We start from the raw sequence: 57,671 nt of genomic DNA on the forward strand, positions 1-57,671 counted from the left end.
CGAGGCGCCGCCCGCCGGGACCTGCTACAAGAGCGGCCGATGTCATCGCCCCCGCGAACGCCGCTCGTGGTGCTGGGAGCCGGCCTGACCGGGCTCTCGGCGGCCTGGCACGCGCGCGGGCCGGTGCTGCTGGTCGAGCGCGAGGCTCGCGTCGGCGGCCACGCCCGCAGCCATCGCCGCGACGGCTTCACCTTCGACGTCACCGGGCACTGGCTGCACCTGCGCGACCCCTCGATAAAGACGCTGGTCGAGGGCCTGTTTCAGCCCGGCGAGCTCGCCACCGTGGCGCGCCGCACCTGCATCCACAGCCACGGCGTGCAGCTGCCCTACCCGTTCCAGGCCAACCTGCACGGATTGCCGCTCGAGGTGGTGCAGGAGTGCCTGGTCGGCTACGTGGCGGCGCGCGAGCAGGCGGCGAAGGGCGCGCCGGAGCCGCAGACCTTCGTCGGCTTCGCCGAGGCCCGCTTCGGCGCCGGCATCGCCAAGCACTTCTTCGTCCCGTACAACCGCAAGTTGTGGGGCGAGCACCTCGAGCGGCTGACCGCCGATTGGGTCTCGCGCTACATCCCGATCCCCGACACCGCGCAGGTGATCGGCGGCGCCATCGGCCTGGCGCAGGAGGGCCTCGGCTACAACGCCAGCTTCCTCGTCCCGACCGCCGGGGGCATCGACGCAGTGCCGGAGCGAATGCGCGCGGAGCTCGCCCGCCGCTCCGAGGTCGAGCTGCGGCTCGGCAGCGACATCGACGAGGTCGACGTCGTCGGTCGGCGGATCAAGCTCGGCGCCGAGGCCGACTGGCGCAGCTACGACGCGCTCGTCTCGAGCATCCCCCTGCCGGAGCTGGTGCGCCGGATCCCCGCGGCCCCCGCTGAAATCCGCGACGCTGCCGGCGCCCTGCGCCACGTCCGCTGGCGCTACCTCGACATCGCCGTCGGCGCGCCCGCGCCGTGCGACTATCACTGGGTCTACGTGCCCGAGCCGCGCCTGCCCTTCTTCCGCGTCGGCGTCTACTCGAACGCCGCCCCGCGCATGGCCCCGGCCGGCTGCAGCGGGCTCTACGTCGAGCTGAACGAGCGGACAGGTCCCATCGACCTCGCCGGCGTCTACGCCGGCCTGGTCGAGGTCGGGGCCCTGCGCGCGGCCGAGGACGTCCGCTTCGTCGAGGTCCGCGTGGTCGAGCACGCCTATGTCGTGTTCGACGCCGCCTACGCCGCCACCCGCGCCGCCGTCCTCGCCTGGCTCGAAGGACAGGGCATCTTCAGCTGCGGTCGCTACGGCGGGTGGATCTACAACAGCATGGAAGACTGTCTGCTGGCCGGACGAGCGGCCAGCGAGTGGGCGGCCGCGCGGCTCGCCGGACAGGAGCCGCGATGAGCGAGTCGTCGGCGACGTCGCCGGGGCCCGAGGTCAGCGTCGTCATCCCCGTCTACAACGAGGAGGCGATCCTCCGCGACAGCGTCGTCGAGCTGGTGCGCGGGCTCGAGGCCGAGGTGCCGGCCTTCGAGGTGTGGCTGGCGGAGAACGGCAGCCGCGACCGCACGCGCGAGATCGCGGCCGAGCTCGCCGCGCTCGACCCGCGGGTGAAGTGGTTCTCGTGTCCGGCGCCCAACTACGGGGCCGCGCTGCGCATGGCGATCGAGCAAGCGGCGGGGAAGTTCGTGGTGTGCGAGGAGATCGACCTGTGCGACCTCGCCTTCCACCGGCGCGCCCTGGCGCTGCTGCGCGCCGGCGCGGCCGATCTGGTGGTCGGCTCGAAGGCGATGCCGGGGGCGCACGATCGGCGGCCGCTCGGTCGCCGCGCGGCCACGCGGGCCTACAACGGCCTCTTGCGGGTCACTCTCGGCTATCGCGGCACCGACACGCACGGGCTCAAGGCGTTTCGTCGCGCGGCGCTGCTGCCGGTGGTCGAGCGCTGCATCGTCGGCCACGACGTGTTCGCCTCGGAGCTGGTGATCCGGGCCCAGCGCGACGGCGTGGCGATCACCGAGATCCCCGTCGAGCTGGAAGAGAAGCGCGCGCCGTCGATTCACCTGGCGCGGCGAGTGCCGCGCGTGCTGAAGAACCTGGCGCGCCTGATGGCCGCGATCCATCTCGGGCGCGGCGCGAAGGAGCGGTGATGACGACCGAGCTGCGCGGCACGATCCTCAGCGTCGACCTCGACGACCTCGCCTGCTACCACGCCATCCACGGCCTGCCGCCGCCGACGCCGGAGCAGGCCGACGTGGTGCTCGGCCGCTGCCTGCCGCGGCTCCTCCGTCTGTTCGCCGAGACCGGCGCGCGCGCCACCTTCTTCGTGGTCGGCCGCGACCTCGAGCGCGACATGCAGGGCCCCGGTCACGGCGCGGCGATGCTCAGCCTGGCGGCGCAGTCGGGGCACGAGCTCGGCAACCACAGCTACAGCCACGCCTACGATCTTGTCGACTGGCCTTCGGGACAGGTTTATCGCGACCTGCGGCGCTGCGACGAGCTGCTGCGCAAGCTCGGCGCCGAGCCGCGGGGCTTCCGCGCGCCGGGCTACTGCCACGACGAGCTGCTGCTGCAACAGGCCGGCGCGCTCGGCTACCGCTACGACAGCTCGCTGTTGCCGTCGCTGCCGTACTACGCGGCCAAGCTGGCGGCGATGGCGTGGATCCGCGTGCGCGGGCGGCGGTCGCAGTCGCGGGCGCGCGGGCTCCGGAGCTTCGTCGGCCCGGCGCACCCGTACTACCGGGCCGACGTCGGCATGTGGGAGGTGCCGATCAGCGTCAGCCCGCTGCTGCGCCTGCCGATGGTCGGCACCTTCGTCCTGCGCGGCGGGCCGCTCTACCGCGAGGCGCTGCGGATCCCCGCGCTGCACCTCGAGCTGCACGCGCTCGACCTCGCCGACCCCGACAGCGACCCGATCGATCCGGCGCTGCGCAAGCGGCAGCCCGAGCTGCGGACCCCGCTCGACAAGCGGCTCGCTCGCCTGCGCGAGCTGATCAAACGGCGGGGAGGGGCGACTTCGATCGCCGCCGCGTTCGGGTCCTAGAGTCCTCGCGGCGGACGGCCATGGTCGCCAGGGCGTCGGCCTCTTCGTTGCCCGACTGGCCGGCGTGGCCGCGGACCTTGAGCAGCTCGACGCCGGTGAACTCGCCGAGCTTCTCCTTGATCTTCTCGATCAGCTCGAGGTTGGCCTTGGCCTTCCAGCCGCCGACCAGGACGCCGAGGCTCCAGCCGCTGTCGGTGTAGAGGAGGACGTGCGCGTCCTTGTCCTCGGGGCGCAGCATCTCGAGCGCGCGCAGGATGGCCGTCAGCTCGGCGACGTTGTTGGTGCCCTCGCCGATGAACTCGCTGTGCTCGACGGCCTCTTCGCCGCGCTCGATGAGCACGCCGATGCCGGCCGGGCCGGGGTTGCCGCTGCAGGCGCCGTCGGTATGAATGATGATGGTCGCGTCGGTCGCCGGCCGGGTCGGTTCCTCGCGAACGACCTGAACAGTCGCCACGGGGGTTGGAGTCCCCGAGAAGGCGTCGTCGGAGAGGATCTCGGTATCGTCCGGGATCTCGATCAGATTATCGGGCGTGGCACGGTAAGACTTGCTGGCGCCCAGCCGGTACCGCATCTCGATCCGGCCGCGGTGGACGATGGGCTTGCCGGACGCGAGGACGCGGACGAACACTGTTTGATCCTTGAAAACGAAGCGTTTCCACGCCATGTGCGAGCTCCGACCAGGCCCCCGAGCGGCCGCTGGTTCCGGTGCAGCGTACGGCCGCGCTGCAGAATTGGGCAGATTGGATCACTATGTACCGACAGGCGGAAAGACACATCCTCACCCGGCCTGTACCCGGGTTTTTTGGTTGATCGATTAAAATTCGTAGCGTATTAGTGCCCCGCTATGAAGCGGACGATCCTCACGACCCTCGCTGCCACTGCGCTCCTCGCGATTCCCGCCTGCAAGGGCGGAGCCAGCGCCGCCGGCGGCAAGCTCATCCCCGAGCAAGCCACCATCATGGCCGGCATCGACGTCGGCGGCTTGCTGAAGAGCAAGCTGTACGCCGACAACAAGGCCATCGCCGAGTCGCAGGCCGGCTACAAGGAAGTTGTGGAAGCAGCGAAGGCCTGCAACCTCGACCCCGAGAAGGCGATTACCTCCGTCCTGATCGGGACTGACGCGAAGGACGGCGTCGCGGTCGTGGTCACCGGTACCGGTATCGGCGACGAGAAGAACCTGACCTGCATCGCCGACAAGGCCAAGGAGAAGAACGGCGGCAAGGTCCCCTTCACGATCGCCGACGAGGGCGGCAAGAAGGCGCTGAAGATGGATGACGGCACCGGCTACATCGTCGACGCCGGCACGGTCGTGATCGCCAGCAAGCCGTGGGCCGCCGCGGTCAAGGATCTGGTCGACGGCAAGGGCAAGGCCGCCGTCGATGGTCCGCACAAGGATCTGTTCACCCGCGCCGACCAGAGCCGCCACATCTGGTTCGCGGGCGTCGCCCCCGAGCAGCTCGCCGGCATGGCGAAGGCGCAGGGCCAGGTCGACGTGAAGGACTTCTCGGGCTCGGTCGACCTCAGCGACGGCCTCGGCGTCAAGCTCGCCGCCGGCCTCGGCTCGGCCGAGCAGGCCTCGGGCCTCAAGAAGAAGGCCGACGAGGCGCTGCCGATGGCGAAGATGGGCCTGGCGATGGTCGGCCTGCCCGCCACGGTCGCCGACACCGTCAAGATCGACGCGAAGGACGCCCTCCTCAGCTTCGAGATCTCGCTCAGCGCCAGCGACCTCAAGACCCTGCAGGAGAAGGCCGGCGGTCTCGGCGGCCTGATGGGCGGCGGCGCCGGTGGCCCGCCCCCCTCGGCCGAGCCGGCCATCCCCCCGCCCGCGGCTGACCCGGCCGCCGTTCCTCCGCCGGCCGCGCCGGCCGAGGGTGCCCCGGCGGCGCACTGAGCCGCGCGGCCGCGCGCTTGCGCCGCGGCCGTGGATCCTCTAAAGAGTCGCGGCCCTTTCGACTTCACGTCGAGAGGGCCGCTCCTTTTCGGGCCCGCACCTCTCTGGTCGGGCCCGGGACAACCCCCTTCGTAGCTGCTCATGGCGGCCAACATCGAGGCGGATCGCAATGCCCAAGACCACACCCCTGCAACACGTCAAGAAGCTCTTCGGTTCCAAGGACCAGCTCGTCGCCCGCGTGGCCGAGCTCCTGCCCAGCTCCTTCTCCGGCGAGTCGGCCGAGGACTTCAAGAAGCGCCTGAAGTACGTCGCCAACAGCAAGCTCATCCGCCTGGTCGAGGTCGGTGAGAAGGCCAAGAAGCTCGGCGGCGTCCAGGCCATCGTCGACAAGATCGCCGAGCTCAAGGGCCAGGCCAAGGACAAGGACTTCAAGGCCGCGCTCGCCAAGTTCAGCGTGCCCAGCCTCGTCGACCTCCACCAGAGCCTCACCCGCAAGGCCAAGACGACCGAGGCCAAGCCCGCCGAGGCCAAGAAGACCGAGAAGAAGGCCGACAAGAAGAAGGCCTGAGGAACCTGTCCGCAGGGACAGCTCCAGGAGGGGCCGCGGCACATCGCCGCGGCCCTTCGCGCTTTCGGGCGGCGCACTTCGTCGCCACCCAGGTTCGCGTCCAAGGCCGGAACCTGCCTGTAGAGAGACGGCCCTGAAACGACGGGCAGCGGCCTGGTTCGCCGCGACCTCTCGCTGTTCAGGCCGCGCCCGGCGTCACGCCTCTCGCCGCATTGTCTGAAAGAAAGGCGAGAGAACCGCGGCGGTCCGCCGCATCTCTTCGCTCTTCAGACCTCTCGGGCGCAATGCCTGAAAAGACAGGCGGAGGACGGCTCGCCTCTCCGCCTTTCAGACCGCGAGCTCGGTGTCACGCCCCGGCGCGGTGTGCAGCGAAGTCCGTCACTTCTCGGCGATCACCGCGTGCGAGCCGATGTTGCCGAAGCTGTCGCGCGCGCGCAGGACCACGCGGTGGCGGCCGGGTGCGAGCGGCTCGGGCAGGGTCAGCTGGAAGCCCTCGCGGCCGGTGTCGAACAGGCCGTCGCTGGGGCTGGCGGCGCGGAAGGGGCCGCCGTCGACGCTGAAGGCGACGTCGTGGATCTGGCCGCCCTCGTCGCTGGCGGTGCCGGTGATCGACAGGCCGCTGACCTTGACCCCGTCGATGGCGGGGCGCTTGTGGTCGATGACGAACGGGGCGGACACGACCTCGTCGCGAGCGGCGCGGGAGACCCCGTTGCTCGGCTCGTCGCTGGCGATGACCTGGGCCTCGTAGACGCCGTCGGGCACGCTGCCGAGGTCCCACTTGTACTCTTTCTTGGTCACCGGCTCGGTGCCGCTCAGCGAGATCCACTCCTTCTCGCCGGTGCCCTCGGGGCGCACGCGGACCTCGTAGACCAGGTCGTCGTCGTCGCGCGCCTCGGCCTTCCACTTGATCGTCAGCTTGCCCTCGGGCTCGTCGTCGTCGGTCAGCTCGAACTCGGGGTGGGCCACGTCGACCCCGGCCACCAGCGGGGCCAGGTTCTCGGGGGCGTAGAACAGCTGCACGTCGCGCAGCTCGCCGCCTTCGGCGAGAGTCACCTCGAGCTCGACGAAGCGGCGCGTCGGCAGCGACAGCCCGCCGGCCAGCGCGTCGCCTTCCTTCTTGAGGGTGACGGGCTTCCACTCGCTCCAGCGCTTGTCGGGCTCCTCGCTCGGGCCGCTGCGGGCGCGCAGGGTCAGGCCCTTGCCGCGCAGGTACACCGCGCCGAACGTCGACGGCTGCTTGGCGTCGAGGACCTTGGTCCGGTACCTGGCCTTTTGGGCAGGTGCGACCGCGAGCCGGTACGCGCCCGCGCCGTCGCCGGTGGTGGCCAGCACCGCGCCGTCGCCGAGGCGGCACAGCGCGGTGGCTTGGCGCTCGTCGAGGTCGGCGACGGTGGCGACGTCGCGGCGGCCGCGGACGCGGTAGACCTTGCCCTGCTGCGAGGCGGCGACCAGCACCTCCGAGCCCTTGGCGCCGGCCAGCAGCGACGTGAAGTACTGCTTGTCCTTGTGCAGCCACGACTCCCAGGTCGCCTCGGACGCGCGGGCCAGGTCGCGCTTCGGGCCGAGGGCGACGAAGAACACGTCGGCCGACGACTGCGCCCCGCCCCCGCCCGAGGTCGCGTCGAGGGTGCCCTCGGCGGGCTGACCGACCAGGCTGGTGCGGTTGAGGTTCTTGGTCAGCGCCTGGACCGACGACAGGCCGCGGTCGGTGAAGTCGTTGACCGCCGCGACCAGGCCGCCGTCGACCAGCGCGAGCGCGCGGACCTCGTCGCCGGCGAAGTCGTGGACGAGCACGCCGTCGCTGGCGGGGCCGACCTGCAGGACCTTGGCCCCGGGCGAGGTGCCGACGACCACGTCCTTGCCGACCGGCAGCACCGCGAGGATGTCCTTCTCGTCGGAGTCGAGCACGACCTTGGGGTCCTTGCCGTTGAGGTCGAGCGAGAACAGCTCGCCCTTGGGACCTGTCCCGACGAGCAGGCGGCCCTCGTGCGGCACGAGGGCCCAGATCTGCTCGACCTGCAGCTTGGCGAACTCGCTGACCTTGCCCTTGCCGTCGATGCGGTGGATCGTCCCGCCGGGCAGCGTCGCCGCCAGCAGGTCGCCGCCGGGCAGCGTCGTCATCGCCGACACCACCGCGCCCGGCAGCTCGGCCAGCTTGCTCGCCGCCGGCTCGGCCGCGCCGGCCTTGCTCGGGGTGGCCAGCTTGATCCGCTGCACCCCCGAGGCGTCGGCGGTGCCGAGGTACACCGCGCCCTTGTCCTTCGGGTCGGCGACGCACGAGAACACGCTCGCCGCGCCCTTCACCTCGCCGCGCGCCGGCACCAGGCCGACGGTGACCTTGCCCGAGCCCTCGATCGCAGCGCCCTCGGCCTCGCCGGCGTCGAAGTCGTCGAAGTCGCCGAGGTGGAAGCTGCGCGTGCCGCCGGCCCCGGCGCTCGCGGGCGCGAGGGCGAGCAGCGCCGCGAGGGGCGCGAGCATCGCCGCGAACGGCGAATATGTACGAAAAGACATGCGCGAACGGACAGTCATGGTCGAGGCTGGACGGTTCAATCGGAGGCCGGTACGGCGAACTTCCGCTTCGGCTTGACGCTGACCTTGAGGGTGTGCTCGCCCTCGATCAGCGACGGGCGCGGGATCACCCGCCGCGCCATCTGCTTGAAGCGGACCGCCGAGGTGGTGCTGCCGGTGTGCGCGAGGCTCTCGAGCACGCTCGCGGGCAGCTCGGGCAGGAGCCCGTGGCGGGTCGAGAGGCCCTCGGCCTCGCGGTAGATCGTGGCGACCATGCTGCGCGCCGGGTAGGTGTCCTGCAGCGTGTCGATCAGGTCGTCGAGCGAGTTCGGCATCGGCCGCGGCGGGCGGGCGTTGTCGCCGCCGGTGACCTCGATCTGGATGTCCTGGTCGGCGGCGTCGTCGGGCACGCGCAGCGACAGCGTCTCGCTGCGGGTCGCGCCGCGGTAGTCGCGGACGCGCAGCTCGAGGGTCACGAGGTCGCCGGCGTGGACGTCGGCGTCGGCGAGGCGGATCGACTCGAGGATGTCGACCGGGCTGTCGTAGCGCAGCGTCGCGGTCTGGCGGACGCCCCGCAGCTTGGCGACCTCGAAGTCGTTGTTGAGCAGCGCCGCCATGATCAGCGCCCCGCGGCCGCGGCCGAGCGCGCGCGCGTCGACGCCGGCGGGGAAGAACTCCTCGTGCTTGACGGTGACGGTGCGCGGGCCCTTGCTCGTGGTGACGTCGATCTCGTGCAGGACCTCGGCGACGACCTCGGTGCCGTCGGCCGCGCCCTCGCCGAGCGCGTCGACCAGCAGGCTGGCCGCCAGCGCCGGCGTGAGGTCGACGCCGAGCGCGACCTCGCTGTGATACACGCGCGGCGGCATGTCGGGCTCCGGTGCGCGCAGCTCGGTGGTCACGGGGATCATCGGCGCGCTGACGTCGGTGCGCAGGGAGATCGCCGCCTGGCGGTCCTGGATCATCGACCCGCGCACGTGCAGCGCGCTCGACAGCTTCACCGAGCGCTCGACGCTGGGGATGATCACGTGCACCCGCGCGTCGGCGATCGGCAGGTTGCTCGGGCCGGCGCCGAGCATCTCGTGACCGAACGCCAGCAGCTTCTCGCCCTGCTTGCCGCCGGCCCACGTCACGGTGCCGTTGGGCGCGACCGCGTTGTCGCCGCGGATCAGCACCACCGACACCGAGTCGCCGCCCTGCCACGTCTTGGCCGGGGCCGCCTTGGCGTCGCCGACGGCCGTGCCGCCGCCGCCGCCGCGCGCGGGCACGAGGCCGAGAGTGTCGGCGAGGAAGCGGGTCGCCTCGACCCCGAGGCCGCTCACCGACATCGGCGCGCCGAGCGGCGCCAGACCGCCCTGCGGCGTGAGGTCGTCGGGGCGGCGCCGCGGCGGGAGCGGCGTGGTGTCGAGGCCGAGCATCGCGTCGGCCCAGCCGGCCGCGCCGGGCCGCGCCGTGCCGCGGACCTTGTTGTGCGGCAGCACGTCTGGCCGAAAGGGCAGGTCGCCGACGGCGAACATGTTGGAGATCGGGGTGATGCCGCCGATCGGATCCTTGTTGAAGCGGTAGCCGTAGGCCAGCGCGCCGACCAGCTTGCCGTCGATGTAGATCGGGCTGCCGCTCATGCCGCCGACGATGCCGGAGTGGACCATCCGCGGGTCGGAAGAGCGGAACAGGATCGCGTCCTGGCGCGGCAGGTAGTCGCGGATGACGTCGATGACCTCGATCTCGAAGCGATCGGTGCCGGTGCCGGAGAAGACGGTGACCGCGTGACCCTTCATGCCGGGGCGCACGTCGTCGACCGGCATGATGTCGGGCTGCGCCGCGGCGGCGGGGCGCAGGGCCAGCGCGCCGACCAGCGCGAACCCGGCGGCGCAGCGGCGAAGGGTCCGGCGCACGGGACGGGGCTCAGGACTTGGCATGGCGTTCGAGGGCTTGACGCATCGCGCCGACCAGGTCGTCGTGCGGCGAATAGTAGTACTTGTAGCGGCGGCGCGAGGCGTTGAGCAGCTCGCGGTCGAGCGCGCCGGCGGAGTCGAAGAACAGCACGCGCGGGACGTAGCGGCCGTCGGGGCCGTACTGCTGGCTCGCCGGCTCGAGGTCCTGGTCGACGTTGATCATGACGAAGCGATCGGACAGGGCCACCAGCGCCGGGTCGGAGAAGGCGGGCCGCAGCGCCTTGCACTGCGAGCACCACGACGCGTGCACGACCAGCATGATCGGCCGACCCTGGCTCGCGGCCTCGCTGAAGCCCTCTTCCAGGCCGCGCCAGGCGATCGCGTCGCCGAAGCCGTTCGACGGGGCGGTGGCGGTGCGCGTCGGCGCGGCGGGGGCCGGGGCGGCCGTCGGCGCGGCGGCGGACGGGGCACCTTGTTGAACGGCGGTCGATGGGTCGCCGCCACAGCCGGCGAGAAGGAGCGCGCCACTTGCCGCGACGGCAGGTGCGAGGGCGAGCGCGAGGACCAGGCGGGTCGAGGTCACGGCTGACAACCATACCACGCGCGATCTGCGAGATCCCGCGACGAAGCGGCAGAGTCCCGGCGTGCGTCGACGCGGCGGCGAAGGAGCCCGCGTGCGCCCTCTCATGGGTGGTTGCCGGCGCCGCGGAGCCGTGCTGTCATGCCACCACTCCAGGATGCCGCCCTCGCTCAGCGACCTCCTCGAGGACAGCGACGAAAAGTTCGCGGCGGTGGACGCCGACGGTCGCATCCTCGTCTGCAGCCGCGCGCTCCGCGAAGCGCTCGGCTGGTCCGAAGAACAGGTCGCAGCGGCCAGCTTGACGGCGGCCGCGGCGCCCGAGTACCGCGACAAGCTGCAAGCCCTGCTGGGCCGCGTATTCGCCGGAGAGGCCGACGTCCGCGGCCACACGCAGATGGTCACGCAGGACGGCCGGCGGCTCGAGCTGCACGTGAGCATGCACCGGGCCCGCGACGGCGAGAGCGCGTGGGTCTCGCTGCAGTGCGAGCTCGCCCGCGTGCACGGGCAGATCGGTGGGATCCTGGCCAGCGCCACCTCGGTGGGCCTGATCGCGGTCGACATCACCGGCCGGATCGTCCGCTTCAACCGCGGCGCCGAGCGGATCTACGGCATGGCCGCCGAGGACGTGCTGGGCCGTCACTTCGACATCCTGCCGGGCGACCCCGACGAGGTGGCCGAGCGGATCCGCGAGCTCACGCAGGAGTTCGGGCGGCCGGCGACCAAGCTCGACACGTACACCCTGCGCGCCCGCGAGTACGGCTCCGACGATCACTCGTCGACGATCCCTCGCGCCGACGGCACCCGCGCCTACGTCGAGGTCGTGACCTCGCCGCTGCGCGAGATCACCGGCGAGGTCATCGGCTACGTCGGCATTCTGCGCGACGTCACCGCGACGCGCGTGGCCCAGGCCGAGCACGAGCGGCTGGCCAACCGCCTGCGCGGCGCGCTGCTGGCCAGCACCGACTCGATCGTCGTCACCGAGCGCGTCGTCGACGACGACGGCCGGTTCGACCTCGTGATCGTCGAGGTCAACCCCGGCACCACCCGCCTGATGAACCGCCCGCGCGAGAAGCTGATCGGCGTGCGCCTGTCGGAGTTCGCCGGCCCGCGACGGATATCGACCTTCCTCGCCAAGTACGAGCGGGTGATCGCCACCGGCGAGGCGCTCGACGAAGACATCCGCATCGACTCCGATCTGCTCCCCGGGGTCGAGTGGCTGCGCCACCAGGCCGTCCGCATCGGCGACGGCGTCGCCATCACCACCCGCGACATCACCAAGCGCAAGCGCAGCGAGGTCCAGCTGCGCAACAGCGAGCAGCGCCTCAACATGGCCCTCGAGGCCGCCGGCGACGAGCTGTGGGACTGGGACCTGGCCGCCGGCACCGTCTTCTTCACCCGCGGGCGCGACAACGCCAGCCACACCTACTCCGAGGCCGAGCTGGCCCACGCGGTCCACCCCGACGACCGCGCGGCGTTCCACGAGGCTGTCCGAAAGCACATGTCCGGAGAGGCACCCACGTTCCACTGCGAGTACCGGGCGCTGACGTCCAAGGGCGGCCACCGGTGGGTGCTGGGGCGGGGGCGGCTGGTCGCGCGCGACGGCGCCGGGCGGCCGCTGCGGCTGATGGGCACGCAGACCGACATCAGCGCGCGGCGGCGGCAGGAGGACGCGCTGCGCCAGGCGGTGCGGGCGGCCGAGGCGGCGAGCCGGGCCAAGAGCGAGTTCCTCGCCCACGTCAGCCACGAGATCCGCACGCCGATGAACGGCATCCTCGGCATGGTCGAGCTGGCGCTGCTCGACGACCCGCCGCCGCCCGCGCGCGAGCGCCTGCGAGTGATCCAGGACTCGGCGCGCTCGCTGCTGGCGGTCATCAACGACCTGCTCGACGTGACCAAGATCGAGGCCGGCAAGCTGGCGCTCGCGCCGGTCGCGTTCGACCTCCACGCGACCATGCAGCGCACCCTCGACGCCCTGCGCCCGCGCGCCGAGGAGCAGGGCCTGCGGTTCGCCGCCGCGCTCGCGCCCGAGGTCCCGCGCTGGCTGGTCGGCGACCCCGACCGCCTGCGCCAGGTGCTGGTCAACCTGATCGGCAACGCGATCAAGTTCACCTCGCACGGCGAGGTCCAGGTCGAGGTCGGCGCGCAGCTGGCCGGCGAGCGGGCCCGCCTGCGCTTCGCAGTGCGCGACACCGGCATCGGCATCGCCCCCGAGCGGCTGTCGGCGATCTTCGTCCCGTTCGAGCAGGGCGACGCCTCGACCACGCGCCGCTTCGGCGGCACCGGCCTCGGCCTCACCATCGCCGATCGCCTGGTGAGATTGATGGGCGGCGCGATCGCGGTCGACAGCAAGGTCGGCGTCGGCAGCATCTTCTCGTTCGAGGTCGAGCTGCCGTGCGCGCCCGAGACCCCGCGGCCCGAGTCGCGCACGCTGCCGGTCAAGCTGTCGCGCGCGAGCCGGCGGCTGCGCGTGCTGCTGGCCGAGGACCACCCGATCAATCAATTGGTCGCGGCCGAGATGCTGCGCGGCGCCGGCCACGAGGTGGTGGTGGTGCACGACGGCCACGCGGCGCTGGCCGCCGTCGCGTCGACGCGCTTCGACCTGGTGCTGATGGACGTGCAGATGCCCGGGATGGACGGCTGGGAGGCCGCGGCGGCGATCCGCAAGAGCGAGGAGCCGCGCGTGCGCGCCGTCCCGATCGTCGCCATGACCGCCCGCGCGACCGAGTCCGACCGCCTCCACAGCCTCGAGCGCGGCATGGACGGCTTCCTCACCAAGCCGGTCCAGATCGCCGACCTCCAGGCAGTGCTCGCCACCATCGGCGAGCGCCCCAACGGCGCCGTCGACGACTGGGACGCCGTCAGCAAGCGCGTCGCCGGCTCGCGCAAGACCCTCCTGCGCATGATCGAGATGGCCCGCGAGGAGGCGCCCAAGCTGGCCGAATTGCTGCGCTCTTCGGCCCTGAACGACCCTGAGGTCATGCGCCAGGTCGCCCACCGCACCGCCGGCACCGCCGCGATGTTCAGCGCCGGCGAGCTGCTCGGCCTCGCCCGCGAGCTCGAAGGCGTCGCCGCCCAGGCCAGCGAGCGCGAGCGCGTCGCCCGCGTGGAGCGCCTGATCGACGCCATGTTCCGCCTCAGCGACGACCTCGCGGCACGCGGCCGCGAGCTGGCGCTCGAGACGAACTCGTGAGCCCGAGACGGACATGCTCCTCGAGGCATGTCTCGAATAGAATGTTCTTGAGGGCATGTCCCGCTGGACATGCACACGCGGTGCCAGCACCCCGACGATGTCGCGGCGTCGGGGATCGCCGACAACACCATGCTCTTTGAGGCATCCGCGAGGCCCGTCTCCTGCCCGCCCCTTCTCTCTCATGGCCGGCGCAGCCCGCTCGGCCACGGAGGCGCTCGTCGACATGTCCCTCGGGACATCCCTCGCTCCCCCTGCTCTCCCGCCGCGGCGCGCGGTGTCCAGCCGGCGGGACACCGGCCAGCCGGCGGGACGCTCGCGGGCCGCCGATCCGCGTCGTCGCGCGGCTTCTCGCTGGCACGCGGCTTGAAATCCCAAGGGACATGTCTCAAGGGAGCAGCGAGGATCGCGGCGACGACGAAACGGAGGCCCTGGCGCGGGCGCGGGCGATCGAGCGGCCGCGCGAGCGGATGTACGCGTTCGGGCCGGCGGTGTTGAGCAACGTCGAGCTGGTGGCGCTGCTGCTCGGCGGCGGGCGGGCCGAGCAGCGGGCGCTGGCGCTGCTGCAGCGGCTGGGCGGGCTGTCCGGGCTGATGCGCGGCCTGCCGCACCAGCTGGCCGAAGCGCCGGGGATCGGCGAGGCCTCGGCCACCGCGGTGTGCGCGGCGGTCGAGCTGGCGCGGCGGATCGGTCAGCTCCAATTGCCGGTCGAGGCGGCGGTGCGCGGCTCCGACGACGTGCGGCGGTTCGTCCACGCCCACCTGCGCGGCCGTTCGCAGGAGGTGTTCATGATCCTGGGCCTCGACAGCCGGCGGCGGATCCGCCTGATCAAGGAGGTCGGCCTCGGCAGCGTCGCTCACGTCCATGTCCACCCGCGCGAGGTCTTCCGCCCGCTCACCCAGGCGGGCGCTCACTCGGTCATCCTCGTCCACAATCATCCCAGCGGCGAGCCGAACCCCAGCGAGAGCGACGTCGGCCTCACCCACCGCCTGGTCGAGTGCGGCTGGCTGATGGGCATCCCCGTCGTCGACCACCTCATCGTCACCGACGGCGGCTGCACCTCCATGCTGGCCCTGGGGCTCCTCCCCGAGGCCCCGCTGCCCCCGGAGGCCCCGCTGTGACCGCTGTGACGCGCGCGCGCGAATCGTGCTACGTCCTCGCGCCATGGACCTCGGTCTCCAGCACAAAGTCGCGATCGTCACCGGCGGCAGCGAGGGCATCGGGCGAGCCACCGCCCGCGCGTTCGCCCAGGCCGGGGCCCGCGTCGTCATCTGCGCCCGCCGGGCCGACGTGCTCGCCAAGGCGATGCACGACCTGTCCGCGGAGACAGGCGCCGAGGTGCTCGCCATGCCGGTCGACGTGCGCGAGCCGGCCGACGTCATGCGTCTCGTCGACGGGGTGGTCGCCCGCCTCGGCCGCATCGACGTCCTCGTCAACAACGCCGGCACCTCGGCCGCCGCGCCGTTCGAGTCGCTCACCGACGACGCCTGGCAGGACGACCTCGACCTCAAGCTGTTCGCCGCGCTGCGGCTCATCCGCCTGGCCGTCCCGCACATGCGCAAGGCCGGCGGCGGCAGCATCGTCAACCTGCTCAACATCGGCGCCCGTCAACCCGCCGCCGGCTCGATGCCCTCGACCGTCAGCCGCGCCGCCGGCCTGGCCCTCACCAAGGCGCTGTCGAAAGAGCTCGCGCCGGAGCAGATCCGCGTCAACGCCGTCCTCATCGGCCTGGTCAAGAGCGCCCAGCACGATCGCAAGCGCAACCCCACCCTCGACCGCGACCGCTACTACGACGACATGGCCCGTCAGCGCCAGGTGCCGCTCGGACGCGTCGGCGAGGCCGAAGAGGCCGCCGACCTCATCGCCTTCCTGTCGTCCGCCCGCGCCGCCTTCATCACCGGCACCGCGATCAACTTCGACGGCGGCGCCAGCGCGGTGCCGTGAGCCGCGCTCCGGTCGCAAGCCCTTTGAGCCATGTCCTGAAGGACATGCTTTAAAAGATCTCCTCGAGCCGGCGGCCCCGCCGGGCCGGCGGCGGCGTGAGGGCGGCGAGGCGCGGGATGCCGGCCTCCGCGGCGGCGAAGAACTCGGGGTCGACCTCCACCCCGACGCTCTCGTAGCCGACCGCGACCGCGGCCGCGATCGTCGAGCCGCCGCCCATGAACGGGTCGAGCACCACGCCGCGCCCGAGCGGCAACGCGGCGCGGACCAACTGCCGCATCAACGCCTGCGGCTTGAGCGAGGGGTGAGGCGACAGCGCGCGCTCCTCGGGCCGGGTCGGGGCGGAGGCGATGACGTCGGCGAACGGCTGCTCGGCGGAGATCCGCCTCAACCCGCCGGTGCCCCACCGGCGCAGGTTGTCCTGGACGCGGCCCTCGCACGGCTTGCGGAACAGGCCCCACGGCTCCCACGCCGAGCGCGGCATCACAGTGACGTCGGCGAACTCCTCGTGGGCGTTCTTCGGCCGGTCGCCGCCGCGCAAGGTCTGGACCAGGCGGATGATCTCGGCCCGCTTCTCGAACCCGGCGGCGAGGAACGGCCCGTACACGAGGTGCGACAGCAGCGGGTTGCCGGCGATGAAGACGTGGGCGCCCGGGACCAGCACGCGCATCGCCTGGGCCGCGAAGTCGGCGAAGAACTGCTCGAGGGCGTCGCGCTCGTCGCTCGACAGCACGGTGAAGCGCGGCAAGGGGCTGCGAGTGCTGCCGCCCATGGTCGGGGGGATCCGCCACACCCCGCCGTGGCCGCTGCGCAGCTTGGCGGTCTCGAGCGCGGTGTACTCCTTGAGCCCGTACGGCGGGTCGGTGACGATCGCGTGGATCGATCTCTCGGGTCGCGCCGCCATCCACCGCAGGCCATCGCCGCGTACCAGGGTGTACGTGGCCTCGCCGAGCCGGTGCGAGCTGGAGACGAAGTTGTCCTGGTCGGCTGCGACCACGCGCGCGCGATCGTACCACGCACCCGCGCCGGCTCCGACCACCCGCGCGAGCCGGCGCCCCTCACACGCGGCGGCTCGACCAGCGAAGGGCCTGGTCACCCGCGACGACGCCGCAGCTCCTTCGCGGCCGGGGATCGGCCGTACACGAGCGGGGCGCTGGCAGGTCGGCTGAGCCCGACCACCTCCGGCATCCCGTCGATTCTCGCCGCCTCCGGGTCGCCCTCGATCCTCGCCCCCGCTCGGCCCGGCGCTCGCGCTTCAGGCGAGCTCGGTCCGCAGGAACTCGCCGATCCGCCGGATCGCCCGCCGCGCCTCGGGCAGCAGGCTGGGGAACACCTGGAACACATGGATCATGTCGTCCCAGACCTCGAGCTCGACCCGACCCTGCCCCGCCCGTACGCGCTCGGCCAGGCGGGTCGCGTCGTCGTGCAGGACCTCGCGGGTGCCGACCTGGATCAGGATCGGCGGCAGGCCGCGCATGTCGGCGTGGATCGGCGAGATCAGCGGGTGCTGCGGGTCGCCGTCGGGGCCGACGTAGTAGCGGCCGAACGCCGCCAGGTCGCCGCCGATCATCGGGTCGAGCGCTGCGCGCGTGCGCACCGACTCGCCCGTGCCCGCGAGGTCGGCCCACGGCGACAACATGAACGCGGCCCCCGGCAGCTGCACGCCTCCGGTGTCGCGCAGGCGCACCAGAGCGGCCGCGGTCAGCCCGCCGCCGGCCGAGTCGCCGCCGATGGCGATCGATCTGGCCGAAAAGCCCTGGTCCAGGAGCCATGTGTAAGCAGCCATGGCGTCGTCGAGCGCGGCCGGGTACGGGTGCTCGGGGGCGAGGCGGTAGTCGAGCGCGAGCACGCGGACGCGGGCCTCGCGGCTCAGCGCCGCCGTCAGGGCGCGGTGCGAGGCGGGCGAGCCGGCGACGTAGCCGCCGCCGTGGAGGTAGAGCAGGACCTTGTCGGCGCGAGCCCCGACGCTGTGGATCCACTCGCCCGGGACGCCGCCCGCGTGGGTCGGCTCGAGGTACACGCCGGCCGGCAGGCGGGCCTGACGGATCCCGCGCTCGATGGTCTTGCGCACGCCCTTGTAGCCGTCCGGCCCGAACTCGCCGATCGGGTGGCGGCGGCGCCAGTAGCGGATCATCTGGTAGAGGAGGTGGCTCTGCAGGCTTGCCATGTGTCCCTCACGACATGTTCTTCAGGCCAGAGAACGAGTGAGCGCGCCGGTGTCGATCGGCGCGACGGTGTAGCGGGGCGCGAGGCCCCAGGCCAGGGGCGAGCGGACGAAGGGCGACGAGCAGTAGATGTTGGGGAGGTCGCCGCCGGCGTCGCCACGGTCGACGATCGACTTCTCCAGGACCATCGAGGTGTACTGCGACATGCTGCTCTCGAGCGCGTTGCCGTTGAGGACGACCTCGGCCCCGTACTTGGCGGCGTGCTCGCGCAGGCTATTGAGGCCGGAGGCGCGCGGGTGGTAGCTCTCGGGGCAGACGCCGTTCTCGGAGATGGCGAACACCCCGCGGCCGGCGGCGTGGAACACGATCGAGTGGTTGCCGAGGGTGTGCCCCGGGGTCCACACCAGCGCGAGGCCCTTGCCGAGCCACACCGAGCCCTCGACGGCGATGATCTTCTCCGCCGGCACGCCGTCGAGCGCCTCCTCGATCCACCACGGCCGCTGCAAGGGGTGCAACGCCTGCAAGGTCTCGATCTCGCGGCGATTGACGATGAGCCTGGCGTTGAGATAGAGCGGCGGCCGCCCGTGCTCGCCGACCAGGCCGCGCCGCAGGTCCTGGACGTGGAGGTGGTCGAAGGTGACGTAGTCGATCCGGGCCGGGTCGACGCCGAGGCGCTTGCGCGCGAGCGCTGCCGGTCCGTCGGCCCGCCGCAGCAGCTCGGGCGGCGCCCACGGTACGAGGTCGCGTCGCAGCTGGTCGAAGAAACCTGCCCTCGCGGACAGGTCAGCCTCGCTCGGGTTGACGAAGATCGTGCGCACCTGCCCGCTCCAGTCCTCGAATTCGATCAGGTCGCAGCGGTTGCGCATCAGGAGGTACTTCGCGCGGGTCGGCGGCGCCTGCCAGAAGGCGAACGCGACCGGGTACGGGAACGGCAGCAGATCGAGGGTGCGGAAGCCGCGGACGGGGCCGTCGCTGCGGAAGCGGCGGCCGAACGCCTCGCCGCGGGCGCGCAGGTCCTCGAGGCGGAAGCCCGGTCGCGGCTCGCGCCAGCCGTCGTCGAGCTCGGCGATCGCGCGGAAGTTGGCGGGCATCTCTGCCGCGCACGGCTCCGGGGTCGTGGGGCGGTCGAACGGCATCGCCGCCACCTTATCGCGCCGGTGGGCGGCCGTCAGCGGAGGTTGTCCCCCTGCGCCGGAGACGGCGGCGCGGTGGAGCGCGAGGTGAGGCCGCGAGCGCGACGGCCTTGCTCTGCCTTCGCGAAATCTACTCGCCGCCGCTTCTGCGTGGGCAGCGGGCCGCGCTCGCTTCCTCCGCGGCCGCGAGGAATTTACCTGCGACGACCCCTCGCGGAACGGTCAGCGTCCGTAGGTCCGCTGCAGGTGAGCGACGGCCGCCCCCGCGCCGCGGAGATCGGCGTCGCCGTCGAGCAGGGCCGGCAGTTCGGCACGACCGGTGCGTTCGGCCAGCTCGGCGAACTTGGCGCTGCCACGGCCGCAGGTGCGCCAGCGATAGGCGATCTCGCGAGCGCACAGCCACTGACGGATCTCCCGCGCCTCCGCCGAGGTCTCGTCGGCGAACAGCTCGAGCGGCCGGGCCGGCGCCTCCGACGCCAGGGCCCGCACCCGCGGCAGCGCGAGCGAGGCGAGGCCGCTCGACACCGTCGTCAGCGGTCCGAGCCGCAACGGCCACGGGACCTGGCCGTCGCCGTAGCGCGAGACGAGGTGCCGCACGATCACCGACGACTCGCGGATGACCTGCTCGCCGTCGACGAGCATCGGGTACGGCGGGCCGTGGGCAGGACGAAAGCGCGTCCCGCCCGGGGGGCACGGCCGCATCGACACGTCGAGGTCGAGCCACACCAGCGCCTCGCGGACCTTGCGACAGAACGGGCACGCCTCGAACTCGTAGAGCACCAGCTCGCCCGTCGGACGCGGCCCCGTGGCGCCCACGCGCGAACCGAGCCCGAGTCGCACCGCCGTGGCCACCGCCGAACCCAGCCTCGTCATGTCCTGCTCCTCGTCGATTCGCTCGCGCGCCGCGTCATGCCAGAGCCTCGGCTGCTTGCATGCGCGACAATTCCCGCGGCGCAACCGGCTGCGCTGACAGCAGCGCCCGCCTCGTCGCGGAGGCGAGCACGTCCGACGAATCGGCCGCCCTCGCGCGCGACGCGTCGCCGCGCGTGCTCATGTTCGGGCCTTCGGCAGCTGCTTGCGCAGGAACTCGACCGCGACCTGGCAGAACGGGCGGAACTCGTGGCCGTCGCGGCTCGACCAGCGGGCGATCTCCCGCTCGAGCGCGGCGCGGGACCACGTCTTGTCGCTGTACTTCTTGCGCAGGCGGGCGATGAGGCCCTCGATCACGCGGCGGCGCAGCTGGCGGAGGTGCGGCGCGTTGAGGCCGAGCACCTGGTCGAGGTCGCGGTCGGCCTCGGGGTCGGCGCCGAAGATCCGGCCCTCGACGAAGCCGTAGCGCACGCGGTGCTCGACGCCCGCGACCGGGTCGAGCGCCAGCGGGCTCGCGCCCTTGCGCACGTCGCAGTGGCGGATGTCGCGCTGCTCGTGCGTGGGATTGTCCTGTCCTCCGGGACAGGCGGCGAGGAGGTTGCGGTGCGTCAGCTGCTGCGCGCGGTGCTCGTGCTGCGGCCGCAGGTGCTCGATGCGCAGCGACTCGAGCTCGATGCGGTTCATGCAATAGCAGCAGAGCGCGCCCTGCTCGCGCAGCAGGGCGCGCCGCAGCTCGTGCTTCCACGGGCCCGGGTCGTCGAAGCTGCCGCCGGCCTGGCGGTGCTGGGTGAGCGCCGGCGGCTCGCGGCCCTTCTGGATGTTCTTCATCCCTCGCCCTCGGCCTCGTCCTCGGCGAGGAACGCCATCATGCTGCCGAGGCGGACCACCTCGGCGTCGTGCGGGCCGAAGTCGGCGACCAGCTCGGCGAGGGCCGCCCGCGCCTCGGGCCAGCGCTCCTCGTCGATCAGGCGGGCGACCGCGCGGACCTTTGCGGCCGAGAACGGCGGGTACTGGTCGACGCCCATCACCTCGTACAGGATCGCGTTGCTGTCGCGCCCGAGCGTGTGCGGCGGCTCGTCGACCAGCCGGAAGTCGCGCAGCAGCTTGACCTGCTCGCGCGGCACCAGCGACAGCACCTGCGGCGAGTGGGTGGTGACGATGAACTGCAGGTTGGGGAAGGTGCGCTCGAGGTTGGGGATCAGGGTGCGCTGCCACTGCGGGTGGAGGTGCAGCTCGACCTCGTCGATGAGGACGATGCCGCGGCCCTGCAGCGGGTCGGCGAGGTTCGGGTGGGTGATCGCCAGGCGGCGGGCGATGTCGCCGACCAGCACGAGCAGGCCCTGCTCGCCGCCGGACAGCTGCGAGAAGGCCAGCTGGGTGCCGCCCTTGCGCAGGATGAGCGCGGGGCGGCGGCCGACCACGAAGTCGATGTGGGCCGCGCCGGGCTCGCGCGTGGGCCGGCGACGGAACCGCAGGTCGGTCCAGTCGGGCAAGAACGAGAGGATCGCCCGCCGCACCGCGGCCAGCTGCGGATCGACGTGGTCGCGACGCTCGCGGATCAGCTCGTTCTCGAGGTCCTCGCGCAGCAGGAACCACCGCAGGAAGTCCTCGCGCCGGGCCCCGCGCGACCAGGCGTGGTCGGCGTAGAGGCTGGCCGGGCCCGACGGCAGCTCGCCGCGCGTCACGTCCTCCTCGGCCTCGACGTAGCGCTCGTGCGAGTAGGTCGCCAGCATCGGCGCGTCGAGCACGACCCCGCGGGCCAGCGCCTCGTGCCAACGCGCCGCCCAGCTCGCCGTCTGCGGGGTGTCGGGCTGCGCGTGGTGCCAGCGGTCCCAGCGGTGCGCGAGCTCGTGGCGCAGCGTGAACCCCTCCTCACCCGGCTCGAGGTCGGCGAACAGCTCGTCCTGCGCGCCCGTCGTCGGCGGCGTCCACACGAACTCGCCGTGGACCACGCAACGCTCGGCGCCGGCGCGCACGTCGGACAGAGTCAGGCGCGAGGCGTCCTCGCCGAGGCCGGTGCGGGCCACCGCCAGCGCAAGCAGGTAGGCCACCGCGTCGAGCACCGACGTCTTGCCGGACCCGTTGACTCCCACCAGCGCAGTCGTGCGGCCGCGCGAAAGGTCGAGCCCGAGCGACGCGAAGCCGCGGAAGTTCTCGAGCTGCAGCCGATGAATCCGCATCGATCGACGACCCGGCCCGAAGTGTAGGCCCCGGCGCGCGGCGCTCGCAAGTGCGCGCGAATCAGTGCTGTCGGCTCGCGCCCGAGTCAGTGCTGCGCCTCGGCGGTCGACCTCGCCGCCCGTCCGAATCAATGCCGCGCGGCGGCGGAGCTCCCGATGACGCCGGCTCGGCCTCGCCGCCCGCGCCCGAGTCAGTGCTGCGCGCGGCGGCGGAACGCGGCCACCAGCGCGTCGGCGTCGACCTTGCCGGGGCCGACGCCCGGCTTCGGCCGGACCATCCCGAGCGACGCCATGTCGTGCACATAGGCCGGGCGGCGCATGCCGACCAGCACGCATGTCACCGGCAGCGCCAGCAGCGTGAGCACTGCCCGGCGCGACAGCGGCAGCCCGCGCCACGCGGCCGGCGTGACGGCGGCGAGGCGGTCGCCGATCGCGTCGGTGAGGGCCTGGGCGCGGGCGCGGAAGTCGTCCTCGATGGCGTCGAGCGCGGCCAGCATCTGCTGCCCGTACTCGTCCCAGAACGCGCGGAACTCGGGCAGCAGCGCCGGGTCGAGGTCGCTCGTCAGGCTGGCCTCGATCTGCGCGCAGTGGGCCGAGATCACGTTGTTGCGCAGGTGCAGCCAGTGCCCGAGGTCGCGGATCTGGCCGAGCCCGGCCTGCAGCTCGCTGCCCCAGCGGAGCAGCTCGCGGATGCCGTCGCCGTACTCCGCGGCCAGCCGCGCGCCGAGCCCCGTCGACCACTCGCCCTCGAGCCGCTGCAGCGCCCGCAGGATCGGCAGCGGATCTCTCGGCTGGTCTTTGGGACCTGGCGCATCGGCCAGGCGGACCATGTGCGGCCCCTCGCCCTCGTCGACGAACGCGTTGAGCGGGCGGTTGACGAGCAGCGCCAGGCCCTCGCGGCGGGCCAGCGCCAGCACCGACGGCGCCTCGTCGGGCTGCACCTCGGTCAGCGCGCCGAGCTCGTAGAGGTTGAGCGGCAGCTCGGCGACGGCGAAGTGGTGCAGCGGCCCGCCGACCTCGCGCGCGAGCGCCAGCGCGCGGCCGAGCGAGACGTACTGGCTGCTGTCCGGCGGGTCGACGAAGCTGTTGGCGGACACGCCATACCAGGCGATCTCGCCGCGCAGCACCGCCTGCTCGAGGAACGCGAACGCCTCGCGCAGGCGGCGGTCGAACTCCACGCGGTCCTCGGCGGTGACCTCGCCGGCGCGGTTCTCGCGGTCGATGAAGAAGTACTCGGGGTTGTGCAGCAGGAACACGTCGATCGTCTGCAGCCCGAGGCGCTGGCGGCTGAGCGCCAGCTGGTCGGCGAGGAACTCGGGGTGCAGGCAGTGCCAGCAGCTGTCCTGATAGCGGACGACGTCGAGGTACGCCGGGTTGCGCTCGTGGGCGAGCTCGAGCGCGGTGCCCTGGAGGTACCCGGCCTTGGTGACGACCACCACGTCTTCGCGATTGGCGACGCGCCCTTCGAACAGGTCGCGGAGGACCTGGCCGATGAGGATCTCGCTGCCGCCGTCGCCGTAGTTCGCGCTGGTGTCGACGAGGTTGACGCCGGCGCGGACGGCCTCCTCGAAGGCCTGGCGGTGCAGCCCCGACTCGACGTGCACGCGGTAGGCGCCGAAGCCGACCGGCGCGACGTGGAGGCCGGTGCGCCCGAGCGGGCGCGCGTCCATGCCGAAGCGACGCGCACGCTCGGCGCTCGCCGCCGGCGCCGCGCGTCCGGGCCACAGAGGTCGCTCTTGCTCGCTCATGGGCCGCGAGCAGTACGACACGTCGCGGGGGCCGTCAACGTCGACCTCGGGCCGCGCCGCAGCTTGCACGTGCAAGCGCCGGTGGGCGACCATGCGGAGCCGGCCCCGGCCGTCCGCCCGAAATCGCGCCATGTTCAGCGCCCTGCGCCACCTGCTCGCATACCTCCGGCCCTACCGCCTCGAGGTGTCGCTGCTCCTGGTGGGTCTGCTGGTCGACCTCGCGTTCAACGTCCTGTTCAGCCTCAGCTTCCAGTACGTCATCGACGAGGCGATCGCCAAGCACGACGAGGCGCTGCTCTACACCATCCTCGTCGCCCTGCTGGTCGCGGTGGTCGTCGCCGCCGGCGTCGCCGTCATGCGCGACTACCTCTACGCCCGCCTCGGCACCGCGGTGATGAACGACCTGCGCCTGCGGATGTTCGAGCACCTGCAGCGGCTGTCGCACAACTTCTACACCCGCATGCAGGTCGGCGACATCCTCGCCCGCTTCTCGACCGACCTCGGCGCGGTGCAGAACGCGGTCATCCTCGCCATCCCCGAGACGATCCTCGGCATCCTCGGCGTCACCACGATCGCCACCCTGCTGTTCATCTTCTCGTGGCAGCTCGCCCTGCTCACGCTGATCGGCCTGCCGCTGGCGACCCTCGGCCCGCAGGTGCTGGGCCCGCGAGCCGAGCGCGACAGCTACCTCGTGCGCCACGAGGAGGCCCAGATCGCCAGCACAGTGCAGGAGAACCTCGGCGCCCACGCGGTCGTGCGCGCCTTCCAGCTGGCGCCCGAGCAGACCAGCCGGTTCCGCTACAAGCTGCGCTCGCTCTACCGCATCGGCGTGCGCTTCAACCTCAGCACCTACCTGGTCGAGCGCACGCCCAACCTGACCTTCTTGCTGCTGCAGATCGCGGTGTTCGGGTTCGGCGCGGTCAAGACCTTCCACGGCGAGCTGTCGCTCGGCGAGCTGGTCGCCTTCAACATCCTGCTCGGCTACCTCAGCACCTACGTCACCGCGCTGACGCGGGTGATGCCGCCGCTGCTGATGGCCGCCGGCGGCATCAAGCGCATCCAGGAATTGCTCGGCGCGCGCCCGCAGGTGCAGGAGAAGCAAGGCGCGAACGCCCTGCCGCCGCTGCGCGAGGCGATCAGCTTCGAGGACGTGTCGTTCTCGTACACCGGCGAGCACAAGAACCTCGACCGCGTGAACCTGCGGATCTCCCGCGGCACCACGGTGGCGATCGTCGGCGCCAGCGGCTCGGGCAAGAGCACCGTGCTCGGCCTGCTCGCCCGCTTCTACGACCCCGACCGCGGCGTGGTCGCGTTCGACGGCGCCGACATCCGCGCCGCCTCGTTCGACTCGCTGCGCGGCCAGCTCGGGATCGTGTTCCAGGACAGCTTCCTGTTCAACACGACGGTCCGCGAGAACATCCGCATGGGCCGGCTGGCGGCCACCGACGAGGAGGTCGAGCAGGCCGCGCGCGCGGCCGAGATCCACGACCTCATCGCCGGCCTGCCGGAAGGCTACAACACGGTGGTCGGCGAGCGCGGCAGCCGGCTGTCGGGCGGCCAGCGCCAGCGCGTGGCGATCGCCCGGGCGATCCTCCGCAACCCGCAGATCTTGCTGCTCGACGAGGCGACGTCGGCGCTCGACCCGACCACCGAGGCGGCGATCAACGCCACGCTCGAGCGACTCGGCCGCGACCGCACCGTGATCGGCGTGACCCATCGCCTGGCCTCGACGCGCCTCGCCGACCTGATCCTCGTGTTCGACAAGGGCCGCCTGGTCGAGCAGGGCAACCAGCGCGAGCTGCTGGCGGTCGACGGCCTGTACCGCCGGCTGTGGAACAAGCAGCAGGGCCTGGTGGTGTCCGAGGACGGCACGCGGGCCGAGGTCGAGCCCGAACGCCTGCGCGCGATCCCCATCCTCAGCACCCTTTCCGACACCATGCTCGCCGCGGTCGCGCGCACCTTCCTCAGCGAGCGCTTCAGCGAGGGCCGCCCCGTCATCCTCGAGGGCGACACCACCGTGGAGAAGTTCTACATCGTCGCCCGCGGCAAGGTCGCGGTGCTGAAGCGCCAGGAGGACGGCACCGACAAGCAGATCGCCACCCTGCAGGAGGGCGACTACTTCGGCGAGGTCGCGCTCCTGCGCGACGCCCCGCGCAACGCGACGATCCGCACGCTGACCCCGTGCATCCTCCTGACCCTGCAGCGCCGCCAGTTCCTCGAGCTGATCCAGAGCGACCCACGGCTCAGCCACGAGTTCGACTCGGTGGTCCGCAGCCGCGTGCACCCTGTGACCATGGCGTGAGCACGTCCTCGCGACCTGCGAGGTCGGTGGGAAGCCCCGCGTCGCCGAAGCTCGAGCTGCGGGCGGCGAGTGTTCGCGCTCGAGGCGATCACGGCCCCGACGACTTCCTCAATCCTTGCTGCGAGCCGAACGTCCGCGGCTGTGCTTCAGGGCCGTGCGGCCGCTCGCATGGGTGACGGGGTCACCTCCAATGATCGGACCTCCGAACGGGACACGCCGGGCACCGCTGCGGCGTCGACGGTTGCTTCGCAACATCCGCAGCCGCTCGAGCCGCGAGCAGCAGACCTCGCAGGTCGCCTTCATCACGCCGTTTCTGCCGCGCCGGCGGGCGTCTGACTTGCCAAGCGCGGCTTGGCGCCTCTATCATCGGGGCCCCCACATGTCGATGCAGCTCCTGGTGTCCGCCCTCGTCAGCGTCGCAATGGTCGCGCCCGCCTCGCCGGCGACGAAATCGGCCGCCGAGGGCAGCAGCAGCGCGACTGCGCCGGCCGCCGCCGACGACGCCAAGCTCAAGCGGGCCGAGGAGCTGTTCTTGAACGGCCGCCAGCTGTTCAAGGAGGGCTCGTACGAGGCCGCGATCCTCGCCTTCCAGGAGAGCTACGAGCTGTCGAGGCTGCCGGAGATTCTCTACAACATCGGCAACTCCTACGAAAAGCTCGGCGACTTCGCCAACGCCCGCAAGTACCTCGACCAGTACCGGGCCTTCGCGCCGGAGAAGGAGCGCGAGCTGCTGGGTCGGCGGATCCAGAACCTCGACCAGCGGCTGCGCGAGCAGGAGGACAAGGCCCGGGCCGAGCGCGAGAAGCAGGAGCAGGAGGCCAAGCAGCCCGAGCCCGGCCCCGTCGTCCCGCCGCCCGTCACCGAGCCCGAGCCCGCGCCCAAGCCCAAGAAGGACCGCGTGTTCGGCCCCGTCGCCGGCGCCCTCACCGGCGTCGCCGCGGTCGGCCTCGGCCTCGGCATCGGCTTCGGCGTCAGCGCCCAGGGCCAGCGCAACAAGGCCCTCGAGCACTGCAACGAGTCCGGCGGCCGGACCTTCTGCGACGTCGACGCCCAGCCCTTCCTCGACGCCCAGAAGTCGCGCGCGCTCGGGGCCGACATCAGCTTCGCCCTCGCCGGCGCCGCCGCGATCGCCGTGATCGCCATCGTCGCGGTCAAGGCGTCGCGCAAGAAGAAGGAGCAGACCGCCCGCCTCACCCCGTGGGGCGGCCCGCGCGGCGCAGGCCTGGCGCTCGGCTTCCGCTTCTAGCGTTGCGATGAAGCTTCACTGCCGCGTCGCGCGAAACGCCACCGTCTCCGCCTCGACGAACCCGCGCAGGACGACGGCGTAGCGCCCCGGCTCGAGCCGGTGCGTCTCCGTCATCGACCCTTCGAGCACCGCCTCGTAGCCGCGCAGCCAGGCGCAGCCGTCGCACTCCGCGATGAGAACCTGTCCGCGCGTCCCCTCGCCTTCCGGCGTCACCACTGCGATCTCGTACTCACCGGCTTCGACGATCTCGATCGTCCGCCGCAGCTCCAGATGGGTCTCTCCGAAGACGATCGGCTCACCCGGCGGCTGCATCCCTCCCACGACCTCCGGGCCGTCGCAATACAGCGAGCTCGTCCACGCGAAGCTTCCGGCGGGGTCGGCCATCAGCGCCGGCGCGTCGCACTCCAGCCGCGGCAACGACGGGAGGTCGGAGGGGCACTCCGTCGCCGCCAGGTACTCCTCGACCAGCGCATCGAGCGACACCCCGTAGCTCGCACGCACGGCCTCGTCCCAATCATCGAGTTCGGACACCTCCGGCACGCTTCGGTACAGCGCCGCGAAGCGCTCCGCGCCGTGGACCTGCAGGAGGTACCGGATGAAGCGCGACGCCACCCAGTAGCCGACACCGTCCGTGATCCCGCCTTGATCGAGCGTCATGTACGGACGAGGGTCGCGTTCCTCCATGGGGGCGTCGATCACTGCGTCCGCGAAGCCTTCGGTGAGAAACGGCGCCGCCGATCCGTTCAGCTGGTTCGCAATGGTATGGACGATCTCGTGCGGCAACACCGGCGCATGGCCGGCCGAGCGCAGGCCGACCGCGCACCCGGACGCAGCGGCGCAGCGGGAACCCTCGACCCAGAGCGACGCATAGTCGGCCTCTGTCAGCCAGTAGTACGCGACCCGCTTGAGCCCCGTGGCCGGCAGATCGAGCAACTCGCCCGCGCGCCGCGCCGCGAGGTCGTACAACGCGACGGTCCCTCCGCAGAGCTCGAGCCCCAGGCTGTGGTGATAGTCGACGAGTTCGCCGCGGACGACCTCCGTCTCGGGCATCTGCGCACGGCAGGCCGCCACCAGCGCGACAGCGAGGAGACGTGTCGGGCTCCGCATCGCCGCCACGTTCTACCACGAGGCATCGCCTCGGCTTCGGCGTCAGCTTCGCCTCTTCCCTGTCCTCGCCGCTGCAACGGCGAGGGAGCGGAGACGGAATTCGGCTCACCAACCGCCATCGGCGGCCGACGTCAGGCGAAGCGAACAGGGGGAATGGTCATGAAAAGGTCGGGGTCCCATGTTGGTGGAAACCGACAGCGCACCGGGAATCCTGATTGGGAATTCCTCCGAGTCGCCGGAGGATTCGCTGTTGCACTGGCGCCGCCTCGTCACCGATGGCGCCTTCGAGGGGCGCCTGCCGTGTGCGCTTCCTGCCCGCGGCGACGGCGACGCCGGAGCGACTCGTGGTGGTGCTCGCGCCCGGCCCCAGCGATCCATTCGCGCCATCGCTCCAGCGCCTGCTCCCAGCTCTGCCCGACCGTGCTCGCCGCTCTTCCGCGGCGCGCCGAGACAATTCGAGTTGTGACCCGTCGACGCTCCGTGCAGCGCCCGCCTCGCTCGCTCCTCAGGATCTCGGATCGGCGCTGACCCCCGATCCCTGAGGAGAGGCGGTGGGGACCGACGCAGTCGAAGAGAGCATGCAGGCGGAGCATCGGAGGGACACGCGCCCCATGGCGCACGTCGCAGGTCGAATCATCGCGCTCGCGCTGCTGGCGATCGCGTATTCGCTGCCGATCTCGCTGCAATGACGACGGGTCGATTGCGCCTCCATCGCATCGCCCCATTGACCGCCATTACCGCTGCGGCCGCCGCGAACGTCGTTTGGGCAGGACCGAGCGGACGCGTGTGACCCGGGCAACCACGACTGCAGAGAGCGGTGGCCTTACATAGGGGGCGATGTATTGTGAAGCCGCACCTCAACCGCACGTCGCGGTTCATGTCGTGCCTTGAAAGGAAATGTGTCATGCGTGAATTCAATTCTAAGTGGACTCTTTGTCTTGTTGCCGCCTTCGTGGCTCCCTTCATTCCCCAGAGCGAGTCGGCCGCCGCCCCGGGTGTGAGCTCCGATGTGTCCGAGGAGGTCAGCGCCGATGACCTGCTCACCGACGAGGACTCCGAGGCCCGGTGGGGCCAGGGGATCGGGCAGCACCAGGGGATCGGGAAGGGCAAGGGGAAGGGGGGCAAGCCCACGTTCGGCAAGTCCATCGAGGTCTGCAACAACTTCCTCGGGGAAGAGGTGTGGGTTGCGACCATGCTGAGGATTGATGGTAGTGAGACGGTCGATGGGTGGACGGTGATCCCGCCGGACGACTGCCAGATGGTGGTCACGAACTACACCGGACCGGGCGAGCTGTACGCGCGCGTCGAAGACCTCGGTGGCCTCGACGTGACGAGTCTGCCGCTGCCGGTGCTTGGTTGTATCGACCGGAGCACGCCTTCGTTCTTGACGACGGAGCTGGATCTGTGCCTCGACTCCGGTCAGTCCTTCCAGGGTTTCGCTCGTCACCCCAACACGTCGCTGTGGACCATCGACGTCCCGTAGTGGCACCAAAGCATCGAAGGGACTGAGGAACGGCCTGCCGACGCGTCGGCAGGCCGCCCCTGATGCGAGTTGCGGTCGCTTGCGACGCCGCAGCCCGCTGCAGCACCGAGCAGGCGATCGCAGCACTCAGCCGGCCCCGAAGTCGAGCTTACGATACTACGATTAATACCGATTTCGCCGGCCAACTGGCCCCACGTCGTCGCGCCCTACGACAGTTCATCCGCAGAGCTCGAGCCCCCAGGCTATATTAGTAGTCGATTATTCGCCTTGGACGATCTCTGCTCCGAACATCAGCTCATGGCAGGCCGCCGACAGAGCGATGGCGTGAAGACTCGCCTGACTCCGCATCCCAGAGCCTTGTACCACTCGGCTCGGGCACGTGTGCTGCCGCCTGCAATGGCGGCGGGACCGAGACGGTCCACACGAGCGACGGCTGCCACCACACCAGAAAGAGGCGTATCCGAAGGCGGTCCCTGCGGCCTTGCCACATCCTGTCAGACTCTTGATGAGCCTATCCTGCCAATGGCAAAGGGAGACAACAAGCAGACGACACAGGTGTCATCGACGACTCGCGGCGGGAGGCCTCCTGCCGCGTCAGGACGTGGGCGCGACGCCGAGCAGCTCGCTACGAGCGACCCGCCCGTGCGTCCACTCGGCCGCCGATCCGCGTGACCAACACGGCGGACTCGTCGGTCTGCCCACGGGCGCTCCGGTGCGCTGACGGCGGTCGTCCACCCCTTGCGCCTGTGTGCCAAGAACGGCTGAGCGACACGCACCGCCGAGGCGAGCCCACCCTACGGCCGGGCATCACGCGCTCGAGGCGGTTGCGTTGCCGATGGAACAGCCCAACCGGGTTGTGGCAGCTCTACCTGGTTGCACGGCACGGTGCGGTCCCAGGACGGGAGTGAGCCTGGCCCGCCTCGCGTCGCGGTTGTATCCTCGACCTCGTGCGCGTCCCCGCCGCCCTCATTGCCGTCGCGTTCGTCGCCTGCAACGGCGGTGAGCAGGGGCCGGGGGGCTTCAGCTCGAGCATCACCACTGCGCCGCAGGGGACCACTTCTACTTCGAGCGGCGGCGAAACATCGACGTCGTCGTCGACCAGCTCGGCCGAGGACTCGGCTGCCGCCAGCTCGGCGAGCTCGACCGGTTCGACCACCGCGAGCGGCGTCCCTGACGTCGGCGCGATCCCCGACGGCGGCGACGGCCCACCGCCCGGCTGCAAGGGCAAGGTCGACTTTCTGTTCACGATCAGCGGCTCGTTTACGATGGCGCCCAAGCAGGAGCGGCTCAAGGCGAGCTTCCCGGGCTTCATCGCCACGCTCGAGAGCGAGTTCGCGGACTTCGACTATCACATCCTGTCCGCCAACACGGCCGGGTTCTGGGGCTATCCGAGCTGTAAGGGCTGCCAGGACGTGTGCGCCGAGCTCCCCGAGTTCCCGTGCGGCGTGCAGCCCGAGCCGTGCGACGTCGTCCGCGGGGCCGGCATGACCTACCCGATCGGCAAGGACGCCAGCAACGAGCGCTGCGAGCTCGCCAGCGGCCTCCGCTACATCACCGCCGGCCAGCCCGACCTCGAGGATGCCTTCACCTGCATCGCCTCGATGGGGAGCAACGGCTCCGACCAGGTCGCAGGGGTCACCGTGATGGCCCTCGCCGACGAGCTCAACCACGCGCCCGGCGCCTGCAACGAGGGCTTCCTCCGCGACGACGCGCTCCTCGTCGTCGTCGCGATTCAGGACACATACGACCAGGACAGCACGGGCACCCCGAAGGACTGGCGGGACGCCCTGGTGGAGGCGAAGGGCGGCGACGCCGACGCCGTGGTCCTCCTCGTGATCTCGACCGACAAGGACGACCCCGTGGGGCTGTGCGGCTACCATCCTGGCAGCGAGCACGAGCTGCGCACCTGGGCCGAGCTCATGCAGCCGAACTCCCTGTTCGGCTCGATCTGCGCCGAGGGTTACAGCGACTACTTCGCCACCGTGGCCAAGATGATCAAGTCGCAGTGCGACGTGTTCGTGCCGCAGTAAAACCTACGGGTAGAGGCGCAGCGCGAACGCCCGCGGCTGCAGCGCGTCGAACTCGCTGCCCACGACGTACGTGTAACCCCACGCATCGACCGCCAGACCCGCGGCCTCGTCGGGACCCTGGCCCGGCCCATTGCGGATCACCTCCCACGTCGGCGCCCCGGCCGGCCCGGGGGTCTGCGCACGGGCGGTCCGGTGCGGCGAGGGCGGTCGGCCGCCACTTGCGCCCGCGTGCCAAGAACGGCGCGCAGGTCCGCTGCGACCTGAGCCACGCGCACCGCGGCGAGGCCACCCTACGGCCGGGCATCACGTTGCTCAAGGCGGTTGCGTTGCCGATGGGCAGCATGACCGGGTGGGCCAGCTCTACATGGCTGCACGGCACGGTGCAGTCGCAGGGCGGGTGTGAGCCTGGCCCGCCTCGCGTTGCGGTTGTATCCTCGACCTCGTGCGCGTCCCCGCCGCCCTCATTGCCGTCGCGTTCGTCGCCTGCAACGGCGGTGAGCAGGGGCCGGGGGGCTTCAGCTCGAGCATCACCACTGCGCCGCAGGGGACCACTTCTACTTCGAGCGGCGGCGAAACATCGACGTCGTCGTCGACCAGCTCGGCCGAGGACTCGGCTGCCGCCAGCTCGGCGAGCTCGACCGGTTCGACCACCGCGGGCGGCGTCCCTGACGTCGGCGCGATCCCCGACGGCGGCGACGGCCCACCGCCCGGCTGCAAGGGCAAGGTCGACTTTCTGTTCACGATCAGCGGCGCCTTGACGATGGCGCCCGAGCAGGAGCGGCTCAAGGCGAGCTTCCCGGGCTTCATCGCCACGCTCGAGAGCGAGTTCGCAGACTTCGACTATCACATCCTGTCCGCCAACACGGCCGGGTTCTGGGGCTATCCGAGCTGTAAGGGCTGCCAGGACGTGTGCGCCGAGCTCCCCGAGTTCCCGTGCGGCGTGCAGCCCGAGCCGTGCGACCTCGTTCGCGGGGCCGGCATGACCTACCCGATCGGCAAGGACGCCAGCAACAAGCGCTGCGAGCTCGCCAGCGGCCTCCGCTACATCACCGCCGGCCAGCCCGACCTCGTTGACGCCTTTACCTGCATCGCCTCGATGGGGAGCAACGGATCCGAGCACGTCGCGGAGGTCACGGTGATGGCCCTCGCCGACGAGATGAACAATGCGCCCGGCGCCTGCAACGAGGGGTTTCTCCGCGACGACGCGCTCCTCGTCGTCGTAGCCATCATGGACGGCTACGACAGTTACAGCGCAGGTACTCCGGAGGACTGGAGGGACGCCCTGGTGGAGGCGAAGGGCGGCGACGCCGACGCCGTGGTCCTCCTCGTGATCTCGACCGACATCGACGACCCCGTGGGGCTGTGCGGCTACGATCCGGGCGACGAGCACGAGCTGCGCACCTGGACCGAGCTCATGCAGCCGAACGCCCTGTTCGGCTCGATCTGCGCCGAGGGTTACAGCGACTACTTCGCCACCGTGGCCAAGATGATCAAGTCGCAATGCGACGTGTTCGTGCCGCAGTGAAAAACTACGGGTAGAGGCGCAGCGCGAACGCCCGCGGCTGCAACGCGTCGAACTCGCTGCCCACGACGTAGGTGTAGCCCCACGCGTCGATCGCCAGGCCCGCGGCCTCGTCGGGGCCCTGGCCCGGCCCGTTGCGAATCACCTCCCACGCCGGCGCCCCGACTGGCCCGGGGACGGCGAAGACCCAGGCGTTGGCGTCGGTCTTCGGCTGTTGCAACGCCCCGGCGATCACGATCTTGCCCTCTCGATCCTCGCCGACTGCGAACCCGAGCGCGTCGTCCGAGGGTGTCGGCTCGATCCGCGTCGCCACCATCTCGCCCTTGGCCGAGAACCAGCGCGTCATCACCTGCCGGATGGATCCCTTATCGCGGCCCCAGCCGACCGCGACGTAGCCCCCCGCGCGCAGCGGCGCGACGGCCATCGCTACGTCCTCGTCCAGCTGTTCGCCCGACGAGGTCCACTCGGCGAGCGGTTGCCCGTCCAGGGTGTAGCGCAGGACCACGGTCCGCCGGACCGGTTGATTCTTGAGATCCCTGGTCTCATGCTCGCCCACCACCACGACCTCGTCGCCGACGATCGCCACACCGCGCGCGACCTCGTCGCGCTTGTTCTGGGGATCTTCGCCGACCGTCGCAGCGAACGAGCGCGACGCGACGAGCTCACCGGTCTCGCTCGAGACCCACCAGACCCGGAGGTCGTGGGTCCCGGGGCCCGTCGTCAGCGCCCCGGCGAGGACGAGCGTGTCCCCGGCGACGGCGAGCGCGTGGACCGAGGTCTCGAGCGGCCCGGTCCACGTCGGCCCCTTCGCCTCGCCGAACACGACCCGCGACACGGCCCACCGCGTCTTCGACCCGCTGGGTTGCGTCCACGCCACGAACGTCGCATCGCCGTTGACGGCCACTGCCGGTCCGTGGCCGCCGCCCATTGTCGCCACCGGGCCGAGCAACATCGGCCCGCCCTCCGGCAGCCCCGTGGTGCCGTCGATCCGCATCGCCGCCGCCTGGATCCCCTGGTTCGTCTCGAAGAAGCCCGCGGTGTCGATCCCGTTCTTGCGCAGCGCCGCGCTGGTGAAGCCGTTGATGGGCCCCGCCTGCACGAAGGGCGTCCAGACGTCGCCGCCGCCGGGCTGTACGTCGATCAAGAGCTGCTTCTCGCCCTCGCCGACGCCGCCATCGGCCGCGTGCGCGACGGCGCGGATCGTATGCGTACCGTCGCCCGGAGCCTGTTCGGACGTCACCTCGAGGACATGGGCCGGAGACACCGGCGCAGCGCCGAGCACCAGCGGAGCGTCGCCGTCGTAGAGGTCGATCGACGCGACCGGGCGCGACGTCGTCACCGATACCTGCACCTCGCCGACGGCGAGCGCCGGCGACGGGCTGACGAACACCTCGACCTCGACCGGGAGCGCCTCCGCCCCACTCGAGCTCGAGCCCTCGCTCGCGCCGTCCCAGGTCGTGCTCGTGTCTCCGCCGATCGTCGCGCTCGTGCCGTCGCCGCTCGCGGTCTGGCTCTCTCCGGAGCCGCTCGCGCCGCTCGTCGGGCCGCTCGCGGCGCCCGTCGAGCCGCTCGCGCAGGCGTCGACCTCGGCGCAGCTGCTGCTCGATCCGGCCGAGGACGTGGAGTCCGTGTCCGAAAACAAAGCCTGGCCGCGATCCCACACTTCGGCGAAGCAGCCGCTCGACGACAGGACCAGCACAGCAGCGAACATCATGGCGCAGAGCACGCGGAGCTTCGGGGACATGGGGGGCCTCATGGGCATTGGCGCAAAAACGCGCACGAAATGCAAGGGCGTCAGGAACCGGCGCGAGCGCCGGATCGACGCCCCCAGGCACCGGTCTTCGGACCTCCGCGGGCGTCCCCTCAGCGAGAGGGCTCGCGGATCTCGCCGGATCGGCGTGCCGATTCGAGCCTGGCTGGCAGGCTCGATGGGACATGTCTATACGGACATGTTCGGACAGTCATACCACTTCGTCATGTCCCTTCACACATATCCTCCGGGACAGCTCTCTCCGCCACTTCTTGAACGGGTTCTTGAGCGCGGGAGGAGGGGAGCGATCCGCAGGTCGGTTGCTCGCTGAGCCGCTGCCGGCCGCGGTCCCCGCCTGCTTGCCCGAAGTTCGCTGTCCACCTGTCACAGAGGCAGTAGTGGCTTCTTTTGGCTCACGGCGCGTCAGGCGGCCGAGGAGACAAGGCATGGAGTGGGCATGCACTCCATCGCCATCGTCGCGCCCCTCTTCGTCGCACTCGCCGCAGAGAGCGCCACGTCAGCCCTCCAGCAAGTTGCGTGTGGACCCGCGGATCGGTAAGGACGGCCCAGAAGAGGAGCATGAGCTCCGGTGGACGAAGAACATCAAGTCTGGCAGTCGCCGACCATCGAGGCAGAGCTCGCACGCGCTGGCACCACGCACACCCGAGCAGGAATTGGCCTACCTTGATCGCCCGCAGCGGCTAGGTTTCTTGCCCACGGCTGCCTTCTGGAAGCGACCCGATGTCTGGAAGATCGCAGGACGCCCGACAGGTGTGTTCGTCTTTCTGTGGCTGATGATGCTCAGCCTGTTCGTCGTTGAATGGACACCCATGTGGGCTAGCGGCTTGATCGCTGGCGTGGGCCCATTTCTGTTCGTCGGGTTGCTCGAGCGCTACCTGAGAGCTCGCCTCCAACGGCGACGGACTCTCGCTCAGGGCGACCTTGGAGCTTGATACGCCGCGCCTCGCGGAGGTGTAGCCCTGACCCACGCCGCACGCCGCTCGGGCGCACACAGGTCCCCAGCGCCATGCCCTTTGAGCATGTCTCGAAGGACATTCCCCAATGGACATGCCCTTTCGAGCAGGTCCTCGAGCCGGCTCATTTTTTAAACGGGTTCTTGATCTCTTCGTCGCCGTCGTCGGGCGCGGGCTCGGCGGCCTTGGCCTCGACCGGGGGCTTGTTCGGCTTCTTGTCGGGCTTCGGCTTCGGCTGCGGGTGCGCGGGCTGCGGCGTCGGCGTCGGCGCGGCCTTGGGCGTCAGCTGGCGCTCGAAGCTCTTGTCCTGGTCGGGGACGACCTCGAACACCAGGTCTTCGTGGCCGGCGGCGCGGAGGATGAGGCTGCGGGGCACCTCGGACTTCTCGATCTCGATGCCGCTCGGGTCGGAGGTCAAGCCGAGCTGGCCCTGGTCCTTGGCGTCGAGGATCTGCGCCTCGACGCCGGGGGTGGTGATCTTGAAGCGGACGCGCTCCGTCTCGGGCGCGACGACGATCTTGGGCTGTTCGACCACCGGCGCCGGCGTCGGCGGCACGATCACCGGGGCGGCCACGGGCGCGGGCGGCGGGCCGCCGTCGACGGGCACCATGGCGTAGACGACCGCGCCGACGGCGACCACCGCCGACAGCACGCTGAGCCACACCCAGCTGCGCTGCTGCGCGGGCACGGCGTTGAAGCGGGCGGTGACGGGGCCCCAGGGGGTCTTGATCTCCTCGTCGACGACGGTGACCGGGCTCGCGCCGGTGCCGACGGCCTCGATCGCGGCGGCCACCTCGTTCATCGACTGGAACCGCAGGCTGCGGTCCTTCTGCATCGCCTTGAGGATGATCGCGCCGACCTCCTCGGGGATGTTCGGATGGCGGATGTCGGGCACCTCGAACATGTGGCGGTTGAGCACCTCCATCATGGTGGAGCCGGAGAACGGGATCTTGCTGGTCAGCAGCTCGTAGAGCAGGACGCCGAGGGCGTAGATGTCGCCGCGGTGGTCGACGGACTGGCCCCAACCTTGTTCGGGGGACATGTACTCGGGGGTGCCGACGATCACGCCGCTCTGGGTCAGGCCCTTGACGTCGGGGTCGTGGGTCTGGACCTTGGCGATGCCGAAGTCGAGGACCTTGACGTGCTCGGCGGTGCTGCCTCGCTTGACCAGGAGGATGTTGCCGGGCTTGATGTCGCGGTGCACGATGCCCTGCTCGTGCGCCGCCTGCAGCGCGCTGCACACCTGCAGGAGGATCGGCCGGGCCCGCTTCCACGCCAGCGAGCCCTCGCCGAGCACCTGGGCCAGGTCCTTGCCCTGCAGGTACTCCATGACGAAGAACGGCTGGCCGTCGGGCGTCTTGCCGAAGTCGGTGATCTCGACCACGTTCGGGTGGTTGATCATCGAGGCCGCCCGGGCCTCGCGCATGAAGCGGTCGACGTGGTCCTCGCGCAGCGACAGCTGGGCGCTCAGGACCTTGATGGCGAACTTCTTGAGGATCGTGGTGTGCTCGGCGAGGTACACCGCACCCATGCCGCCGTCGCCGATGCGCTCGAGCACCTGGTAGCGGCCGAGCAGCAGACTGCCGACCAGGTCGGCGCCGATCCCCGGCCCGCGCCCGACCTCGCCGGAGTCGCTGATCGACGTTGCGATCCCGGCGGCCGACGTTCGGACCATCGTCTTCGGAGTCTCGATACCTGCCACCTTCAGCTCCCGGCGCTCTTCAGCCTACACGAGGAAACCAAGTCGGCGAGCCCGCGGCAAAAAAACCGCCCGCAGCCGCCGACCTCCGCCGTGCGCCCGAACCCCCGAAACAGTGAAACCGAGGCGATGGAGCCAGCGATTGCGGACGTTCGCGCCGCCTGGCTCACATCTCCTCCATCACGGTGTCGAACTGGAAGCCGCCCCCGTCCGGGACGATGGTCCAGCGGATCACCGGGGCCGTGGTCTCCTCGGTCATCGGGTCGTAGTCCAGCTCGCCGGAGGCGCCGCTGACGTTGATGCTCCGCTTCGACTTGAAGGCCGTCTTGATGCCGTTCCAGGTCGTCGACACGACGTCGTAGGTCTCGCCGGCGCTGATCTTCGTCAGCCCCTCGGCCATCGCCGGGCCCTCGATCTTCTGGTCGTTCTGGAAGTACGACCAGGCCGCCCCGTAGATGGCCAGCCACGTGGCGTCATAGGTGTGCGAGGCGTACGACGAGTCCGTCGCCTTCTCCGGGAAGGTCGCGTCGTAGGTGGTGTTGAAGAACTGGAACACCTTGCGCGCCGTCGGCTCGCCGGGGAACACGCCGCGGACGTTGGGGTACAGCGCCGCCGCCTTGCTCTGCGTCAGCTTGATGACGTCCTGGTTGTAGGCGGTGTCGCCGAAGAAGATCTTGACCTCGGGGTCGGCGTAGAACGCGTTGGCGCCGGCCGCATTGAGGAAGCTGGTCACCTGCGCGACGTCGGAGGCGATGAAGACGATGGCGAAGTTGTCGGGCGTCGCGTTCTGGTTGGCGATCTCGACCACCTTGCTCGGGATCTCGCTCGGGTCCTGGTACTCGTCGAGCTCGATCTTGTCCTCGAAGTTCTTCTGCAGCTCGATCGCCAGGCCCTTGCCGTAGGTGTTGCCCTCGTAGACGACGACCGCGTCGGTGATGACCTCGTCCTCCATGTACTGGGCCAGCTTGGCGCCCAGCAGCGAGTCCGGCGGCGCGGTGCGCCAGAACAGCCCCGGCCGGTCGGTGTCGATCTCGGTGAGGCTCGGGCTGGTCGCCGACGGCGAGACGATCAGCGTCCGCTCGGCGTGCGCCGACTTGGCCAGCTCCTTGTACACGGCCTCGGCCAGGCCCGAGGTGCCCGGGCCGACGATCGCCGGCGCGCCCAGCTGGTCGACCAGGTACTTGGCCGCCTCGACCGCGGCCTGCTCGGCGGTGAGGTCGTCGATCTTCGCGTTCTCTTGATAGTCGCAGTGGACGATGGCGAAGCTGCGATCGCCGAGGCCGCTCATGTTGGCCTCCATCACCGCCAGCGTCGCCGAGTTGACGAGCACCCGGTCGCCCGTGCCCTCGGTGTGGTCGAACAGCGAGCCGAACACGATCACGTCGCGGTACTTGTCCGGCGCCTCGAACAGGTCGACCGGGAACACCTCCTCGCACCGCTCGAACCCCTCCGACTTCTCGCACAGCTGCTGCTCCCCGCACGCGTACCCGAGCCCGAAGGCGCTGCGACAGTCGGCGCTGCTCGAGCAGGGCGCGTAGTCGACGTTCGAGACCGCCGAACAGCCGAGAGCCGCCGCGAACGCGGCCGACAACGCCGGCGCGCCGACGCGTCGTGAGAGGAGGTGCTGCATCGGCGGCATCTTATGCCAAAAAACCAGCGACTTCCTACCGCCGCCACGACCCGCCACCGTGACCCGGCACGCGCCGGCAGCAGGATGTTTTACGGACAACGTCCGTATTTACACCGTCGCGGACGGCTCCTCCCGCGGCCTTTGCAGGCCGGCGGCGCGAGCGCGCGCGCGACGGGACGGGCGCCTCGGCGAGCGCGGCGGTGCGCTCGCCTGGCCTTCGTAACATATCCCGAAGGACATGTCCTCAAGGCCCTATGTCGATTGGCGCGGTCGCCTCGGTGACCAGCGCCGCGGCCTTGAGCGCCCCCTCGAGCGCGCGCGAGCCCTGCAGCCGATCGCCCGCCGCGAGGTGACCGGCTGCTGCCGACCTGAACCAAGGGCCAGCCGCGGCCGCCGCCCGCCACGCCCGCGCGCGAGCCCGGGCCGCCGACAGCAGCGCCTGCTCGGCCCCGAGGGGCCGCGACCCCTCGGCCGCGTCGGCGAGCTGCGAGGCTCCAGCACCATCCCTCGTCGCCGCGCCGACGGCGACCGCGGCCGCTTCGCCGGCGAGCCGCGCCTGGACGCCTCCACTCGCCGCGCCGGCGACAGCGACCGCGGCCTCGCCAGCCGAGGCTCCAGCCCGGACGCCTGTCCCCTCGCTCGCCTTCGCCTCGGCGGCCGCGGCCGATCGCCGTGCGCCGGCCTCGCCCGCCGGCGCTCGTCCGGCCGCCGCGTCACTGCCGGCCCCCGCGGTTCGCGTCGCACCGGCGCTCATCTCCTCGCCAGCGAATCGCGACGAGGCCGCCTTCGCCTCGGCGGCGCGGCGCCAGTGTCCGGCGGCCTCGAGGGCGCAACGAGCCTGGGCCAGCAGAGAGGCGCCGACCTCCTCCTCGGTGAGGCTGGTGGGCCGTCCCGGGTGACGCGCCCGCACGGCCTCGATCTCGCGCTCGCGGTCGCCGGCGATCTGCTCGTACAGCGACGCGGCGGTCTCGGCGGCGGTCGCGGCCTCGACGTGCGCGTCGGCGTGGACCGCCTGCGCGACCGCCTGCGCTCGCTGCAGCAGCGCGGGCGTGACCTCGCCGGTGGCCGCGAGCCCGAAGTGCCGCTGCAGCGCCTGCACCGCGGCGGTCGTCGTCGCGACGTCCTCGACCTCGGCGAGTACGGCCAGCGCGTCGAGGACGCGACGAACCGCGCGTCCGGCGGCATCTGGAGCGAGCTGCGTGGCGGTCGGCGGTTGCGGCTCGCTCAAGCGTCCTCGGCGGGCGGGATGGTACACTGCCGGGCCGTTGGAATCCAAGGAGCCCAGCCGCCCGACCCAGGCCGCGAGCGTCAGCTTCGACCGCACTCTGGCGGGGCCGGCCCAACCGACGAGGCCGCCGAACCTCGTCGACACCCGCGCCGAGACCTTCTCGGGCGAGCGTCGGACCCGGAGCGACCGGCAGATCCAGCACGGCCAGCTGATCGGCCGCTACATGGTCCTCAGCCCGCTCGGCTCCGGCGGCATGGGCGTCGTCTACGCCGCGTACGATCCGCAGCTCGACCGCAAGGTCGCGCTCAAGCTCCTGCACCCCGAGGCGGTCTCGGCCAGCGGCGCGACCCAGAGCAAGATCGACGGCCAGGAACGACTGCTGCGCGAGGCCCAGGCGATGGCCCGCCTGCACCACCCCAACGTCGTCGCGGTGCACGACGTCGGCAAGTACGACGAGCGCATCTTCATCGCCATGGAGTTCGTCGAGGGCGGCACGCTCAAGCAGTGGCTGCGCGCCCGCCCGCGGACCCGCCAGGAGGTCCTCGCGGTGTTCATCCAGGCCGGCCGCGGGCTGCAGGCCGCCCACGAGGCGGGCCTGGTCCACCGCGACTTCAAGCCCGACAACGTGCTCGTGTCCGACAAGGGCCGCGCGCAGGTCCTCGACTTCGGCCTCGCCAAGCAGACCGAGGACGGCGAGAGGCCGATCTCCGAGCGGCCGAGCACCAGCGGCGCCGTGTCCCTCAACACCGCGCTGACGCAGGTCGGCGCGATCCTCGGCACGCCGGCGTACATGTCGCCCGAGCAGCACCTCGGCGAGGCCACCGACGCTCGCACCGACCAGTTCAGCTTCTGCGTCGCCCTCTACGAGGCGCTCTACGGCAACCCGCCGTTCCACGGCGACAGCATGACCGCCCTCGCCACCGCGGTGCTGACCGGCGAGGTCGCCGAGGCGCCGCGCGAGTCGTACGCGCGCGTGCCCCCGTGGCTGCGCAAGATCTTGCTGCGCGGCCTCGCGGTCGACCCGGCCGATCGCTACCCCTCGATCGGCGCCCTGCTCGACGACCTCGCGCGCGACCCCAGCTCGCAGCGCAGGCGCTGGCTCTTGGCCGTCGGCGCCGCCGCGGCGGTGGCCCTCGGCGCGGCCGGCTGGGCCCAGCTGCGGGCCGCGAGCGACGCCCAGTGCGACGCGGCCCGCGATCAGCTGCAGGGCGTGTGGGATCCGGCGCGCAAGCAGCAGGTCGAGGCGGCCTTCGCCGCCGCCGGCGACCCGGCCTTCACCGCCGAGACCTACCGCCGCGTCGAGGCGGCGCTCGACCTCTACGCCGCGACCTGGACGTCGACGCAGATCGTCGCCTGCCGGGCCGCGCAGAGCAGCGCCGCCGTCGGCGACGAGCTCGGCGGCCTGCGCAGCGCCTGCCTGGCCCGCCGCCTCAACGAGCTGCGCTCCGTCGTCGACGTCCTGGCCCGCGCCGACCGCCAGGTCGTCGAGCGCGCCGTCAACGTCGTCGCCGGCCTCGGCGAGGTCACCGCCTGCAACGACGAGGAGCAGCTGACCTCGAGCGTCGTCCAGCCGGCCACCGAGGCCGTGCGCGCCGAGACCTCGGCCCTGCGCTCGCGCCTCGACGCCGTGCGCGCCGAGGCCCGCTCGGGCCAGTACGGCCCCGGCCTGTCGCAGGTGCAGGCGGTGGTGGTCGAGGCGCGCGCCCTGGCCTACCCGCCGCTGCTGGCCGAGGCGCAGCTGACCCTGGGTGACCTCGAGGCCATGTCCGGAAGGGCACGCGAGGCCGAGGCCGCCTACGCCGAGGCGATCCAGGCTGCCGCCGAGGGCCGGCACTCGCGGGCCGCCGCCGAGGCGTGGGTCCAGCTGATCGACAGCATCGGCGGGCGCCAGGCCCAGCCCGAGCGCGCGATGCCGCTGCGGCTCGCCGCCGAGGCGGCGCTCGCCTGGGACGGCTCCGACGCTGTCCTTCAGGCCAGGTTACTCACCGCCCTGGCGCGGATCCGCCTCAACCAGGGCGACTCGATCGACGCCGCCGAGCTGGCCGGCCGCGCGCTCGAGCTGCTCGGGGACGGCAGCGACGTCGGCCGCCAGCTCGAGCGCGCCAACGTCCTCACCATGCTCGGCAAGGCCGCCTACTCGCGCGGCGAGTTCGAGCAGGCGGACCGTCACTATCAGTCGGTGCTGGCGATCCGGCGCGAGGCGCTGGGCCCCGACCACCCCGACGTCGCCTCGGCGCTCAACGACCTCGGCGACAACGACTACGCCCGCGGCCGCTACGCCGAGGCGCGCGCCAACCTCGAGCAGGCGCTGGCGCTGCGGACCCGCGTCCTCGGGCCCGACCACCCTGACCTCAGCAACGCCGAGACCAGCCTCGGCGCGCTGTTCTACGCGACCGCCGACTACCGGACCTCGCGCGACCACTACGCCCGCGCGGTCGCCATCCGCAGCGCCGCGCTGGGCCTCGACCACCCGCGCACCGCCGGCGCCCTGATGAATCTGGGCAACGCCGAGATCGCGCTCGGCGACCTCGACCGCGCCTACGAGCACTACGAGGCGGCGCGGGCGATCCAGGAGCGCGTGCTCGGCCCGGAGCACCCGGAGCTGGCCTACTCGCTGACCAACCTCGGCTTCGTCCTGCGCAACTTCACCAAGCAGGACCGCCTGGCCGAGAGCATCCGCTACTACGAGCGGGCCCTGCAGATCCGCGAGAAGACGCTGGCCCCCGACGACCCGACGATCGGCCACACCCTCGACAACCTCGGCGAGGCCCAGGCGGCCGCCGGCAAGCTGCCGCAGGCGCTGGTCACCCTCGGCCGGGCCCTGCAGATCCGCGAGAAGACCTTCGGCCCCGACCACCCCGACGTCGCCGCCACCCTGCTCAACCTCGGCGACGCGACCGCCCGCAGCGGCGAGCCGCAGGAGGCCCTGGCGCTGCTGCGGCGGGCCCTGGAGATCCTCGACCGCGCCCTCGGCCCCGACCACCCCGACGTCGGCCTGGCGCTGATCGCCCTCGCCCGCGTCGAGCTCGACGTCCACGACGCCGCCGCCGCCGCGCACGCCGAGCGGGCCGTGAAGCTGCTCGAGGCCGCCGCCGACGTGTCTCCGGGCGACCGCGCCGAGGCCCAGTTCCTGCTGGCCCGCGCCGTCGCCGACCGCGGCCGCGCGCTCGAGCTGGCGACCCTCGCCCGCGAGAACTACGCCCGCGACCCGAACGCCGACCCGCAGGCGGTCGCGCGCGTCGACGCCTGGCTCAAGAAGCAGGGCGCGCCCTGAGCGGGCGCGGACCCTGACCTGACCCGAAAGACATCTGCTCCGCGGGCAGTCGGAAAGAACATGTCTCGTGGGACATGTTCTTTTTCACTCCTGTCCTTCAGGACATGACCGAACGAACCTCTGCTCGAGAAGAATAACCTGTCCCGATGGACATAGATAGGCATTAGCGTCCATCGGGACCGCGATACGAGATAAGGGACATGGCTCGAAGGCCACGCTCGCATAGACGCCAGCGCGACCCGGGCCGGGCCCGATCCGGGCGATCGGGCCCGGCCCCCGGCGCCCCCCGAGCGAGGCGCGAGCTCAGGGGGCCTTGGTCCAGAACAGGCCGTCGGAGAAGTCGCCGAGCTTGGAGTCCTTGCAGTCCGACGGACTGTAGCCGCCGCAGTCGACGCCGGTCAGCTGGAACTCGGGCCGGCGCGGGCGGGTGACGCACAGGGCGCCCTTGGGCCCGAAGATCGCCTCGGTCTTGAGCTGCGGGTCGGCGAACACGCGGTAGCCCCACTTGTCCTCGAGCTCGATCGCCGTGCCGGGCTTCGTCCACGAGTCGCCGTCGCCGCAGTAGTCGGCGCGGATCGTGCGGATGGTGGCCATGAACTCGTAGTAGCCGATGTCCCACGGGCGGTAGCCCCACAGCGCAGCCTTGCCGATGCCGCCGTCGAGACAGGCGATGTTGATGAGGCCCTCCTCCTCGGAGACGTAGCCGTCCTTCATGCCGACGTGCAGGTTCTCGTAGACCACCGCCTCGAGGCCCTCGCCGTTGATGTCGCCGCAGGCGCCGAGCAGCGAGGTCTCTTTGATCCCCTGGGTCTTCTTGGTGTAGAAGTGCAGCCCGTAGGCCGGGTCCTTGGGGTACGCGAACACGTACTTGTGATTCTGGTCGGTCTCGTCGAAGCGGTACGAGTGGATGTACATCTTGCGCTTGGTGAGGCCGCCGCCGTAGGTGGCGACCTCCCACAGCGAGCCGACGAAGTCGGCGCCCTTGAAGTACTGGTCCTTGATGCGGCCGACCAGCTGACCCTTCTCCGACCACTGCTCGTCGAGCCTCAGCCAGCTGACCTCGCCCTTGTAGACGCGCTTGAGGTAGACCGCGTTCAGCTGCACGTCCTCGTGCAGCTTGCCGAAGCGGTCGAGCTCGTGCAGCGGATGATCGCCGATCGCGTTGGTGTTGAGCAGGACGCCGCCGGTGCCGAAGCCGCCCGGGCGGAACGCGACCTCGTCGACGGCGCCGAACTCGCTGTCAATGGCCTCGTCACAGGCAGAAGCGGCCGAGAGGGACAGGGCGAGGGCGAGGAAGACTGGAGTGCGGGACATCATGGGCTCCGGTTCGGGCGTCGCGTTCGCGATTTCCTTACAAGTGATCGGAGCCCCGCGAACAATTGCGGCCGCCGGCAATTTTTTTCGCCCGGGGGCAATAGGCCGATTTCGTGCGCCAGCGCTTGCGAATGCGCCGAATTTGGCGATCCGCCCGGGCCTGACTGGCCACTCACGGTGGGGTATGATGTTGACGCCGATGCCTGACGATCAGCAGCTCCTCGAGTCCTGGCGCCGAGGTGATGAGGACGCCGGCGAGCAGCTCTTCGAGCACTACTACGAGGGGCTCGCTCGCTTCTTCCGCTCGAAGGCCGGAGACGGCGCTGCGGACCTCATCCAGCGCACGTTCCTGATCTTGCTGGAAACAAAGTCGCGGATGCGCGAGGGCACCAGCTTCCACTGCTACTTGTACGGGATCGCGCGCAACGTGCTCTACGAGCACTACCGCGGCAAGCGGCGCGACGGCGAACGCTTCCAGCCCGACGAGAACTCGGTCGAGGACCTCGGCCCGACGCCCACGACCCTCTTGGCGCAAGCGCAGGAGACCCGGCTGCTGTTGCAGGCGCTCCGCCACATCCCGCTCGAATCGCAGCTCATCCTGGAGCTGTATTACTGGGAGCAGATGACGGCCAAGGAGATCGCCGACGTCCTCGAGGTCCCCGAGGGCACCGCCCGCACGCGGATCCGTCGCGCCAAGCAGCTCCTCGAGGCTCAGCTCGCCGCGCTCGCCGACACCCCTCAGCTCCTGCAGAGCACGGTGACCGACCTCGACAGCTGGGCTCAGCATCTGCGCACGGCCCTGAAGCCGCGCTAGCGCGGTACCATCGCGGCGGCCGTTCGCTCCGTGATCGAGCGCAGCGCGTGCTCGCACGAACGGCGCAATTGCCGGGCGCTCCTCAGACACTGAGACTGGGAGATGGTCCCGCTCCGACGCGTCCCCCTCTTGACCGCCGACAAGGACATCAGCCTCGAGCAGACGGCCATCTCCGAGGACGGGGATCTGTCCGGGCCGCCGGTGCGCTCGCGGGCGAGGATCGCGTTCGAGGAGACCCGCATCGGCGAGTCGAGCGCGGGCGACGAGGCCTCGAACTCGCGCCCGCCCGACCGTGACCTCGGCCTGCTGGAGACGCACGCCTCCGAGGCGCCGCACGGCGACAAGCCGATGCCGCGGCTTGCCGACAGCGGCGACGAGCTGGTGATGAAGGCCCTCATCAAGGGCAAGCTGTTCCGCGCCCGCAGCACGCCGATCAAGATCGGCCGCTTCACCGTGCTCGATCGCCTCGGCGAGGGCGGCATGGGCGTCGTCTACACCGCCTACGACGACAAGCTCGACCGCAAGGTCGCCGTCAAGGTGCTGCGCGGCGAGGCCACCCGCGGCGACGACACCGGCCGCCGACGACTCATGCGCGAGGCGCAGGCGATGGCCCGCCTGTCGCACCCCAACATCGTCACCGTGCACGAGGTCGGCGACTACGAGGACCAGGTGTTCGTGGCGATGGAGTTCGTCCGCGGCATGAGCCTCGACGCCTGGATGCGGCGGCGCGACCGCTCGTGGCGCGAGGTCCTCGCGGTGTTCGTGCAGGCGGGCCGCGGCCTGCAGGCGGCCCACGCCGCCAGCATCATCCACCGCGACTTCAAGCCGCACAACGTGCTCGTCGGCGACGACGGCTCGGTCAAGGTCCTCGACTTCGGCCTCGCCCGCGCCGCCGAGCACGCCGGCAGCGACGAGCTGGCGATCACCACGCAGAGCGGCGAGTCGGCCGGGCACGCGCTGATGGTGCCGCTGACGCAGACCGGCGCGATCATGGGGACGCCGGCGTACATGGCCCCCGAGCAGCACGAGGGCCGCCCGGCCAGCGCGGCCAGCGATCAGTTCGCGTTCTGCATCTCGCTGTACGAGGGCGTGTACCGGCGCCACCCGTTCTCGACCGACTCGCTGGCGAGCCTGATCGGCGACGCGATCCTCGGCCGCGTCGCGCCGCCGCCGGCGGGCTCGGGCGTGCCGTCGCGGATCTACAAGACCCTGCAGCGCGGCCTGTCGGTCGCGACCGAGCGGCGGTTCGCGTCGATGGCCGAGCTGCTGGCGGAGCTGGAGCGCGACCCCGAGGCCCGGCGCCGGCGCGTGTTCGCCTCGACCGCGTTCGCCGGCCTCGTCGGCGCCGCCGGCTTCGGCGCGGCCGCCCTGCAGCAGCCGGCCCAGGCCGCGCCGATCTGCAGCGGCGCCGCCGACGAGCTCGCCGGGGCGTGGACCGGCGAGCGCGGCGAGGCTGTCCGTTCGGCCATGTTGGCGACCGGCGTGCCGTACGCCGCCGACACCTGGTCCAAAGTACAGCCGCAGCTCGAGGCCTACGCGAACGAGTGGACGGCCATGCGCGCCGAGGCGTGCACGACCCACGCGTCCGGGCGTCAATCGGACCACCTGTTCGACCTCCGCACCGCCTGCCTCGATCAGCGCCGCGCCGCGTTCGCCGGGCTGGTCGACACTCTGGCGTCGGCCGACGCCGCGGTGATGGAGAAGGCGATGCAGGCGCTGTCGACCCTGCCGCCGATCGAGCGCTGCGGCGACGTGGCGGCGCTGACCGCCGAGGTCGCCCCGCCCGACGACCCCCGCGCGCGCCTGCGGGTCCAGGCGGTGCGCGAGACGCTGGCGCGCGCGGCGGTGCAGGAGAACGCGGGCCGCTATCACGCCGGGCTGGCGACGATCGCCGCGGCGGACGACGAAGTGACGGCGCTCGACTACCCGCCGCTGCGCGGCGAGCTGATGCTGCGCCAGGGCAGCTTGCAGATGGAGGCCGGCGACTTCCTCGCCGCCGACGCGTCGTTCGGCCAGGCGCTGTGGACGGCGCTGGCCGCCGCCGACGCCCGCACCGCCGCGCAGGCGGTGTCGAAGCGGATGTTCTTGCGGGCCGCTCGCATGAATCAACCGGCCGAGGCGCTGCGGGACCTCGAGCTCGCGCAGGCGCTCCACGTCCGCGTCCGCGACGACGTCGAGCTGTCCGCCGAGTTCGAGAACAACCTCGGCGGCGTGGCCATGATGGCCGGCGACTACGCCGGCGCGCGCCAGCACATGCTCGCGGCCGTGACCGCCCGCAACGAGGCGGGCCACCACGACACGGTCCTCAACGCTTACACGTACAACAACCTCGGCTACCTCGCGGCCTACCTCGGCAACGCGAACGACGCGGCGAATTACTACGCCAGCGCGCTGCAGCTCGGCGAACGCTTCCTCGGCCCGGCTCACCCCATCGTCCACGTGATGCGCGGCAACCTGGGGGCGGCGCTCCAGCTGAAGAATCACCTGTCCGAAGGTACATCCCTGCTGCAGGCCACCGCCGCCGCGCTCGGCGAGGCGGAGGCCACCGCCACGCCCCCGTACGCGTCGGCCCGCACCCGGCTCGGCTTCATCGCGCTGAAGCTCCGCGACCTCCCGCGAGCGCGCGCGGAGCTCACGGCCGGCCGCGCCGCCTTCATCGCCATGGATCCCGACGAGACCAGCGCACGCGAGGCCGTCTACGGCCTCGGCGACGTCGCCGCCGCCCAGGCCGAAGTCCGCGACGCGCAGGCGATCTACGAGGGCATCGTCGGCCACGTCGAACGCCGCTTCGGCGAAGGCCACCCGGAGGCCCTGCTCGCTCGCATGCGCTTCGGCGAGATGTGGCTGCTCCACGCCGATCGCCCGCTCGAGGCGCTGGCGCAGTTCGACCGCGTGACCGCGAAGTGTAGCGACGCGCCGCCCGACCTCGCGGTGCTGTGCGGCGACGCGGCGCGGATGACCGGCGACGCGAAGTTGCGCCTCGGCGCCGCCGGCGAGGCGAACGAGCCGCTGCAGCAGGCGCTCGCGCTGTACGAGCGGGTCCAGGGCGAGTCGAGCCCGGAGATCGTGGCGACCCTGCGGCTGCTCGGGGACTCGGAGCTGGCGCTGGGCCGCCGCGACGAGGCCGTCTCGCACCTCCGCCGCGCCGCCGCGCTCGCGCTCGACTTCGACGCCGACCACCCCGACCTCGCCAGGACGCAATTCAGCCTGGCGAAGGCGCTGGCCGGCGACGCCGCCGCCGCGGTCGAGGCCCGCGAGCTGGCTGCCAGGGCGCTCGCCATCTACAGGGCCCGCGGCGAGGCGTTCGCGCCCGAGGTCCGCGCCGTCGAGGGCTGGCAGGCGACGCACTCGACCTGACCCGAAGGACAGGCCGCGCGTCGGCGCTTCAGGCGACGCATTCGGCCCGACCCGGAGGACAAACCGCGGCCCCGGCGATTTCATGTCCCGAAGGACAGGTAAGACCGCGCCGCGAGATCACCCGCTGGCGACGTCCTGCCCCGCGACGTCGACCGCCGCCCGGGCGGCAGCCGAGGCGGCGGAGGATCGAGAGTCAGCACCGCGCATGCGCGCGGCGCTCCGCGGTCACACGCGGTCGAGCGCGGCGAGCAGCTGCTTCCCGAGCTTCTTGTCGGTCATGTAGATGTAGGCGATCCGGCCGGCCAGGCTCGACAGGGTCTCGCCATCCTTGAGCGGCTTGCCGTGGGCCAGGTTGTGCACGGCGGCCCGGACATCGCGCTTGAACTCGCGGGTGACGCGGGGGCCCTGCTTGCCGTTGACGACCAGGCCGGTGACCTGCTGGCGGCCGCCGGAGCGGTGCACGCGGGTCTTGTCGGGGTGGACAGTGAAGCCCTCGGCGGCGGCGATCCGCGAGATGCCGCCGAGCAGGCCGCCGAGGTGCGGCTTGCCCTCGTGGTCGCCCGGGAGGCTGAACGTCAGGTCGTCGGCGTAGCGGGTGTAGCGCCACCCGAGCTTCTTCGCCAGGCCTTGCAGGCGCCGGTCGAGGCGGAGGCACAGGGTGTTGGTGATCGCGGGGCTCGTGGGTGCGCCCTGCGGCAGGCAACGTGGCCCGAGGGACAGGTAGTACGTCGTCCCCTCGACCTCGGCGACGTGGCGCGGCGCCTCGGTGCACAGCAGCGCCAGCAGGGTCGCGATCTGCTCGCGGTAGCCGGCCTTGCGGAACACGCCCTTGACCCGCGGCAGCGTCACCGTCGGGAAGAAGTCCTTGAGGTCGACCTTCAGCAGGATCTGCGAGTCGCGGTGGACCGCCGCGTTGGTGGCGGTCGAGCGGCCGTGGAGGAACCCGTGGGCCGCCCCGTGGACCGGCAGGCGCTCCACCACCTCGCGCAAGATCCACCGCTGCGCCGCCTTGAGCTGGCGGTGCGGGGCCCAGATCGCCCGCTTGCTGCCGTCGCGCTTGGGGATCTCGAAGCGGTAGTAGTTGAGCTTGGTCGCCGCGTCGCGGTGGTACGCCAGCCGGCGCAGCTCGGCGATGCTGACCCCGAGCGCCTCGGCCAGCTCCTTCGGCTTGTCGAGCTTCGGCAGCTCGTTCTCCGCCTGGCGCTCCTCGGCGCCGGGCAGGTCCCACTTGTCGTGGTCGAGCTGGTCGTTCCAGAACACGCCCTCGCCGAGGTGGACCAGGTGCGAGGCCTTGTAGGCGAGCCACGCCTCCTTGGCCAGGCGGCGCTTCTCGGCCGCCTCGTCCTTGAGCGACTTCTTGTAGCGCTCGAGCTCGGCCTTGCTCATGCTGTCGGTCGGCTTGCGCTCGACCAGATAGCCCTTCTCCTTGAGCTGGGCCTCGATGTACTTGTCGCGCCCGCCGGCGGACTCGACCGCGCGCCAGGTCTCGAGCATGCGGCTGTAATCAATGCGGTTGGTATTCGCCATGATGGTCTACCCCGCGCTCCCGTCGAGAAACCCGCGCGCCTCGAGGTCGTCGACGCGCTCGAAGAAGGCCGCTCGCGCCTCGGCGACCGAGCCGAACACGAAGCTCTGGACCCGCAGCTTGGCCGCGCCGCGCGGGCCCCAGCGGATCCGCAGGCGCTGGCGGTCGAGCGACAGCTGCACGATCTCCTCCGACTCACCCGTCGCCCCCGTCGCCACCGGCAAGCGGCGCGCGTAGGTGCGGGTCTCGAGCGTGATCGTCCCGCGCTCGGCCCCGCGGGCCTGCCGGCGGCGCTCCTCCTCCTGCGCCTGGGCGATCCGCAGCGCGATCAGGTGGGCGCACGGGCCCTCCTTCAGCTTGTGCTTGCGGTAGAACGCGCAGGTGCACTCGGCCCCGCGCACGCGGCCGTCGTCGTCGAGCGTCAGCTGCGGGCGGTAGTCGCGGCGGTCGGCGGTGACGGTGACCTTGCCGGTCAGCTCGAGGCCGACGCCGTAGATCCGGTTCTCGCTGGCGATCTTGACCGCGCCCTTGGCCACGAGGTCGTGCGCGACCTTCTCGCGGGCGTTGCGGTAGACGAGGCGACCGAGGTCGATCGCGCCGCCGAGCAGCGGGCGGAAGCGGTAGCGGTCCTGCGACAGGTCGTACATCACCTGGCCGTGCTGGCAGGCCAGCTGCAGCGCCGCGCGCACGTCGGCGATCGGCTTCTTGATCGCCTTCGCCAGCTCGTCCGCGCTCGCCACCCACACCTCGCCGAGCTTCTTCAGCACCGCCGACAGCGTGGCCGCGGCCTCGCTGCCGCGGTCGCGCGGGAGCAGCTGGTCGAAGCCGACCGCCTGCGACCAGTTGGCCGAGGTGAAGCCCGACAGGCCGAGGGTGAAGGTCACCGGCCCGGCGCGCAGGACGTAGAAGCTGGGCAGGCCCGAGCCGAGCAGGTGGATGTCGACGGTCTCGACGAACGGCAGCAGGCGGCGCAAGAGGCTGAGTCGCCGGCGGCCCCAGATCCGCACCAGCGCCGGTTGACGGCCGGTGAACGGCCCGGCGCTGGTGGCGATGACCAGCTCCCACGGCTCGAGCACCAGCCGCGGCGGCTCGCCGGGCACCAGCTCGACGCGGACGCCGCGGCCGCCCTGCTTCTTGTCGGCGTTGAGCCGCAGGTGACGCAGCACGTTGTAGAGGTCGATCGCGGCGATCCGCACCGCCGTGGTCGGCAGGGTCGCCGCCGCTTGCACCTGCAAGAACCCGCGCAGCCAGCTGTCGGGCAGCTGGATCGACTTCTCGATCACCGGCGGGCGCGCGGCGTCGCTGGCGACGCTGACGGCGTCCACGCCGATCGACAGCTTGGTCTCGCGGTAGCTGCGGATCCGCTGCACCCCGTCGAACAGCGCCTTGCTGTAGTCGACGTTGGTGGTGCCGTGCTGCAGGTCGCCGCTGCGGTCGACGGCCGACCAGTCGATCGCCATCTGCGCGTAGGCGCCCTCGTCCTTGCTGAACACCTCGAACAGCAGCTTGTCGGGGTGCACCGTGACGACCGGGTCGAGCACCACCCAGGCCGACGGGTCGTTGCGCGCCAGCCAGTCGAAGTAGGCCTGCTGGGCCTGCCACGCGCTCTGCCCGGCGGTCTGCTTCTTCAGCCGCTGGTAGGCGAGGTACGCGGTCCTGTCCTTCGGGACATAACGGAAGTCGGAGCTGACGACCTCGTACAGCGCCGACAACGCCTCGCGCACCAGCAGCGGCTGCTTGAGCAGGCCCTCGGCCCGCACCGGCGAGCGCTCGGTGTTGGCGAAGATCTGCAGCTTCGACGAGCTCTCGCCGGCCTCGAGCTGGCTGGCGCCGGCGTAACCGAGGCGGACCGGCGTCCGCGGGTCGGTGAGCTGCTCCTCGGGCTTGCCCGACTCCGGTTCCTTGGTCTCCTCGCTCACAGCGACACCTCCCAGCGGCTACGGCGTACCTTCGGCGACGCGGCGGCGGCCTTGATCCGCTTCGCGCGCCTCAGCGCGCGCCAGGCCGCCTTGCGCAGCTCTTCGTCTTCCTGCTCGTCGGCCCCGACCTTGCTCAGCGCGGCGAAGGCGGCGTCGTCGCCGATCTCGCCCAGCGCCTCGACCAGGCCCATGCGGGCCGTCTCGCTGACGCTCTTGTCGGCCAGCGCCTTGGCCAGGCCCTCCGCGTCGCCCTGTCTCACGAGCCAGGTCAGGACCACGCCCTGGCGGTGCACGTCGCCGGCGGCGCCGCGCAGCGCGGGCTTGGCCTTGTCTGTCCCGTGGGACAGCAGCCGCGCCAGCGGCTCGGCGTCGTCGAGCACCGTCGTGGCCAGCGGGGCCACGTCGCCCTTGCGCTGACCGAGGCCGGCGGCGGCCAGGGTGCGCAGCTCGCCGTCGCTGCCGCCCAGCACCGCCTTGAGCGCCTTCTCGCCGGCGGCGCCGCCTGCCCCCGCGGCCAGCTCGATGACGGCCTGGCGGCGGATCTTGCGGCCATGCGCGGCGTGGGCGGTGCCGTCGGCGGCGAGCGAGGCGGCGGCGACCAGCTCGTCACCGCCGACGTCGAGGCGGGCGCAGGCCCACAGCAGCGCGAGGTACGGCCCCTCGAGCTCGCCGAGGCGGTGCGACTCGCCGTGGACGAGGCGCCTGTACTCGACCAGCCAGGCCTCGCGGTAGGCCTTCGTCGCGGCGACCAGGGCGTCCTTGTGCTTGGCGGCCTTGGCCCCGGCGCGGCCGATCACCTGGGCCGCGACCATCGCCGTGCGCGGGTGCGCCAGCGACAGGTGCGGCGCCGCGGCGTCGATCGGCAGCGGGTCGCGGTTGGTGAGGATCTGGACCAGCGGACCCATGTAGAGGTCCTGCCGGCGCAGCTTCGGCAGCAGCGAGAACAGCCGGATCACGTCGCCGCGGTCGCGCAGGCGGTTCAGCAGCTCGCGCTCGAGCGGGGCGTGGTAGCTCAGGACCATCGCGTAGTCGGGCTCGAGCGAGTCGGGCCCGTGGTGCTTGCGCAGGCTGAACGCCAGCGCCTGGGCGACGGCGCTCTGCCGCTCCTCGGCGAGCCGCGTGGTCAGCAGGTCGGCGGTGGTCGGGTCGGCGCAGTGCTCGAGCAGCGCGGCGACGGTCTGGCGCACGCCGGGGTCGGCGTCCTCGACGCGGCCGCGGATCAGGTCCCAGGCCTCGCGGGTGCCGAAGTAGCGCAGGCCGATCAGGGCCCGGCGAGCGACGCCACCTGTCCCCTTGGCCAGGCGCGTGAGGATCCCGAAGATCCGCTGCGGCTGACCCGGCTGGGCCTCCGCGGCCTTGCCCATGTGCCCGAGCGCCTCGGCGGCCTCCTCCTGCAGCGCGTGGCCCTCGTCGGAGACCAGCCGCAGCAGGGTGTCGAGCGCGCGGATGTCGGCCAGGGCCCCGAGCGCCCGCACCGCCCGCCGCCGGATGTCGAGGTCGGGCTGCAGGTCGACGCTGGTGAGCAGCACGCTGCTGCCCTCGCCGCGCCCGCCGAGCGCCAGGCCCTCGGCGGCGAGGAAGGACACCAGCGGGTCGCTCGACTTGAGCGCCGCCAGCAGCGGCTCGGCCGGACCTGTCCTTTTGCGCAGGCGCCAGCCGAGCGCCTCGGTCGCCTTGCTGGCGATCTCCGGCTTCGGGTAGGTCCACAGCGGCGCGAGGCTGGCGTCGACCTCCTTGCCGCGGGCCCAGCGGAGGCCCGGCAGGACCGTCTGCAGCGTGCGGTCGTCGGACAGCCGGCGCGCGGCCTCGGCGATCTGGACCAGCACCGCGTCGTGACGCGGGAACTGCTTCGACTCCCAGTCGGCCACCCGCGGGCCGCTGCTCACGTCGTCGTCGTCGTCGTCGTCGTCATCGTCGCTGAAGTCGTTGCTGTCGTCGTCGTCGTCGTCGTCGTCGTCGAAGTCATCGTCGTCGTCGTCGTCGTCGTCGAGGCCGGCGTCGCGCAGGGACGACGGGCTCTGCGGGCCGGCGTCCTCGGGATCTTCGATGCGCTGGTCGTACCCGGAGATCACGAGCAGCGCGCCGAAGGCGGCGGCGCGGCGCTTGGGGTTGTCGACGTAGGCGAGGATCCGCGGGACCTCGGCGACCTGGCGGAAGCCGGCGGCGGCCTGCAGCAGGTTGTCGACGCGGGCGGTGCCGGCCGGGTCGCGGTCGATGCGGTCGAGGAACGCCTGGGCGGCGCGCCCGTCGCCGAGCCGCTGCAGCGCGCGGATCGCCTCGCTCTGCTCGTTGGCCTGGTCGGAGCGCAGCATCTCGACCAGCACGTCGAACGCGGCCGCGTCCTTGTGCGTCGCCAGCTGCAGCGCCGCGGCGAAGCGGACCGCGCGGTACTTCGAGGTCAGCGCGACCCGCAGCGCCTGGGCCGCGGCGCCCTTGCCCTCGGGCTCGTAGTTGGTCGCCAGGCCCTGCACGCCGGCCAGCCGCAGCTTCTCGGCGCGGGCCTGCAGCGACAGCGTGTGCACGTACACCCACGCGTCGCGCCTGGCCTTTTGGCCAGCCTCGCTCTCGGCCTCGGGCGAGCCGGGGCGGACCCCGCCTTCAGGCCCGGAGGGCCGTAAAGTACGCTTCTCGGCCAGCAGCTTGGCGGCCTCCTGCTCGAGACCGTCGTCGCGCTGCAGCAGCGTCTCCTCGAGCACCTTGAGCCCGGCCGCGGCGCCGCCCTCCTGCGACAGCAGGCCGAGGCCCCACGAGCCGGTGTCGCTCTGGCCGGTGGCCAGCGCCTCGGCGGCGAGGGTGGTGTTGTCGACGCCGAGGCCCTTGAGGCCGTCGAACGCCTGGCGGCGGATCGTGCCCTGGGCGTCGCCGAGCGCCGGCACCAGCACCGAGACGGCCGCCGCGACGTGCTCCGGAGCGCCGGGCTTCTGCGTCTTGTAGCCGGCCAGCGCCAGCACCCGCGACAGCGCGGTCTGGCGGATCCGCGTCTCCGCCGGGCCGCCGGGCAGGCGCGACAGCGCCGCGTAGGCGCCGAACACGATCTGCCGCAGCTCCTCCGGCGCGTAGGCCAGCTTGGCCGCGACCTTCTGGCTCGCCTGCTGCTTGGCCGCCGCCAGCGCGCGGTGGAACCGCTTGCTGAACACGGCCCACACGCGGTCGAGCGTCTCCTGCTTCTCCTCCTGCAGCGCCTCGAGCAGCCGCGCCGCCCGGACCTTGAGCTGCGGGTTGGAGCGGCTGTCACCGAAGGTCGCCAGCTCGGCCAGCGCGCGCACGTTGGCCTCGGGGAAGGTCCACTTGGCCCGGCCCTCGCCGCGGTCGTTGAACAGGTCGGTGACGAACTTCGAGAACGCCGGGTCGTCGCCGAAGCTCTCGAGCGCCTGCGCGGCGAGCAGGCGCACGCGCGGGTGGGCCGACGCCAGCGCGGCCAGGCAGCGGTCGGGTACGCCGTCGCCCTCGACCATCTCGCGCATCATCAGGAGCAGCAGCGCGCGGCTCTGGATCTTCTCGTCGCCGGAGTCGAGGAACGAGACCAGCAGGTCCTCGTTGCCGAGCGCGAGCGCGGCCAGCAGCGCCTGCGCCGGCGGCGGCGCGGCCTTGCCGGGGGTGAAGATCAGCGACGCGCCGGCCGGGTCGCCGATGAACGCCAGGCCGAGGGCCGCCTCGCTCTGGACCGCGGGGTCCGAGTGCTGCAGCGCGGCCTGCAGCGCGAACACTGCGTTGGCGTTGTCGGGCCGGGCCATCCACGACAGCGCGGTCGCGGCGGCGCGGCGGATCTGGGCCTCCTTGTGCTGCAGCAGCGGCAGCACCGCGTGGCTCGGGGTCGGGTCGCCGAGCTCGGCCAGGCCGCCGAGGGCGCGCACCACCCGGTCGAGCCACTTGGCCCGCAGCGCCGGCACCTCCGGCTCGGGCGCCTCGACCATCGCCTGCAGCGGCGCGCGCACCGAGCTGTCCCCGTGGACAGCCAGCGCGCAGGCGGCCCGCACGACCACGTCGGGGTACTTGCTGGTCAGCGCGGCCGGCAGCGCCTCCTCGCCCTCGCCGGTCAGCAGGGCGTCGACGGCCAGCTGGCGCACCGTCTCGTCGTCGTCGTCGATCGCCTTGACCAGCAGCTCGTGGGTGCCGGGCGCCTTGCGCTTGGCCAGCACCTTGACCGCCTCGACCCGCAGGTCGATCCACCGCCCGGCCAGCGCGACCGACAGCGGCTCGGCGCCGATGCCCTTGGTCCGCTTGAGCGCGAACTCGAAGGCGTCCTTGCGCAGGCTCGGGTCGGCGTCGGCGAGCAGCTCGAGCAGGAGCGGCCAGGCCCACGACTGGGAGATCTGGCCCATCACCTCGTTGAGCACCTCGCGGCGCACGTCGGCGTGGATGCTCTTGAGGACGAAGCGCAGGCTGCCCGCCCCGCCGCCGCCGACCTCGAGGCTCAGCGCGGCCTTGAAGGCCTCGCTGCGGACCGTCTTGCCGGCGTCGCCCAGGGCTCGCTCGAGCAGCGCGATCGCCTTCGGGTCCTCCTTCGTCTTGCCGGCCTTCTTGATCTGCTTGATCAGCAGGTCGAGGCCGCGCCGGCGCACGTCCTCGTGCTCGGCGAACAGGCCGGCCTCGGCGACCGCCAGCGGGCCGCCGTCCTCCAGCCCGGCGAGCGCGGTGAAGGCCGCGTCGCGCACGCTGGCGTCGCCGTCGCGCAGCATCAGCCGCAGCCGCGCCCCGCCGCGCGGGTCACCCAGCTCGGCCAGCGCCTTGCAGGTGTCGACCCGCACCGACGGCGTGCTCTCGCGGCTCAGCTGCAGCAAGGTGCCGAGCGCCCGCGCGTCCTGCAGCGAGGCCAGCGCGGCC

General features: G+C 71.7%; 38 protein-coding genes (1 of these 38 only partly in view). 17 read left to right on the forward strand and 21 right to left on the reverse strand.

Annotated features, from left to right (window positions below; genetic code table 11):
* Positions 1 to 39: 39 nt before the first annotated feature.
* The 3 genes from O0S08_RS42540 to O0S08_RS42550 are packed head-to-tail and all read left to right on the forward strand — an operon-like array spanning position 40 to position 3,010.
* Complete coding sequence (locus O0S08_RS42540) at positions 40 to 1,374, forward strand: protoporphyrinogen/coproporphyrinogen oxidase (RefSeq protein WP_269035250.1); 1,335 nt, start codon at positions 40 to 42, stop codon at positions 1,372 to 1,374.
* Positions 1,371 to 2,117 (forward strand): glycosyltransferase family 2 protein, encoded by a 747-nt coding sequence (locus O0S08_RS42545; RefSeq protein ID WP_269035251.1) that lies wholly within the window; start codon positions 1,371 to 1,373, stop codon positions 2,115 to 2,117. Before O0S08_RS42540 ends, O0S08_RS42545 begins: the two co-directional genes overlap by 4 nt.
* A complete protein-coding gene (locus tag O0S08_RS42550) occupies positions 2,117 to 3,010 on the forward strand; it encodes a polysaccharide deacetylase family protein (protein WP_269035252.1) in 894 nt (297 codons plus the stop codon). The genes O0S08_RS42545 and O0S08_RS42550 overlap by 1 nt, the downstream gene beginning before the upstream one ends.
* On the opposite strand, the gene O0S08_RS42555 is transcribed toward O0S08_RS42550, so the two are convergent.
* The gene (locus tag O0S08_RS42555) at positions 2,961 to 3,674 is read right to left on the reverse strand and encodes a ribonuclease HI (RefSeq protein WP_269035253.1); all 714 of its coding nucleotides are present in this window, start codon (positions 3,672 to 3,674) and stop codon (positions 2,961 to 2,963) included. The genes O0S08_RS42550 and O0S08_RS42555 overlap by 50 nt on opposite strands.
* A gap of 180 nt (positions 3,675 to 3,854) precedes the next feature.
* Between O0S08_RS42555 and O0S08_RS42560 the strand changes: the two genes are divergently transcribed.
* Complete coding sequence (locus tag O0S08_RS42560; RefSeq protein WP_269035254.1) at positions 3,855 to 4,901, forward strand: hypothetical protein; 1,047 nt, start codon at positions 3,855 to 3,857, stop codon at positions 4,899 to 4,901.
* 169 nt (positions 4,902 to 5,070) lie between these two features.
* A complete protein-coding gene (locus O0S08_RS42565; protein ID WP_269035255.1) occupies positions 5,071 to 5,469 on the forward strand; it encodes a hypothetical protein in 399 nt (132 codons plus the stop codon).
* A 378-nt stretch (positions 5,470 to 5,847) separates the two neighbouring features.
* Here the strand turns inward: O0S08_RS42565 and O0S08_RS42570 are convergent, their stop codons facing one another.
* From O0S08_RS42570 to O0S08_RS42580, 3 genes are read right to left on the reverse strand one after another with little or no spacing between them, the layout of a single operon-like run.
* The gene (locus O0S08_RS42570; protein WP_269035256.1) at positions 5,848 to 7,980 is read right to left on the reverse strand and encodes a hypothetical protein; all 2,133 of its coding nucleotides are present in this window, start codon (positions 7,978 to 7,980) and stop codon (positions 5,848 to 5,850) included.
* 35 nt (positions 7,981 to 8,015) lie between these two features.
* The gene (locus O0S08_RS42575; protein ID WP_269035257.1) at positions 8,016 to 9,869 is read right to left on the reverse strand and encodes a SpoIVB peptidase S55 domain-containing protein; all 1,854 of its coding nucleotides are present in this window, start codon (positions 9,867 to 9,869) and stop codon (positions 8,016 to 8,018) included.
* A gap of 10 nt (positions 9,870 to 9,879) precedes the next feature.
* Positions 9,880 to 10,452 (reverse strand): thioredoxin family protein, encoded by a 573-nt coding sequence (locus O0S08_RS42580; RefSeq protein ID WP_269035258.1) that lies wholly within the window; start codon positions 10,450 to 10,452, stop codon positions 9,880 to 9,882.
* A gap of 154 nt (positions 10,453 to 10,606) precedes the next feature.
* Here O0S08_RS42580 and O0S08_RS42585 point away from each other — a divergent pair, with 154 nt between their 5' ends.
* The 3 genes from O0S08_RS42585 to O0S08_RS42595 all read left to right on the forward strand — a co-directional run bounded on the left by O0S08_RS42585 (position 10,607) and on the right by O0S08_RS42595 (position 15,580).
* The gene (locus tag O0S08_RS42585) at positions 10,607 to 13,639 is read left to right on the forward strand and encodes a PAS domain S-box protein (protein ID WP_269035259.1); all 3,033 of its coding nucleotides are present in this window, start codon (positions 10,607 to 10,609) and stop codon (positions 13,637 to 13,639) included.
* A 380-nt stretch (positions 13,640 to 14,019) separates the two neighbouring features.
* Positions 14,020 to 14,757, forward strand: a complete 738-nt coding sequence (radC, locus tag O0S08_RS42590) for a RadC family protein (RefSeq protein ID WP_269035260.1) — start codon at positions 14,020 to 14,022, stop codon at positions 14,755 to 14,757.
* A gap of 43 nt (positions 14,758 to 14,800) precedes the next feature.
* Positions 14,801 to 15,580: an SDR family NAD(P)-dependent oxidoreductase gene (locus tag O0S08_RS42595; protein WP_269035261.1), complete on the forward strand. Its 780-nt coding sequence runs from the start codon at positions 14,801 to 14,803 to the stop codon at positions 15,578 to 15,580.
* 49 nt (positions 15,581 to 15,629) lie between these two features.
* Here O0S08_RS42595 and O0S08_RS42600 read toward each other — a convergent pair whose 3' ends face one another.
* The 7 genes from O0S08_RS42600 to O0S08_RS42630 form a co-directional block, all read right to left on the reverse strand.
* Complete coding sequence (locus O0S08_RS42600; protein WP_269035262.1) at positions 15,630 to 16,574, reverse strand: DNA-methyltransferase; 945 nt, start codon at positions 16,572 to 16,574, stop codon at positions 15,630 to 15,632.
* A gap of 258 nt (positions 16,575 to 16,832) precedes the next feature.
* The gene (locus tag O0S08_RS42605) at positions 16,833 to 17,744 is read right to left on the reverse strand and encodes an alpha/beta hydrolase (protein WP_269035263.1); all 912 of its coding nucleotides are present in this window, start codon (positions 17,742 to 17,744) and stop codon (positions 16,833 to 16,835) included.
* A gap of 21 nt (positions 17,745 to 17,765) precedes the next feature.
* Positions 17,766 to 18,878 (reverse strand): MBL fold metallo-hydrolase, encoded by a 1,113-nt coding sequence (locus tag O0S08_RS42610; protein WP_269035264.1) that lies wholly within the window; start codon positions 18,876 to 18,878, stop codon positions 17,766 to 17,768.
* Between the two features lie 219 nt (positions 18,879 to 19,097).
* Positions 19,098 to 19,748, reverse strand: a complete 651-nt coding sequence (locus tag O0S08_RS42615; RefSeq protein ID WP_269035265.1) for a glutathione S-transferase N-terminal domain-containing protein — start codon at positions 19,746 to 19,748, stop codon at positions 19,098 to 19,100.
* A gap of 177 nt (positions 19,749 to 19,925) precedes the next feature.
* Entirely contained in the window at positions 19,926 to 20,573 is a 648-nt protein-coding gene (locus tag O0S08_RS42620; RefSeq protein WP_269035266.1) for a retron system putative HNH endonuclease, read from the reverse strand.
* Positions 20,570 to 21,925: an AAA family ATPase gene (locus O0S08_RS42625; protein WP_269035267.1), complete on the reverse strand. Its 1,356-nt coding sequence runs from the start codon at positions 21,923 to 21,925 to the stop codon at positions 20,570 to 20,572. The genes O0S08_RS42620 and O0S08_RS42625 overlap by 4 nt, the downstream gene beginning before the upstream one ends.
* Before the next feature lie 191 nt (positions 21,926 to 22,116).
* Positions 22,117 to 23,673 (reverse strand): aldo/keto reductase, encoded by a 1,557-nt coding sequence (locus tag O0S08_RS42630; RefSeq protein WP_269035268.1) that lies wholly within the window; start codon positions 23,671 to 23,673, stop codon positions 22,117 to 22,119.
* Positions 23,674 to 23,803: 130 nt separating this feature from the next.
* Between O0S08_RS42630 and O0S08_RS42635 the strand changes: the two genes are divergently transcribed.
* Positions 23,804 to 25,975: an ABC transporter transmembrane domain-containing protein gene (locus O0S08_RS42635; protein ID WP_269035269.1), complete on the forward strand. Its 2,172-nt coding sequence runs from the start codon at positions 23,804 to 23,806 to the stop codon at positions 25,973 to 25,975.
* Between the two features lie 379 nt (positions 25,976 to 26,354).
* Positions 26,355 to 27,221: a tetratricopeptide repeat protein gene (locus O0S08_RS42640; protein WP_269035270.1), complete on the forward strand. Its 867-nt coding sequence runs from the start codon at positions 26,355 to 26,357 to the stop codon at positions 27,219 to 27,221.
* Positions 27,222 to 27,236: 15 nt separating this feature from the next.
* On the opposite strand, the gene O0S08_RS42645 is transcribed toward O0S08_RS42640, so the two are convergent.
* Positions 27,237 to 28,271, reverse strand: a complete 1,035-nt coding sequence (locus O0S08_RS42645; RefSeq protein ID WP_269035271.1) for a hypothetical protein — start codon at positions 28,269 to 28,271, stop codon at positions 27,237 to 27,239.
* Positions 28,272 to 28,879: 608 nt separating this feature from the next.
* Between O0S08_RS42645 and O0S08_RS42650 the strand changes: the two genes are divergently transcribed.
* The 3 genes from O0S08_RS42650 (at position 28,880) to O0S08_RS42660 (ending at position 31,841) form a co-directional block, all read left to right on the forward strand.
* On the forward strand, positions 28,880 to 29,017 hold the full coding sequence (locus O0S08_RS42650; RefSeq protein WP_269035272.1) for a hypothetical protein: 138 nt from the start codon (positions 28,880 to 28,882) through the stop codon (positions 29,015 to 29,017).
* 263 nt (positions 29,018 to 29,280) lie between these two features.
* Positions 29,281 to 29,811: a DUF1036 domain-containing protein gene (locus O0S08_RS42655; protein WP_269035273.1), complete on the forward strand. Its 531-nt coding sequence runs from the start codon at positions 29,281 to 29,283 to the stop codon at positions 29,809 to 29,811.
* 947 nt (positions 29,812 to 30,758) lie between these two features.
* Complete coding sequence (locus O0S08_RS42660) at positions 30,759 to 31,841, forward strand: hypothetical protein (RefSeq protein ID WP_269035274.1); 1,083 nt, start codon at positions 30,759 to 30,761, stop codon at positions 31,839 to 31,841.
* Between the two features lie 3 nt (positions 31,842 to 31,844).
* Here O0S08_RS42660 and O0S08_RS42665 read toward each other — a convergent pair whose 3' ends face one another.
* Positions 31,845 to 31,982: a hypothetical protein gene (locus tag O0S08_RS42665; RefSeq protein WP_269035275.1), complete on the reverse strand. Its 138-nt coding sequence runs from the start codon at positions 31,980 to 31,982 to the stop codon at positions 31,845 to 31,847.
* A 301-nt stretch (positions 31,983 to 32,283) separates the two neighbouring features.
* Here O0S08_RS42665 and O0S08_RS42670 point away from each other — a divergent pair, with 301 nt between their 5' ends.
* A complete protein-coding gene (locus O0S08_RS42670; protein WP_269035276.1) occupies positions 32,284 to 33,366 on the forward strand; it encodes a hypothetical protein in 1,083 nt (360 codons plus the stop codon).
* Between the two features lie 4 nt (positions 33,367 to 33,370).
* Here the strand turns inward: O0S08_RS42670 and O0S08_RS42675 are convergent, their stop codons facing one another.
* The 4 genes from O0S08_RS42675 to O0S08_RS42690 form a co-directional block, all read right to left on the reverse strand.
* Complete coding sequence (locus O0S08_RS42675) at positions 33,371 to 35,107, reverse strand: hypothetical protein (RefSeq protein ID WP_269035277.1); 1,737 nt, start codon at positions 35,105 to 35,107, stop codon at positions 33,371 to 33,373.
* A 1,104-nt stretch (positions 35,108 to 36,211) separates the two neighbouring features.
* Entirely contained in the window at positions 36,212 to 37,762 is a 1,551-nt protein-coding gene (locus tag O0S08_RS42680) for a serine/threonine protein kinase (protein WP_269035278.1), read from the reverse strand.
* A gap of 190 nt (positions 37,763 to 37,952) precedes the next feature.
* Positions 37,953 to 39,416 carry an ABC transporter substrate-binding protein gene (locus O0S08_RS42685; protein ID WP_269035279.1) on the reverse strand — a complete coding sequence of 488 codons (1,464 nt, stop codon included), beginning with the start codon at positions 39,414 to 39,416 and terminating at the stop codon, positions 37,953 to 37,955.
* Between the two features lie 244 nt (positions 39,417 to 39,660).
* Complete coding sequence (locus O0S08_RS42690) at positions 39,661 to 40,644, reverse strand: peptidoglycan-binding domain-containing protein (protein WP_269035280.1); 984 nt, start codon at positions 40,642 to 40,644, stop codon at positions 39,661 to 39,663.
* A gap of 37 nt (positions 40,645 to 40,681) precedes the next feature.
* Between O0S08_RS42690 and O0S08_RS42695 the strand changes: the two genes are divergently transcribed.
* Positions 40,682 to 43,918, forward strand: coding sequence for a serine/threonine-protein kinase (locus tag O0S08_RS42695; protein WP_269035281.1), 3,237 nt, complete (start codon positions 40,682 to 40,684; stop codon positions 43,916 to 43,918).
* Between the two features lie 303 nt (positions 43,919 to 44,221).
* On the opposite strand, the gene O0S08_RS42700 is transcribed toward O0S08_RS42695, so the two are convergent.
* Complete coding sequence (locus tag O0S08_RS42700; RefSeq protein ID WP_269035282.1) at positions 44,222 to 45,232, reverse strand: ADYC domain-containing protein; 1,011 nt, start codon at positions 45,230 to 45,232, stop codon at positions 44,222 to 44,224.
* 199 nt (positions 45,233 to 45,431) lie between these two features.
* Here O0S08_RS42700 and O0S08_RS42705 point away from each other — a divergent pair, with 199 nt between their 5' ends.
* The gene (locus O0S08_RS42705; protein WP_269035283.1) at positions 45,432 to 46,046 is read left to right on the forward strand and encodes an RNA polymerase sigma factor; all 615 of its coding nucleotides are present in this window, start codon (positions 45,432 to 45,434) and stop codon (positions 46,044 to 46,046) included.
* 102 nt (positions 46,047 to 46,148) lie between these two features.
* Entirely contained in the window at positions 46,149 to 49,403 is a 3,255-nt protein-coding gene (locus tag O0S08_RS42710) for a serine/threonine-protein kinase (RefSeq protein ID WP_269035284.1), read from the forward strand.
* 225 nt (positions 49,404 to 49,628) lie between these two features.
* Here O0S08_RS42710 and O0S08_RS42715 read toward each other — a convergent pair whose 3' ends face one another.
* The 3 genes in view from O0S08_RS42715 to O0S08_RS42725 are tightly spaced (at most 6 nt apart) and all read right to left on the reverse strand, a layout consistent with a single transcriptional unit that may run on beyond the window.
* Positions 49,629 to 50,930 carry a reverse transcriptase family protein gene (locus O0S08_RS42715; RefSeq protein WP_269035285.1) on the reverse strand — a complete coding sequence of 434 codons (1,302 nt, stop codon included), beginning with the start codon at positions 50,928 to 50,930 and terminating at the stop codon, positions 49,629 to 49,631.
* A 6-nt stretch (positions 50,931 to 50,936) separates the two neighbouring features.
* Positions 50,937 to 52,847 (reverse strand): SWIM zinc finger family protein, encoded by a 1,911-nt coding sequence (locus O0S08_RS42720; protein ID WP_269035286.1) that lies wholly within the window; start codon positions 52,845 to 52,847, stop codon positions 50,937 to 50,939.
* Positions 52,844 to 57,671, reverse strand: the 3' portion of a protein-coding gene (locus tag O0S08_RS42725; protein WP_269035287.1) for a HEAT repeat domain-containing protein. It continues 1,895 nt past the right edge of the window; 4,828 of the gene's 6,723 nt are visible here — the last part of the coding sequence; the start codon falls outside the window, past its right edge; it ends in the stop codon at positions 52,844 to 52,846. Before O0S08_RS42725 ends, O0S08_RS42720 begins: the two co-directional genes overlap by 4 nt.

The organism is Nannocystis punicea (assembly GCF_026965555.1).
Lineage (GTDB): Bacteria > Myxococcota_A > Polyangia > Nannocystales > Nannocystaceae > Nannocystis > Nannocystis punicea.

Coding starts and splice junctions, on each gene's coding strand:
- O0S08_RS42540 (WP_269035250.1), top strand. CDS start 40: ATGTCATCGCCCCCGCGAACGCCGCTCGTGGTGCTGGGAGCCGGCCTG.
- O0S08_RS42545 (WP_269035251.1), top strand. CDS start 1,371: ATGAGCGAGTCGTCGGCGACGTCGCCGGGGCCCGAGGTCAGCGTCGTC.
- O0S08_RS42550 (WP_269035252.1), top strand. CDS start 2,117: ATGACGACCGAGCTGCGCGGCACGATCCTCAGCGTCGACCTCGACGAC.
- O0S08_RS42555 (WP_269035253.1), bottom strand. CDS start 3,674: ATGGCGTGGAAACGCTTCGTTTTCAAGGATCAAACAGTGTTCGTCCGC.
- O0S08_RS42560 (WP_269035254.1), top strand. CDS start 3,855: ATGAAGCGGACGATCCTCACGACCCTCGCTGCCACTGCGCTCCTCGCG.
- O0S08_RS42565 (WP_269035255.1), top strand. CDS start 5,071: ATGCCCAAGACCACACCCCTGCAACACGTCAAGAAGCTCTTCGGTTCC.
- O0S08_RS42570 (WP_269035256.1), bottom strand. CDS start 7,980: ATGTCTTTTCGTACATATTCGCCGTTCGCGGCGATGCTCGCGCCCCTC.
- O0S08_RS42585 (WP_269035259.1), top strand. CDS start 10,607: ATGCCGCCCTCGCTCAGCGACCTCCTCGAGGACAGCGACGAAAAGTTC.
- radC (WP_269035260.1), top strand. CDS start 14,020: ATGTCTCAAGGGAGCAGCGAGGATCGCGGCGACGACGAAACGGAGGCC.
- O0S08_RS42595 (WP_269035261.1), top strand. CDS start 14,801: ATGGACCTCGGTCTCCAGCACAAAGTCGCGATCGTCACCGGCGGCAGC.
- O0S08_RS42605 (WP_269035263.1), bottom strand. CDS start 17,744: ATGGCAAGCCTGCAGAGCCACCTCCTCTACCAGATGATCCGCTACTGG.
- O0S08_RS42610 (WP_269035264.1), bottom strand. CDS start 18,878: ATGCCGTTCGACCGCCCCACGACCCCGGAGCCGTGCGCGGCAGAGATG.
- O0S08_RS42615 (WP_269035265.1), bottom strand. CDS start 19,748: ATGACGAGGCTGGGTTCGGCGGTGGCCACGGCGGTGCGACTCGGGCTC.
- O0S08_RS42620 (WP_269035266.1), bottom strand. CDS start 20,573: ATGAAGAACATCCAGAAGGGCCGCGAGCCGCCGGCGCTCACCCAGCAC.
- O0S08_RS42625 (WP_269035267.1), bottom strand. CDS start 21,925: ATGCGGATTCATCGGCTGCAGCTCGAGAACTTCCGCGGCTTCGCGTCG.
- O0S08_RS42630 (WP_269035268.1), bottom strand. CDS start 23,673: ATGAGCGAGCAAGAGCGACCTCTGTGGCCCGGACGCGCGGCGCCGGCG.
- O0S08_RS42635 (WP_269035269.1), top strand. CDS start 23,804: ATGTTCAGCGCCCTGCGCCACCTGCTCGCATACCTCCGGCCCTACCGC.
- O0S08_RS42640 (WP_269035270.1), top strand. CDS start 26,355: ATGTCGATGCAGCTCCTGGTGTCCGCCCTCGTCAGCGTCGCAATGGTC.
- O0S08_RS42645 (WP_269035271.1), bottom strand. CDS start 28,271: ATGCCCGAGACGGAGGTCGTCCGCGGCGAACTCGTCGACTATCACCAC.
- O0S08_RS42675 (WP_269035277.1), bottom strand. CDS start 35,107: ATGTCCCCGAAGCTCCGCGTGCTCTGCGCCATGATGTTCGCTGCTGTG.
- O0S08_RS42680 (WP_269035278.1), bottom strand. CDS start 37,762: ATGGTCCGAACGTCGGCCGCCGGGATCGCAACGTCGATCAGCGACTCC.
- O0S08_RS42685 (WP_269035279.1), bottom strand. CDS start 39,416: ATGCAGCACCTCCTCTCACGACGCGTCGGCGCGCCGGCGTTGTCGGCC.
- O0S08_RS42700 (WP_269035282.1), bottom strand. CDS start 45,232: ATGTCCCGCACTCCAGTCTTCCTCGCCCTCGCCCTGTCCCTCTCGGCC.
- O0S08_RS42705 (WP_269035283.1), top strand. CDS start 45,432: ATGCCTGACGATCAGCAGCTCCTCGAGTCCTGGCGCCGAGGTGATGAG.
- O0S08_RS42710 (WP_269035284.1), top strand. CDS start 46,149: ATGGTCCCGCTCCGACGCGTCCCCCTCTTGACCGCCGACAAGGACATC.
- O0S08_RS42715 (WP_269035285.1), bottom strand. CDS start 50,930: ATGGCGAATACCAACCGCATTGATTACAGCCGCATGCTCGAGACCTGG.